We start from the raw sequence: 57,671 nt of genomic DNA, 5'->3' as shown, positions 1-57,671 counted from the left end.
TTGTAAATAAGTTTGTATAGTAAGAATTACTGACCCTACTTCTAATGAAGAATTAGCATTAATTTTTATAGGTTCAATGGCTTTAATTTCATTAATAATATTATTTTCACTATCTACCCATACTGTTTTATAATAAGCAGATATTTCTAAATTAGATAAATCACCTCTTACAATATCGGAAGAAGTTTGTATTCTCCAAATCCAATTATGTTTAGTAAATTCAATTATATTAGTATCCATTTTTTTACCTTTAAGATTACCAAGTTGTTAAAGCTGAACGTTTCCAAGTATTTGTGGCAGTACACACATACATATAATTAGCATCATATCTAATTTCCCCTAAAGTGCCTGTAGCAGTGGCACTAGCTGGTGCAGTATTGAGAGCAGATAGTCTGAATTGAGTGGTTGTCAGAGCACCACCAAAGAATCCTGCACCAGCTACACCTATTCCACCATCTAGGGTTAAAGCACCTGTGCTAATAGAATTAGAGGCAGTTGTATTTGTAATATCAACAGGTCTAGTAATACTAACTGACCCTCCAGCCGCTCTAGTTATAGTTAAAGGAGTGTCAATAGCGCTACCAGCATCATTAAAGGCTTGGATATAAAATTGACTACCAGCATTACTACCAGACTCAGCAACAGTACCTACCCCCATGTTCCATCTACTTATCCCAGCAGTTAAAAACCTTATATACCTTTGAGTTGCAGCAGCACCATTAATAAAGCAGGTAGGGTTTGATACACTATTACCGCCTATAGTTACATTTCCTCCAAAATAACCTGCCCCAGCTACACCTAATCCGCCGTCTATAGTCAAAGCTCCTGTGTCAATAGAAGTAGAAGCAGTAGTATTTGTAATACTAGTAGGTCTAGTTAGAGTCATTAACCCACCAGATTGCCTCAGGATTGTTACTGGGTTATCAATAGTAGAATTACCCGCGTCATTCCAAGCTTGTATAAAAAACTGGCTACCAGCATTACTACCAGACTCAGCAGTACTACCAGCCCCAAGTCTCCATCTATCAAGACCTGCTGTTTGAATCCTGAAAACTCTTGGCCCCCCAGCAGCTCCTGTATTAATGCAGTCGCCACCTACAACTATATTGCCACCAAAATAACCTGCCCCTGTTATACCTATTCCTCCATCAACAGTTAAAGCCCCTGTGTTAATAGAAGTAGAGGCAGTTGTATTTGTAATGTCAACAATACCAGAAGAACTTACAGTACCAGTAAAAGATGGTGAAGCTAGGTTTGCTTTTAAAGCTAAGTCAGAAGCTACAGTAGATGAATCTGCTTTACCTGCGATCGCAGTGTTAACAAAAGCAGTAGTTGCCACTTTAGTTGTGTTATCTCCAGCAGTAGGAGTAGGAGCAGATACAGTACCAGTAAAAGTTGGTGAAGCTAGGTTTGCTTTTAGATTTAAAAAAGAAGTAAAGGTATTTTGAGAAACAGCTCCTAAATTTGCTAAAGCGCCATTAATATCAGTAGCTCCTGTACCACCTTTAGCAATTGATAAAGTTCCACTTAAATCAGTTAACTGACTTGCTTCAGTAACAATTTTATTAGCGTCTATATTAATATCTGACCCATTTCTATTTAAAGTAGGTCCGCCTTTACCTATTTTAAATGAATCAATTGTTGTACCTTTTAAATCAAAATAAGAAGCCATATATTTTATTATCTTTATTTATAAAAAAGTCATTAGGATAACTTTTAATTACCCTAATGTTAATGTCATATAATAAGTTGATTATTAACCAGGATTACTATAATAAACTAGGACTCTTGCCGCTCCAGCAGTAGCCGTAGAAGCAGCATAAGTAATGATTAAAGACTCAGCAGAAGCATTAGCTATCTCACCAGGAGTAGATACATAAATGTCTTTTGCAGTTCCATATAAATCAATCAAATTACTACCTGCATATTTAGAAGTAGTACCTGAAACTCCTACTGTCATTGTAGCACTTCCAGTAGCCCAAGGAGTATCAATAATCACCTCAACTCTATGAACTACAGCATTAGCGGGTAAAGTGAACATTGATACAGAAGATGCACTATTAAAGGCTAGAGCAGTTGTATCTACTAGTTGACCATTAGTAGTACCACCACTAACAGTTGTCCAGCTTGTTACACCTGAACCATTAGTAGTAAGTACTTGAGAAGGAGAACCAGCACTGGTAGGTAGGGTTAATGTATAATCTGCAGTCTGCCCAGAAGTAGGTCTAGCTAATGTAATTTTCCAATCTGCACCTGTAGAAGCTGCATCTGAATTAATAACTAAACCTGTATCAGAAGTTGATTCATGAATAGATGCAGTTACTTTGGTAAAAGCAGAATCAGCAGAGTTTTTAACTTGTAAATCACCTGCATTATTCTTTAACCTAACCCCTGCTTTTTCAATTTGAATAGAGGGTAAAGAAGTTCCTTTTAAATCTAAAATTTGTGCCATATTATTTATTAATAATTATTTATTATTTACTTTCAATTATAATGTATCCACTACCTTGAGTTGCTCCAGCACCTGCATTTAAAAGTAAATTAATTGCAGTAGATGAAGTATACTTATAGGCAGGATTAATAGAATATTCACCTACTTGGTCAAGATAGATTTGTGTGTCATTACCTAACCTGTCTGTTTGTCCAGCATCACCAATGGAAATAGAAGCTCCTACTCCGTTAAAAGGAACTAATATTACTACAGTTACAGTTAATATAATTTCATTTACACTTGCAGTATATATCAAACGTGATGAAACATCTGTGTAAGCAAAGTTTATATCTTTTACAGGTGTACTAGATGAGCTAGCAGCCCCAATCTCCATAATAGTAAGATTAGATAGTAAAAAATCACTACCTCCTCCTGTTTGGAAAGTAACGTTAGTTCCTTGAATACTGGCAAATACAGTAAAGGTTTGTGCAGCAGTACTAGTGATAGGTACTCTAATATTAAAAGTTACAGGGTTAATCCATCTAACTTCAGCCGCTCTACCTAAAGCTTCTGTTAAAGAATAATTAGCTCCAGTAGTAACATTCTGAATACTTAATAAATTCACCCAGGTATTAGCAAAAGGTGTAGTACTTGATTTAATCATGTTTGCTACAGTACCTGTAATATATAGAAAATTAGAGGTACTAGTAGGTGTGATAGTAGCACTTAAACCAATAGAAGTAGTTGTACCAGAGCTTACAGTTACAGCAGTATTGGTAGTTCCATAAACAGCTTGAACTAATGTACCTCCACCACTAGAAGGATTAGAAGGTTGCCATCTTGCATTAGTAGTGTTGTAAGTTAATACTTGACCATTAGTAGGTGAAGCACTTGCTACATCAAAACTCTGCAATTTATTAGCATTCCACTGTGCAACTGTATTACCAACTTGGGCAGCAGTTGTATTGTGAGGGTTAGAAGTATTAGAAGTGTGAGAAGTTAATGCACTACTAGAGGCAGCTCCAAGGGCAGTGAGAGCATTAGAAGCTGAAGTAGACCCAGTTCCACCTTTAGTAATAGGAAGGGTTCCTCCTATGTTTCCTAGAGTTAGATTAGCTTCATTTATGTCTATATCTACTTCAGAGTTAGCAGCATCATCTGTAATAGAAACTTTAGCTGAACCAGCATTTAACTTTTTAAATTCAAAGTCAACTCCAGTTTTTTGTTTAAAGATTCCTACCCCAGCAATACCAACATTACTAGAAGTATTTACTTCACCTGAACCACCACCCCCTCCACTAACAGTTTCATTAACCCACTTACTTGTAGCAGTATCATATACAAGAGCTTGACCATCTAAAGGAGTGGTGATTACTACATCAGTTAGTTCAATTAAAGTATCTGGTCTAGCATTAACTAAAGTATCAACTTCAGTTTTATTATATAAATTTACTTGAGAAGGAGTTTGGTTAATCCAATTAGAAGTAGCTGTATCATAAGCTAATAAATTATTATCTAAAGGAGTTGTGATAGTGACATCATTTATATCATTTAAACTATCAATAGTGGTACCACCTCCACCCCCTGATTGAGCTAAGACATCCCAATCTAAAGCAGTTAAGCTTGGTATTTCACTTGTACTTTTATTAGCTCTATAACTAGAACCAGTGGGAGGATGGAATACTCCTTCATTTCTTCTATAAACTTTGCTTGAGTTCCAATTACCTAACCATATAACAGAGATACCATTAATTTGAGGTACTGCGTTAGAAGGAGTACTTGGGTTAATTTCAATAGCCATATTAATATCCTTTTAGTGTTCCTCTAACAAATACTTGCGTTCCATTTACAAGACCTGTTACTACTATTTTAATGATATTAGTATTGACTAGTGAGTAACTTTTAACAATAGTATTATCAGTAGTTACTGTACCAACATCTTCCCAATCAATTCCTATTAATTCTTGTAATATAAAACTAACATTATTTGTAGCAACAAGTTCAATATCTAATCTCTTATACTTCTTAACATCAACAAATCCTCCAGTGTAAGTTCCTATATTTATTAGAGTAGGAATACCAAAAGAATCATTCTCTAAATCATATTCAAATAGTGGAACAGTATCTTCTAATTCTCCTTGATAATCAACTAAGTAACTTACAGTAAATTGACCTCCTGAAGTCCATGCACCATTGGTAGCAGTCTTTTCAATAAGTGCAGCTCTATCTTCTAACTCATAAGTTCTATTAAGTTGTCTAAGTTCAATAGCAGATATTCTTTTCTGATCACCAAGTACTAAAGCTTTCTCTTCCTCTCTAGCAATTTGAGCTAACTTATTAATGTTTTCTTGGATCAGTAAAGCTATTTTATCTTCTAAACTATCCTTACAACAAGTAGTGCCACTGCTATCATTAATGACATCTAGTACATCTGATTGAGTCCAGAATTGAGAAGCACTTAAAGTTTCTAATTTATGAATAACTATATAAGCTCTTAAGTGTAGAAAATAATCTGACTGAGCTTTTTGAATTAACTTTTCATTTCTAGTAATAGAACTACCAGCAGCAGAATCATACTTTGTTACTGGGTCATTTACATAATAGTATCTAATACCTAATGAGATAAGATTCCAAGCATCAACAAAGTCAGCATCTACAGAAGTAATAGCTCCAGAACTAATGGTAGAAACTATATCAATTAACCCTTTAGCTTGTAAATCTGATACTATATACTGGGCTAAAAGGTTAGCTCTATTACCATCTACAATAGCAGAAGTAGTATCATTTAAAGCGGGTCTAACATAATTATTAAATAAATCTGTCCATGTAATAGTAAGTGCCATATTTTAAACTAACCTTGCAGGAAATCTTTTAACGTAATTAATAACAGTATTTTTAGTTAAACCTTGAACACCACTAATAGGAGAAGCAGTATAAGGTTCATAAGTCATATTAGCTAAACTAGATTGTACATTAACATTTAAAAGAGGAGTAGTAGCCTTATATTTTTGTACTAAATTAATAATAAATGTTTCTGATTCAGTATAAGAAAAGTAATCTGCAGTAGTTGTGTAAATTTTAGCACTACCTAAATGAAAACAATAACTTAATTGAAAAGGTGCTTGTCTAGCTCTAAACCAAGCAGAAGTAGGATAAGTGTTAGGGTACCAGTACTTAGGGTCTAATTGAGTTACTAATGATTCTAAATCAAAATAAGTAATATCATTTACAAGAATATTTCCATTTAAATTAGAAGTGCTGGTTAAATAACCTGGGATAAAATAACAGTTATAAACAGTACTAGGAAAAGCATTTAAAATGCATGTAGCATTATCTATATTTACTGTTACTCCTAATGAATCCCTTATTGCGTTACTATTAGCTACTACACCATCTCTTAAATCAGGAACGTAAATTAAACCAGAAAACTGACTTACTAATTCTCTTATTTGTAAATCTCTATCTAATGCTTTATATCTTTCAAAGTCAGCATACATAATTATATTAGAGGGAATTGCACCCTCTATTTTTTATTTAATTACTATACAGTAGGAGCTGTGTAGGAAGTAGCATTTAATTGAAGTACAGCAGCAGCACCGCGATGATTTGCTGCATAGCCCCAGCCCTCGCTCATGATTGTATTTTCCAAAGCAAAGGTAGACTTAACATCAGTTTGAAGTCCAGCCAAGGAAGCTACTTGAGGTTGACGGCTCAACAAAGGTGTGCGGTTAGGACCACCATCTGCACCAATTGCAACTGCATACCCAACAGGAGCAACAGGAGTTTTGATAATAGGTGTATTTGAAATGTATCCAACTAAACCTTCAAAAGGAGATAGTTGACGTTGGCGCTCACCATTAGCACTACCACTTTGAATTTCAAGGTTGCGACCAATTTGATTTTCAGCAGGTACAAATCCAGCTAGATTTTCAAAGCTATAGTCATAGTCACTTACCCAGATTTCTATTTGACGGAAACCATGATGCCTAACTTTATCAATTAGCTTGGTGCGGATTTCAGCAAGGGTAGGGCTACCAGCAGAAGCTACAGCATTGTAATGTTGTAAATCACCAGCTACAAAGTTGTAACCATTAACAGGAGGAGCAGCAACACTTACATCACTGTTATAGAAAGGAAGTGAAGTTGTTTGATATTTGTTAATAGAGTCAATAACAACACGGTTAGTATTGCTAAACAGAGCTTGACGCAAAGAAGAAAACCTAGACTTTTGGAAGCTGGTCAGTTTAGATTGAACATAAGCTGCAACTTCTTCTGAAGTCATTAATTGAACAGCTCTCTTGGTTAAGGTCAAAGCTGTGAAGAATTCAGAATAAGGAATTTCTTGTACGTAATCCCAAACTGTTGAGCTAGAAGTAGGACGTGCTGCTTCTGTAAATGATTCTAGGCCTTCTCCATCATAAAATTTAACTACTTTTTGAGGAGTAGAAACATTTTCTACCAATGAACCAAAGAAACGTGTGTTCATATCTGTGTAGAACAGCATGTCTTGGTCTAGTTCACGCAGAATACTAACAACTGAAACATTATCAACTGTTACTAGTTCAGCATCATTACTGTTTAATTCACCAAAAAAGGTCGTGGTATAAGTCATATACTTTTAAATAATTTAAATAATTTAATTAATAATATTAAAGTGAAATTTTAACTTTGTTAGCAGTAAGAGCAACACCAACTTTATTGGTTCCTGTACCAGCTACAATACCTGCTGCACCAGCAAATACGTTAGTGCCAGGTGTAAGAGCCAAGGAGGTACCTTTATTTTCAATAATGCAATTACCTTCAACTGCAACAGTTGTACCAGCTTTACGGGAATGTCTAGCTACTCCAACAGGGATAGTAGAGGCAGTGGCAAGAATAGCTAAACCACTTGAGTTAATAGAAACTACTGCACCTTCAGGAATATCTACTGCTGCAACTAAGTTAACAATAGAACCATCTAAGTTAGCAGAAGAAATGAAACGATATAGGATTGTATTGTAAGCTACATTTAACATAATTTTCTTTATAAATAATTAAGGGATTAATAACCTTTCCAGGCTTTAAGTTTACGTTCTATCTTGTCAGATTGAGAATTAACTGCAACACCAGGCTTAGGGGAAATATTACTATTAGATTTACCTGATGTCTTAGAAGTTATTCCTTGTAAAGCTGCTTGAATCTTAGGAACCAATGTGGTTTTTAAATCTGTTTCATAAGCAGTTTGTTTAGCAAGGATGTCTGACTCTATTTCTTCTTGAGTACTACCAGTAGGCTGGATTCCTAGAAGCTTTACCATTCTCTGAAAGTCAGGTTTAGTTTTAGCTATGGCTGCTTCATAATCAATAGAGGGGGCAACTACTTCTATACCTAAGTCTAATTCAGAGGAAATATTTTCTTGTGTAGTATCTTGAACTGAGTCCATACTTTAATTTAATTAATACTTAAAGTCTATTACTTGGTAACTTTAATATTTTTAAGGGAGAGAATAACTTTTAGTTGACAATCTAATTATCCTATATCAGTAATAGCTGCAATATCTGGGTTAACTTTATTTACTGAATCTACTGTATCTATCATACTAGATTTTGAGTCAGTAGTGTTAAATATTTTATTAGTAAATAAATCTCCATTATCAATATTAGGAGTGTCTAATGAATCAGATAAAGCAGCAGAGTATTGCACATTTAGAGCTTTTTCACTATCTAATTGTTCAAGTTCTTTAATAGCTTCTATTTCAGTTAAACCCTCTACTTCAATTAAGTAACGCTTCCTAGATATAAGTTTATTCTTTACCGCTTCAATTTGTAATTTTTTATCTTCTAAATTGCGTGGCAACATATCAGGTAACTCTACTCTGTAAAGAATATTTAGACCCAATTGTTCAAAGATAGAAGCAATAGCAGTAATCAAATAGTTAGCTCGACTCAATGTAGCTCTCATTAATGGTTCATAAAGAACACTGAGAGAACTTGAACTACTGGCTGACCGAGCATTTTGTAACTCAAGTACCATTACTCCTGTCAAAGAATAAATGTCTTGAAGGATAATCAACCTTTGACGTTCAAGATAAGGTGAATCAACTGGTTGCAAATAACCAATCTTAGGAGCAATACCTGACTCAGCCGCCGCATTGTTGATTGGTAAATGTAAAATACTAGCAGCATCATCTGTAAAGGCTGTCTGGAACTCAGCACTTCCAGTTGCAGTATCTATAGCTTCAGGTCTACTTGAATTGGTGCGTCCAATAATAGCAGGGGCAGAAGTACCAACTGTAAAAATTTGAGGCTTATGATGCCGACCATTTGTATTAATCCTTGCCCTCACAGCATTATATTCAAGCTGAAGGTGAACAATCTTATCAATAACTGATATAGACTCTTTACCATTTAAACCATTAACTACCCTAACTATTGGAAGTCTATCACCCATCTCAACAGGTTCACTATTTCCTACTTTCAAAAAGTATTTATACTCAGGCAAATTAAGTAAGTCTAAATCACTTTCATTTTGTGCAGGATTATTAAGTGCTAAGTAATGTTCAACCTGAACGTTCTTGTAATTATTTTGAGAGGCAATATAAAATTCCCTGTTCTCTTTCAGATAAACTACTTTCAGAGGGTCGGCTGGGTCTACTTTTACTTGAGTAATGTTTAATGAAGGTATATGCCTTAACTCTCCATTACTAATGTCAACGTAAGCTTCACCATAAAGCGGCACATCAATATAAATATCATTAAGTAAACTATAGAGTTTTAATTCACTTAACTTAGCATCTAACTGAGATTGTTGATTAGAATCAACTGCTAAAAATTTAATCTTCTTTTGAAACCCATCACCTAATAAAAATGTCCTAATCTGTTCAACTATTAACTCAACTAATTTAATAGGTAACTCTTTAGTACTAGTAGGGTTAACACCTTTAAAGGCATCTGATAATTCTTGTTTTGTTGCCATAATATAATTTTTATATATAAATCTATTGTACTATTCTAACCACTATTAAAAGTGCGCTAGGTTAAATAAATAGTAAGTAAAATTAAAAGATAGAAAGTTGAAAATGTATATCTGTATGGTTGAATTATATGGTTATCTCTACAGTGGGTAGGGACAGGTTATATATGGCGGGAGGTGTATATAAATATTTTCTATACCTGTACAGTGGAGGCATCAAGTCCTCCCCTTTTTAATGACGGTGAATCGCCTAACAGCTATCATTGCTACATTGAGTGTGTGTCGATACTTATTCTGCCCCTTGTTGGGATGTGTGCGGTATCTAGTCTACTCAATGAACTGTACTAGTATGGCCTCTTCTTAGGAAGAGTTGAACATTAAAGTATAGTTAAGCCTAAGCAGTAACTCTTATTCCTGAGGGAATGATTGTAGTTTAACTTAGCCTAACCAAGCAATGATGGAGCCTCTTAAGTAATTGAGAGGGGTGACAAGCGAAAGGTTTAGTGTGTGTAGTTATGAACGGACTGAAGTGATTCAGTTACTACTAATAACTACAAACCATATCTGTTAATCTACTAAGTGAAAGGCTCTCAGGAGTACAACTAGCTTAGTAGACTAATAGAGGTTAGTTAACTTAAACGAAAGGCTCTTATGAGTACAATTAGTTTAAGTTAGCTCATATGCACTAAACACCATTAGCTTGTAATGGCGGTACTCCCTAAGTTTACCCAGAAGAAAACGTCTCTCTAATTAATCTAAATGTCTCTCCTAAGCCTCTCACTAAAGGAGAATGTATCCAGTATCTATCTCATCTCTCAATGCTTCAGTGATGAGCTTCAGTGTCTTCTTAAGGTCACTCACTAATAGGTGAGATATCCTCTAACCCCACACCAGTAGATAGCTATCTATAGGTTTAATCAACCTGTGGTAACTCACTATAGACAGCATAAATTTCAATAGACAGCTTATAAACTGTAGACAGCAACTTTACTTAAACGCTTCAGTAGTAAGGTTAGACAGCAATTTAAATACCTTTTAAATAGAGTTGACAGCTTCCTTTATAGGTAAGCGATCGCTTCATTTAATTAACTTTATTTTAAGGTAGACAGCATCACTTCATCTCAATTAATTTAAACAATAAACTAAACAATGAACATTTACTTTCAAGAAACTTTAACAGAACTCAAATCAGAAGAATTCATTAGTGAACTTAAGGCAACAGGTAGCTTAGTGCTGAGGTTGCTTAGGCTTATCTTTCTATTACTTGGTAGCCTTGCAATCTTTATAAGGGATGTATATATCTACTTAACAAAAGCTATAGAAGAACAGCAGTTAGATAACTTATCTATAGAACAGATAGCTACAGATAACTTAAACAGTGAACTATTTATTAACTTGACATTAGATAATGAACAGGAGTTTACTTTACTTGAGCTTACTACTATTAAGGAACCTTTAATGATTACTGCACCTAAGGAGGCTACAGCACCCACAACAGATAGTGAATTAGTAGAGGCAGTTAATGTCCCTACAACAATTAAACAGAGCAGGAAAGCTCAACTAAGATTACTTAAAGCAGGTGACTTAAAACAGTTAACTAATTCTTACCTTCTCAATTATCAAAACAAATCACAGGCTATTCAAGATATCTTAAATTATGAAGCAACCTTAGAGGGCATCTAAACCTATAGGTAACTTAAATATATAGCAACCTTTAACCTATACGCACCATAGCTGTAGTTTACTATACGAAGGTTGCTACAACTTTTCTTTACTAAATGGAACTTAAATAGATTACTACTAAATTATTCTTAAACAGTTTTCTACAGTAAAAGTAAACTTAACTCAAATAATCTTGATTATTGGGCATCCTGGCTCAAAGTAGAATTTAAACTACAGGTTCCTATTAAAGGAACTTGTCCAAGTAACTATATATAAAACTTAGGGCAGGGAACTTTGGTATGGATAACTTCCTACAGTTATTAGACAATTACACTTTCTAAAGGTTATCTATTCTCTCTATTACTCTCCTCTTATGTTTCCTTATGGTTTTGGAAGGGGTGTATATATTATTAGTATTAATTGAGGCGGCTCATTTTTAGACTGCTTAATTAATAAACTTAGTAATGCCTAAATAATGCTGTTAAACAGTGGCCATTAGATAATTAATAGACTATAATAGATATATAAAGAAACAGAGTTACTATTAAATATTATGAAACTAGACAAACTTACTTCAATCAGATTATTCCAGGGTCACAATGAGAAGCTTGAGATTGTAGCTAACCATCAGGGATTAGATAAGGCTGATATTATTAGAAAGGCTGTTAATGATTACTTAGCTATCTACTATAATAATCATTCCTTTCTTCCTACTACATTAACAGAGGCGGCAGAAAATGAGGCTATCTTAGTTAACTAAGCTTCTCTATTAAACAGAAAAACCACTCTTATTAAAAGGGTGGTCTAAATTAAAACTTATATAAAATAACTATTCTTTAATTATATGTCAGATTTAAATTTAAGTGTACGTTCTCAGATTAAGAATGCAGTTGAATCAGAAGTAGAATTCTCAGTTAACTTTGATGATGCTTGGCAGTGGTTAGAATATTCTACTAAGGGTAATGCTAAGCGTGTATTAACTGATAACTTTGAAAAGACTATAGATTATTTAGTTGTTATCAATAGTGATAAAAACCTTTCAGGTGGTAGACCAACTGAAGAAATGCATTTAACAGCAGATTGCTTTAAGCAGTTAGCTATGTTAAGTGGAACTCCTAAAGGTAAAGAGGTAAGACTTTACTTTATTGCTTGTGAGAGGGAGCTGAAGGAACTCAAGTCTTTGCCTGCTAAACCTGCTGATATTGTATTCATGCTAGAAGAAGCGGCTGCGGCTATTAAAAAGGAAAGGGCACTAACTGCTGCTGCTGAAAGTAAGATAGTTGAAATGAAACCTAAAGTAGAAATGTACAATATTTTGCTAGAAGCAAATAAGGCTATTAAAATTGGTGAGTTTGCTGACCTTATTAATGTTAAGAAGCTTGGTCAAAATAATCTATTTAAGTTCTTAAGGACAGCAGGTATACTTGACCAACAAAACAAACCTTACCAAAAGTATATGCATCACTTTAATGTAGTACAAAAAGTAAATAAACATACAGGTGATGTATATTCAGTAGTATTAGTAACTCCAGGTGGTCAACAGTTCTTAGTTAAGAAGATACTTGAAGCTGGTCATACTATTAAGAGTAGTGTTGTTAATGAAATTATAGAAGCTGCGGCTGCTGATAAGGCTGCTTAGATAACAAGGAGAGGGATTACTATTTCTCTCTCCTCTAAATTTTATTTTTAAAATTAAATATTAATATGAGAAAAACAGTATCCCTAGAATTTAGAAATCTTATTAAAGATACTTTCCCAGGATTAGGTAAGAATGAATCTTATTGGAGGTTTATGAGGTATATCTTATTTGGTAGGAGGGATAAGGTTACAGGTGAGCCTGTAATTGGTCAACGAGCAGTAGCTAAAGCTGAAGGTAAACTAAATATTCTAGAAAACTCAAATGCTTATTGTGCCGCAAAGTTTTTAGAGAAGTTTCAGAATGATGTAATGTCAAAAGATACTTTCTCGTGGTCTGATTGGAGTTTAAAAGATAATGAAGCAAGAGTAGCTTCAGTAAAGTTTCCACAAAAAGTAATAGATGCTATTGAGTCAGAGAGTTATAAACTTATGCTAGAAGACAGAGTATATTTTGAGACAGGTCGTAAGTTCAGTAAGGAGCTTCAGAAAGTTGATAGGGAGCTAATTAAACAAGAAGCTTATACTTACTTTGATTTTTGTGCTCCTGAAGCTGAAGATTTATTTGAATATATGAATAACTTACCAGTTCATAACTTTTCTAAAGTAATTAATAATAACTTTGACGCTGCTTTGCTTGCTGCTTATAGGATTAAAGAACCTGAGAAAAGACGGGTTCAAGCAGAAGTACTAAACACAATTAGAGATGTGTTGCAACCTTTCTACATCCCTTCTGAAAGAGGAAATACTGTGCGTATCTTCCCCATTAATTACAGTATCGCAATGCTTCAGAAGAATTTAAGGAAGATTATTACTAAGGGGTGGTATGAATTTGATCTAGCCTCAGCCCAGCTATCTATTGCTGGTAAAACTTGGGAGATTGATGAAGTTCAAGACTTTTTAAGAAGTGGTAGAAAAATTTGGGTAGAACTTATCAATCACTATGGTATTGATGCATTAAACCTAAAAGAAAATAATGAAGAGGAGTATGATGCTATTAAAAAAGTATTGAAGGATTCTCTTTATTCATTAATGTATGGGATGACTAAAGGTAATCTTATAACTTTTCTAAATAAAGGTTTAATTAGATTTGGTATTAAAGATGGGGGTAAAAAGTTTCTTAAATATCCATTAATGGCTATTTTATTTGATGCTAGAGAAAGGAGAATGGCTGAGTTAAGTGATTGTGATTCAGTTGAGACAATCTTTAGTAAAAGATTAAATATTAAAGGTACTGGTGCTGCTAGAGAGAAATGTATAAGAGGCGTCATGGCACAGCAGGCTCAAGCAGTGGAACTTTACTTACTGTTGCCTGTGCTTGACCTTGCTAAGACAACTAAGGACTTTGTAATTACCTTATGGCAACATGATGGCTTCAGCGTCAACTTTACTGATTCATCTAAATCAGCTAGGTGGGTCAATAAAATCAATCAAGTGGTTGCTGATAGAGCTAATCAGCTAGGTATTATAACCAAGCTTGAGGGTGGGTTGCTTTAAAGCTGAAGTTTGCTTGACAGTCCCTGCGGGACATTTGAGAGGGAAGGATAACTTAATCTGACCCTCTTTTTTAATGGGCGGCATTTAGGGAAATTAAATGAATTAAATTGCTTAAGTAATCTTCAGTATAAATTTGCTTAAGTAATCTATAAATTAAGTAAACTAAAATAGTTTTATTTACATTAGGTTGGGCGTTTCCCTTCTTTCTTTTCCTCTTTTCCTCTTTTCCTTTTCTCTTTCTCTTTCTCTAGCTCAGCCTTCTTAGATACCTATATATATTACTATAGTCAACCCCTAAAACTATTATCTAGTAAAGGTTACAGCCATTTTGCTATCTAAATAGAAATTTGAAAAAACCCCCAGATTTTAGTAAAATGAGCTGAGGCTTTTGTCTCAGGCTCCTACATTAAGCGATCGCACCCAAGGAAAATTAATTAATATCTAAAGCTAGGGGTTGGGCACTCAGAATAGCCGCAAGGTCCTACTCTACTAGGTGACTCATATTGATAAGTCCTATTAGGTTGATAATTACCTCTAATACAGGATTTAACCCCCATCATTATTAATAATGTAAGAATACCCCCAGCTATTTGACTACCTGAATTATTATTACTACTCATATAGCCTACTTGAAAATATTTCAGAACTTCTATCTCAAGATACTATATATAATAGCTACCTCATCAGAGAAGAAACACTGAATTTATATTACAAGTATTTATGCTCACTGAATTTTAAGATACCAAGTGAGTTGTGATTTAAATCACACCATGAAAGGAAATAGCTCCTACTATGTGCTTGTACTTTCATAACTGACATGTCATATCCTTTTCAATCATCAACTGATAATTCGTATCTCTTCGACTCACAAGGTAACTTAGATTGGAGTAAAGTTAACAAGTATATAGGCAACCTTTAATTTGTTGAAAGTAGTCCCCTAAACTTCCTCTTCACCTTCTATAGTCTCTTTATTAATTTCATCTTTCTCAGTAATAAAATGGATGCTTTCCCAAATTATGTTATCCATTCTTCGTAGAATCTTCCCATCAGCAAAACGAACTTCACATCCATCCCACATTCCACTTAGTAGCTCCAAGTAGTGTTTAAGCATATCAAGGTCTCTCATCGCAACTCCTTGTTTGATTTATATTTAAAAGATTTCTGGTACTTCAAGCTGTTTGATTATCCCTGAATAATGTTTGTATATTACTTCAGGAGAATTACCCACCCATGCTGCTATTTGTTTAACACTAATACCTGCCTCCAGAGATAGGGTAATAAAAGTATGGCGGCAGTTATATTGAGGCAGGTAATACCTGATTAGAGCATCATTCACTAATTTAGTTAATATAGGTTTCCACACTCTATTTAGAAAATTATGAGTATTTAGCTCTCTACCATTGCGGTTACAAAATAGTAATTTATCAGCTTCCCCATACCCAATATTATTCAAAAGCTCTCTCAATTGATTATTGATAGGGAATAATCTAATTTGATGAGTTTTTGTATCTTTCCTAATTCTGACATCAGAAGGTACCGCTTCTGCAAAAGTAATGTGTGTAGGAGCAATATGTTTCCACTTCAATGCCACAGCTTCTTCAGGTCTACAGCCTGAAAGAAATAATAGGCGAACATAATTGGCATAGTAGGAATGAGGCAGTGGTGAATATTTCGGACAATACTTGTTACTATCAAAAGCGTCAACAATAATACTTATTTCCTCTCTAGTAAAAGTAAGTATAGTGTTATCTTTTCTTTTGGTCTTAATACCTTTAGCTAAATCATGAAAAGAATTAACTTCTATTAACTTAGATAGAACAGCCCAATTACAGCAAGCATTCATTTGTTTAAGAGTGCGCTTGGCTGTTTCAGCAGAATAAGTACTCAGTAAATGATTCCTTACCATCACTGCTTGATTAGCATCATTAGTAGGTAATGCTCTGATGCGCTTCTCTATTAATGAGTAGTCACGGACAAGAGTTGATTCCTGTACTTGACCACTTTTAAACTGAGTATACTTTTCCCATAACTCAAGTAGGCTGTATACCTTTTGTTTCTTAGGGGTAGCGGTGTGGTCAGCTTTGTATTTGGCAAGGGTAGGGTCAAAATAACCAGCTAGGATATCTAACTCTATCTGCCTTACTTTTATCTCAGCAGCCACTCTGTTCTCTGGAGTGTCAACCAAATTCAGAGATAAGTATTTCTGATTGCCATTAAATAAAGCTCTAGGAAATCTTAATCTGATATAACCTTTAGATACTTCAATACCAACTTTCATGGTAATCCTTTGACTATTTTGGATAGTCATTGGATAGTCAAAAGGGAGTTAAAACAAAGATTCAGCTTCCATGACTACCAATGTGTAGAAGCTGAAACCCTTATGTAGTCTTAATTTTAAAATGGCTCAGGTTGGAATTGAACCAACGACCTCAGGCTTATGAGTCCCGCGCTCTAACCAACTGAGCTACTGAGCCATATATATTCAAATCATAAACTAGTATAGCATACAAATTTGCTCAAGACTAGCCTTTTTGCAAATTTCTTACAGCTTTCATCTCTGTTGAGGCAATAGAAAGCAAAAGAGGGAGGTAAACTCCCTCAACTAACAAGGCAATGATTTCGTTACAGATAGCCTGTTTTACACGCGTTGCGGTAGGAAGGCTATTGGATTAACAGCACCTTTACCTCCTGGATGGATTTCAAAGTGGGTGTGTGGCCCAGTACTGTGACCAGTGCTACCCATTAAAGCAATTGTTTCTCCTTGATTCACCTGCTGACCAGGTTGTACCAGAATTTTGCTGTTATGAGCATAACGAGTCGTGCTGCCATCAGGATGGCGGATTTGAACCAGGTTGCCGTAGCCACCGTTGTTCCAGCCAGCTTTTTCTATCGTCCCCTCAGCTGAAGCAACAATTGGTGTGCCAGTGGAGTTAGCAATATCAATTCCCTTGTGCGGTCTTCCCCAACGCATACCAAAGCCAGAGGTGAGAGTGCCCTTTGCTGGCCAGGTGTAAGCTAAGGTTGAACTAGATGGAGGAGGCGTTAGTTCGTCAATGGGTCTGGGCAGATATTGATCGACTGCTGCCAAAGGTGGCATCACCTGTGGAGTAACTGTCCTTCCTCGCATCATTCCTAATGAGTCAGAAGCATTTACTCTTCCAGAAGGTGTTGCAACCTTTACGGCTGCTGGAGTGCCAGAGGGAGTCCACTTACTAGGAGAACCTAGATTAGGCAAGAACTCTGGGTTTACTGCCTCGCTAGGGCGTACAGAAGTACGGAATTGGGGCTTAATTGGCTGAACGCTATAGTTACTCCGAATTGGTGTAGGAACTGGAATTTGGATTGCTACACTATTGGGTTGAGCCGCATTGGGTACAGTGAAATTATTGGGGGTAGAAACAGGAGTGATCATCGCAGCATTATTAGTTTCGGAAGCTGCTGCTGACACAACTGAGTTCCCAGACTGTTGAGTGCGATATTTCTGCTGTAACCTCTGAATTTCCGCTTGTAAGCTCCGCAAACGGTCATTATTGTTATTGTTTACCCTTGCTACCCTATTTGTTGGTGGTTTAAACTTTTGTATTTCGGCAAAAGTTTGTGGCACTTGATTTTCACCACCGACGCCATAAGAAGTAGCAGGAGTGGGGGCTGTTTCTAAGTCGGTTGCACTATTTGCCTGAATCTGAACAGTTACCGGTGTAGGGACGGTAATGTTACTGTTGTCGGCAATAGTTGGTGATTGTGAACTAGGTAGATATGAGTTGGCGCTACCAATGTTTATAGGGGAGTTGGCAACATGAGGAGTTTTGCTGGACTCTACAAAAGTAGTACTCGCTACAGTGGGGTTATTTGCTACAGTGGGGTTACTTGCTACAGTTGCCTCAATATGAACAGCAGGAATAATTAGTTGTTGACTAATTTTCAGTTCATTTGGATTATTGAGGTTATTTGCCTTGACTAGTTCTGATACGGAAGTGTTATATCTGCTGGCGATCGCTGCTAGTGTATCTCCAGGCTTAACTTCGTAGGCTGTTCGAGTCGAGGAGGCAATAACTGTTGGTTTCGCTGGTGTCTGTGCAGTTGTCTGTGTCTTCTGTTTTAACTTCGATATCAACTTCGCTTTGCTTGCATCGTCAGAAGTGTCCGACTGGGCTAATACAGTTTTCTCAACTACAGTCGTTGGCTGTGCCAACCCCATATCAGCTTGTGATAATTTTTAGTCTCCCCAGACTGCAACTGTGCCAGACTATTTCTTAAACGGTTCGATTTTTCTTGTAAGCGATTCAGTGCGAACTCTTGTTGCGCCTTAAGTTGTGCATTTATTTCGCTGTTAGCTGCGGTTGAGGTTGCCACTGTTTGTGGCTGGGCAGTTAGTGATGCATTTCCAATACCAACACTATCAGCACTAGACTCAGACAGATTATTGACTGTTGGGAAACTAGTTTCAGCTAAGGTATTGTTTAATCCCTGTGCCACTTGGGGCTTCAGGTAGGTAGAATTTTTATAAAATGCTGTTCCTGGGGAAAACCTTTCTGATGGAGGAACTTGCAAAGACATTCCATTTGCCGCGACTTGCCATTTAGCTTCAAGCCCGGGCACTTGTGAGACTGCCGTTGGTTCCACAATAACAGGATTTTCCGGCACGCTCGCTGATGAGACTGCTTGGGACTCCAGCTTTGTGGAGGCAAATTTCACCTCAGTGTCAGGAACAGCAGGAATCGTTGAAGTTGCCTTTTGGCTACCTACAGGCACTGCTGCTTGGGCTTGATCGCTTTGTCGAGTCACCAAAAGGCTGGTTGCTCCCATAGAGATTGCCAAGCCAATCATGGCGGCTTTTGTCCGCACCCGGCGGTTAACTTTTGGATTTGTCACATTAGCAGTTCTACCGGGGCTTCATCGCTGCTGGGGTTATTGTTCAACACAGCTTTTACTCTCTTTTTCAATGCTCGTTTCAAAGACGACCTCCTATGATCACTAGCGCTTAACTGACCTCGATTTTTCAGTTGGATACTAGTCAATGATTTAGATCACAACGAATGATAGATCGAGATCACATTCACCAGAGATGCTTACGCAAGATTAACCTGCTTCTCTGATTTAAACAAGTTCACACGTATTAGCAAAATTTAAGTTTTGCTGTGTTTACTTGTCCGAACCACTCCTTACACCACTTAGGACGTTTTACTTTTTACCATTGTCCGCGCTTGTCTTGCGTCAATCGCGGGGACTGGACAAACTATTTGCCAAGTCCATAGTCGCTGCCGAGAATTTAATTGCTGCGACTTCTGGAAAAGTGATGCCCCCCACTGTAGATATCTTCAAGATATTTCTACCCAATCAGTCTTCTCAACACGAGACTTTACGTTGATTATTCCCTAAAAAACAACCGTATGATCTATCGGCTACTTTGGGGCTACTTTCTAGCGTTGCTCGAACTAAAACGGCTTAAATGCCCAATTTGACTGGGTTTTAGCCCTTTTATTCCCAATTTAGGATCTTTCAGATTCATCAAAATCTATCATTCAAATTTGGCAATATCCCAAGTTTTATATACAAATTTCTTATAATAACCTTCGTATCCTTGTAAGTATCTTCCACTACAATTTCGGAAAAAAACCATTTTAGGTATCTTGTTTTACATATTATTGCAGTAATCAAGAAAATCTTTGCTGCCACAAATCGTTTGTATAATAGATATTTAGGAATTTTATAAGTATATTTACTTATGGCTATGAAGGTAAACAACTATTCTAAATAGCCTAACTGACGACGGGTTTCAAATAAGCTAATTGCCACACTCACTGAAAGATTCAAGCTGCGAACCCCCGGTTGGCTCATGGGAATATACAGAGTAGCATCGCAATCTGACAAAATTGCCGGTGGTAAGCCCGTAGTTTCACTACCAAACAGCAGCCAATCATCAGGTTGAAACTGAAAGCTGACGTAATTACTATTTCCACCGACAGTAAACCTAACCATCTGCCTCCACGCTGCTGATGTACGGTTTTAAAGGCTTCTAGCGATTCGTGATAGTGCAGCTTGACGTAAGGCCAGTAATCCAAGCCTGCTCTTTTGAGGTAGCGATCGCTAATTTCAAATCCCAAAGGCCCCACCAAATGCAACTCTGTACCCGTAGCGGCACAAGTACGGGCAATATTGCCTGTATTAGGAGGGATTTGGGGGTAAACTAAAACTACCTGAGGCATTATCCGTATAATCTACGTATTGTATAAAACAATTTCTTGTCCATGTTAAATCTACCAAAGGGTAGAGGCTATTCATAGGTTTTGTTAATAATAATCAAGTATCCTCCATCGATTAGATTTTTAAAACGAAGCATAAACCCTCCCAGAGCAATGCCTGAGAGGATATTTAGCTATAATCGATAAATATTAAGTTTTATTTACAAAAACTAAGTGTTTGTGTCTTTTAAGGCTGGTGTCTCCCAGAAAATCTATCATTTATGTGAAGACGGGAATGGGGAGTGGGGAGTGGGGGCAATACGGTTCAGATAAGGTTTTTTAATGACACGCCGCTAATGGCAAAGCAAAGACGCGATAAATCGCCGTCTCTACAAAGGACTGATTATTGTAGAGACGGCGATTCATCGCGTCTCTTGCCTTAACCAAACCCTATTGGGAGTGAGGGGACAAGGGGATAAACAAAGTGTTTTCCCAGTGCCCCCCCAATGCCCAATGCCCAATGCCCAATGCCCAATGCCCAATGCCCATGCCCAATGCGTCTTGAGTTAAGCCAGCAGGGATGAACACAATTTGTCTTCGAGTTCGATTTCGCGTTCTTGGGTGGCGACAATAGCTTGGGTGATGACGCGCTGGCTGTCAAAGCCGACTGCATGTAATTGCAACCACTGTTGAGCTTCATTGCCTTCGCGGAGGATTTTGTGCAAAGGGGAAAGGAAACAACTAAAGCCTTGTTGTTTAGCGATCGCCCAAACATCCTGGTACATTTCAGAAATCCAATCTCTGGCTAGGATACTTCTACCATCTTGCCAATGCCTCAAATTAGCATCAAGACTACCAGTAGCAGCAGCAGCTTCGTTCTCAGCAGTCAGGGTGACGAGTTCTTCGCCAGAGAAGGTACTTTGAGTTAACGGATCGATGCTGGGATTTTCGATTATTTGCAACAAACGCGCTTCTAATAAGGCAGTAATGGCTAGCAAGGCAATGGGATCTGTAACTAAATCGCAAATTCGCAATTCTAGGCGATTTAGATCGTAAGGGCGGCGATCGCCATTTGGTCGCACTGATGCCCACAAATGCCGCACGTTTTGCATGGTTCCGGCAACGAGTTGGTCTTCCACCCACTGAATATGATCGGCGTGGCTAGCAAATAAAGGCACATGGCTAGGCGTTTGCGGAAATACGCCCCAACGGGTGGAGTGATAGCCAGTAGTTTTGCCATCCAGGAAGGGAGATGAGGCGCTGAGGGCGAGAAATAGAGGTGCTTCCATACGGATCACCCGACAAGCCCGCATTAATACTTCTGGATCGCTGATGCCTATATTTATGGACGCTGGCGGTAACTACTTTTGTGCCGTAGGTGTTTTCAATGTAGTCATGATAGGGTTTGCTGGATCGGAACGGAGAAAGCGATCGCTCCCACTTAAAGATAAAGTACTCCCCGGTATCAGGGTATAATCGCCCAAACGATTGAGGTAGTTTCGCAACACCCGCCTCGGACGCAGCAAGGCACACAATAAATTTTCGTAATTTTGGGATGGTTCGGTTATGTATTCCACGTTGCGGCTATCTGGCTCCCGCATAAATCCATCCAAATCCGCAACAATTTTGTCGGAGAGACCGACGATTTCACCTTGAGGCGTGCCAGTATACATCTCAATCTCAAAGCCTTTTAATAAAACCACCTTGTTCTCCTCGGCTCTCTCTACCTATAAATTGTATCGAATAAGACGAATCTCTGGATCTATCTTTAAGTCAATCAAAGGTTAAGAATCATTTTGTTGATAATTCATACCAAGGATTTATTGGCTGTCTTTCGGATAATTATTACTACTGAAGTATGATAAATATACTAGTTGAATTTACGCACTGTATAGTTCGGCATCATCTATGTTAACAGTTATCAGTTACCAGTTTTAGTATATTGAGAAATAAAATTATCAGGTGAATCACTATTTTGGGCAATACTGAGGCGTAGAAATTGCGCCCAGACTTCATCACTAAGTAAGTTTAAAGCAGTTTTGGGATTGTTAATTGCGATCGCGCCGATAACTTTACGCCATCCCTGTTGCAATTGTTCAATAAAACTCTCTTCAATAGAAACTTGATTCAGTAGCGAAAGTGCAGTTTTAAAACTTGCTGAATCACCTGAGATTTTTTTCGATTTTAATCCCTGTAGTGCTACATTCAACCATACAGGAAGAAGTTCCAACCAATTATTTTTCTGTATCTCTTTGAGTGCAATATCTTCCATACCTAGCGCACCCCACACACATAAAGACTCTACAGCCAGTTGAAAATCACGGTTTTCTAAAGCATTTCCCCATAATTTTTGAGCGTGATTTTGGAAGCGATTAGCAAGAAATTCATAAGCTTCCTGAACTTGATGTGGAATTGTAACTTTATAGACTGACTCACCTCGTGGTAGGTAATCGCCGCGATAGGATAACCAGTTATGAGATCCGCAAAGATGGATTTGTTTATCAACTATTACTTCTTTAACATGGGAATCTCCCAACCAAAAAACCTGTACAGATGGTAAACCATCAGGTGTTTTGATAGCTCGAAGTTTTTTCTCTACTTCTGGTGGAATTGGTTTATCTTCATCTTCTTGTCGCCGTGCAATTCCATGTCCAATTAAAATCCGAACTCCGCGATTAGCTAATTTCTGTAATAAAGTTATAAATTTTTCATTGACAACTGCCTGATTCACCCAAGGAGAATAAATTAGAATCTGACTTTTAGCCGAATTTAAAACTTCTGAAAAAGCTAGGCTAATTTGTCCATCGCGTAACTGTACAGCTTCACCTAATGCTTTATAGTTATCTCCCTCACCAGTGGCTTCTGTAGCAGCTTCTAGCGCCTTTTGGCGAATCTTTTCAAGTCTAGCTTCTATTTCAGTATTTTTCTGCTTGAGAATGGCTTCACGTTGAAAATTGATGGTTTCGGTTGACAATTTGTATAATGCTTGCAAGGATATTTTACCTTCAGTATGTAGCAGTTCTAACCAATTTGATGCTGACTCTAAAATTCGCTTTCCATTTCTTATTTGAATAGTCAATTTATCTTCAAGAGCATCGAAGATAATGAAAAGTGATATCTTTCTCCAAAATTTTTGAGTCGAAGCTAGTACCCTACAAGAAGTGACAATTTTTCCCTCTTCTGGTACATGAAGTGCTAAACCTGAAGCTTGAATACTTTTTTGGATTTCCTCAAGTGGTAAAGAAGCAATATCGGCAATTGTATGATCAAGAGTGATAAAGTCTGTCAAATCAGGTAATTTATCGTTGTTTCATTTAAAGATTCAGATTGAAAGGTTATCTTGTCGCTTAAAGGATCTGTAATAGCATAAATTTGTATAGGATATGGCGGCTGTGGTACAGACCCTTTTTCATAAAATAAGCGACCTTCAGGAGTAACTGTTAGTGGCGATGTTGGTGATAGAGTTTGTAAGGAACGAAGAGTTGTAGTAGTAGTTTTAATAAATACAGAATCAAGCCCAAGTACAGATGCTAATTCATCCTCTGTTGGGGGAGGTTGAAATTCAATAGCGGCGCGGATGATAAATTCTTCGAGTACGTTAAACTGGCGAGGTTCCTTAATATTTACTTCTACAGGAGTTTGCCGCAAACTATAACGGAATTCACGCGCGGCTAAAACTGATAAACTAGGACTTTGTGCTTCTATTTCGTCTACCAGTTTTTTAAGATTTTCATCAATCGGTTTAGCAGAAGAGGCGAGAAACATCAACGAAACCTCCATGTAGACGCACGATATTTGAAACTTCGGAGTACATACTCCCGATTTGTCCACGCTGCTGAGTGAATAGCGAATGACAACCCACAATTACTAGTAGTTCTTGAGCGCGGGAAAATGCAACGTTAACTCGTTCTGGTTTTTTGGCAAATCCCACATCTCCTTTACTATTATTGCGAACCATACTCACAATTACAACAGGTCGTTCCATACCTTGAAATCGGTCTACTGTACCAGTGGTGATTTGCAATGATGGGAAATTTTTAGATTGCAGGCGTTCATCAATTTTTCTGAGTTGAGCAACATAAAAAGTAATCACGGCGATTTCTTTTTTTGGTTGACCATTAGCAACTCTAGAAGCCCAAGTAGTCTCAAATTGCTTACATAGACATTCAATTGCATTAATTTCTGGAATATTAAAAAATGAAGTTCCTGTCGTTTCTTCTTGAAAAGGAACAACATCTTCAACTTTTGTCGCCTTGCTTATTTTGGGTAGTATTGCCCACCAACAAAAAAATTACCGACTTATTAGAGAAGTCGGTAATCTAAGCTTTTGAATTTTTATAAATCAAATACAATTGCTATCTAGTCTGTATTGTCAATACTGCACAGTCACTCAAAATCGAAATTTACGACTAAAAATGTCAGCTTTAGTGATGGCTAATTTGTCCAGTATATTGGCTCAATTTTATATAGCAAATTCTTGATATCAATTCTGTATTAGGATGGGCCAAACCCTTTTAACTTCTTTGTTTCTTTCTTTGTTTCTTTCTTTGTTCTTTGTTTCTTTCTTTCTTTGTTTCTTTCTTCTTTGTTTCTTTCTTTCTTTGTTTCTTTCTTTCTTTGTTTCTTTCTTTCTTTCTTTCTTTCTTTGTTTCTTTCTTTCTTTGTTTCTTTCTTTCTTTGTTTCTTCTTTCTTTCTTTCTTTGTTTCTTTCTTTGTGTCCTTTGCGTTCTTTGCGGTTCGTTTTTCTTTCTTCTTTCTTATACTTAAATATTTTTTAGCGCATCTTCATACCGAATTGGTATAAGATTATCATCAATAGGTTTAGCAGAAATCGCCAGCTATTTTTGAAGCGCCTGCTGAAAAGTCTTGATAGCATCAACATGATTCACCATATTAATGCAGCGCAACAATAAATCCAGATCGATACCTTTAACCTCCTCACTACTGGAAACCCTTTCATAGTGAAGTGCGTTGCTTTCTTTTTGCAAGTGATAAACTTCTAACACTCCATCTTCCCAGAACCACACTTCTGGAATCAACAGCCGCTTGTATGCCTCCAGTTTGTTGATACCGCCACTGCTAAACACCACTTCGATCGCTAAATCGGGACGCACTCGACCAGGAGCAAGTTTATAAGATTCATCCGCCTCTCGCTTTACAGCACCCGATTCACTTTCTAAGGTCATTGACCCAGTTGGAGTAAAGTCAAACCCTGCCATGGCAGGTAAAGTTCTAACAATGCGCCGAGTCTTTCCTTAACGGTTTCGTGTGGTTCTCCAGGCATTCTTCGGATCTCCAAAATACCATCCAGGAAAGACAAACGATATCCTGGACGGTCTAATAACTGCTCAATTGCTTTGAATTCTCTCCAAGTCAGTCCTTCAAACAAAAGGGGTGATTCTTTTGTGGGTGTAGCGATCGCTGCTGGGGTCATAAAAGTCTCCAGTCTGTTTCTAAATGAGAAGTAATCAGTTTTGGAGGGCAGTTTGTTAATTGTAACTTCTTTCTAGGAGCTTAAAAATTACTTTTTCTTAGCCTTCATCAATAATAACGACATCAAAGGATTTGAATTATTCCGAAAAACCTCTATTTGCAGCTTGAAAATAGGTGATACCGATGACGTTGGCATTATCTAAATATATGCGCCTTAAATCGTCGCGTAGGCGTAGCCCGCACTTCGGCCGCGCTCAGTGACCACCGCAGGCATCGCTCACCTTCAGTTGGCTTTCTTAATTGTCCTATCCAATCTTTAACAAAATACTGATAAAGTCAAAATAACTTTTCAGAACGTAATAATGGATGTAACTCAATTAGTCAAAGTTTCAATTATTCTCTTGGTGCTTGCTACAGGTGTAGCTCTGCTGTCACGGAGATTAGGAATCCCTTATGTTACGGGTTTAGTATTAGCAGGTTTGCCCATCACTGAGCTATTGTCTCGTCCAATTGGTTTAAATCCAACCCTTGTTTTGAATCTTTTTTTGCCAATTCTGATCTTTGAAGCTGGTATTAATACAGATGTCAGCCGCCTACGCAGCACCTTTAAACCAATTGCCCTATTAGCTGGGCCAGGGGCTGTACTTTCCAGTGGTATTATTGCCGTTCTGTTGAAATTTGGGCTGGGATTAAGTTGGATACCTGCCTTATTTGTCGGAGTAATTCTGGCAAACACTGATACTGTTTCCATGATTGCCGTCTTTAAGGATATACCGGTACCATCCCGGCTTTCTACCATCGTTGAAGGAGAAACTCTATTCAACGATGCGGCTGCCCTAGTTTCCTTCAACCTAATTTTGCAAGTATATTCAACAGGCTCAATCACATTTATAGAGGGAATCCAACAACTGCTATTTATCTCTCTAGGGGGTTGCCTGGTGGGGTTAGTCTTGGGCTACTTGAGTATACCTATATTCGCCCGTTTAGATGATGCTCTTAGTAGTCTTTTATTGACAGTCGCAGTTGCATTAGGAACTTTTCAGGTTGGGCAATTTCTCGGTGTATCAGGTGCGGTGGCTGTAGTTGTCGCGGGATTAATTTTCGGGAATTTAGGGCTTTCTCGCAATACTTCTGCTTCTAGTCGCATCACCTTGTTAAGTTTTTGGGAATATGCCAGTTTTACCGTCAACACCTTTATTTTTCTATTGATTGGTGTAGAAATAAACTTGGTAACGCTATGGAAAACTTTACCTGCAATTCTACTTGCAGTTTTGGCTTATCAAGTCGGACGAGTTCTTACAGTTTATCCTCTACTAGCAGGCGTTCGCTGGATTGACCGTCCAATTCCTTTGCGCTGGCAACATTTACTGTTTTTAGGCAATATCAAAGGTTCCCTCTCAATGGCTCTGGCGTTGAGCTTACCTACCACATTGCCAGGGCGAGAAGTTCTGATAGCTATAGTCTTTGGCTGTGTGCTGGTATCGTTAGTGGGACAGGGTTTAAGTTTGCCTTGGGTGGTAAAACGCTTAAAATTATCTAAATTTTCAGAAGCTCAACAACAGGTTGAAGAATTGCAAGCCCAGTTGATGACGGGTAAGGCAGCACAAGATGAATTAGATAGTCTGTTGAAATCAGGGGTGTTACCAAAAGCCGTTTATGAAGAGATGCGTTCAGCTTATCAGGTGCGAATTGCTGGTGCAGAAAAGACACTGCGGGAACTTTATAATCGTCGTCCTGATGAGGTGGAAGGTGGAAGTGGCAACAGCAGTAAGCTTGAAGCCATTCGCCGACGTTTACTTTTGGCAGAAAAGGGAGCGCTCAATGAGGCAATGCGGAAGCGAATTCTCTCGGAAGAAATTGTGCGTGGGCGGATACAAAATCTTGATGAGCAATTGTTGAAGCTTGAAGATGATTAGGGATTGGGCCTTGGGCATATTCTGAGCTTTGTGAGTGAACCTCTGAGCTTCGTGAGTGATTAGAATCTGCTGCCTCTAGTTAGATATTGAGTCAGAGACTCAATAAATGCATTCCCATGCGGAGCATGGGAACGAGGAAAGTTAATGATTGCATTCCTATGCGGAGCATGGGAACAAGGAAACGAGGAAAAACTGAATTACGAATTACGAACTTGTACTGAGCGTCTTGCCCTGAGCGAAGCCGAAGGGAGCCGAAGTATTACGAACTTGTACTGAGCGTCTTGCCCTGAGCGAAGCCGAAGGGAGCCGAAGTATTACGAATTATTTTACAGGCGATCGCTTATCGTTATTTTGACTTTTAATTACTCTACCAGGACTGATAAAAGAAATTCCTTGTTGAAAGTCAGTGCCAATCATGACTGCTTCCACTATCGGTTCGGATATTTCTGTTTGGGCTACCCACTCGACAACAAAGTTTGCGCCTAAACCTCCACTGGTATCATTTCTATTGATAAAAAAATCTGTAGAAGCTAGGGCATCAAGTTGAATAGGTAGCTCTAAATACTGTTTAACTAGTTTCCCTTCTGAGTTATAGTAGCGCACAGAAGTAATAACGATCGCATTGGTCAAATCTGTATTCCGAATACTTAGCGTAACTGCTAACTCGAAAATCTCCTGGCGATTGTGATGATAGATATGAGAATAGACAGGAACATAAACAGTTTGACTGCTTGCTATCTTAAAATTCTTATCCAGTGTCACGATTTTTTGCAATGGGGTTGCTGGAATGGCATCGGGTTGTGACTTTGGTGGAATTTCGGGTGATTGACAAGATACAAGAAGAATAACAGCGATCGCTAAATAAATATATCGATACAGCTTCATCAAAACTATTTACACCATTTTTTTATATGTGTAGCTAAACCCACTTAATAAAGAGTTTAGCTAGAAACTATGCTCAACATTTTTGTTCAATAAAATCAATGACTTGATGTAAAGATCCTGGTTTAGTCACAATCAGCACAGTTGAATGAGGTTCCAGTATTGTACTACCGTTAGGAATCATCAAATCTTCGTGGGGATGGGGTTGATAGCCAATAATTAGCGAACCACTAGGAAATTGGGAATCCTGAGCAATTTCGGCAACGCTACGACCAGCAACATAGCAATTGTTGGGGATGGAAAGTTTCAGAACCTCAATCTGTCCCTGCTCAAAATGCATCATTGATTCCACTTGCGGATATTCAATGGCATTCACCATTGTTGAAACTGATAGTTCAACAGTACTGATAATATGGTTAGCTCCAGCGATACGCAACGGTTCGGCAAAATCGGGGTGGCGCATCCGACTTAAAATATGGGTGACACCGTAGTGTTTTGCAAGAGTTACCATTGCCAAGTTTAAGGCATCACTTCTCAGAACAGCTGCCAAGGAACCGGCTTTGCGAATCCCTGCTTCTAACAATACTTCTGTACTCACTGCACTACCTTCAAAAGCCATTGCACCCACTTGTTCACGGGCATAGCGGCAAGCGATAGGGTCAATGTCAATTACGGCAACAGTATGTCCTAGTTCTACGAGTTTTTGCGCCAAACTTAAGCCCACTAAGCCTGCACCACCAATTAGTACGTACATGTATATTCTTGATGCTCTCTTCGACTTCCTATTCCACTTTACAACTTAGCAAAGGAATGAAAGTGTAGCTTGTATGGGGATACTTTCAACCACTGGACAACCAGACTTGGCAATCAGGCAAACTACTTTTATGCTTTCAACAAGCTTTGGCGACGACTAGACCACCAAGCAAATCCAGCGCCGGTTACAAACATTAGCAGACCATAAATTGCCCCAGGAATGGCCATTGTAGGACTATTTAGCAGCGTAGGGGTAGAAGCGATCGCGATCGCCAGAGTCCCATTTTGAATTCCTACTTCTATGGTAATTGCCGTAACGCGTTTTTCTTCTAATCTGGTTAAGGTTGCGATCGCAAAACCTAAAGCCATTGCAACCACATTCAAAACCAGAGTTGCCCAGCCCACATCTATTACATAAGAAACAAAATTATTCCGTTCTCGCAGCAGCACTCCAGTAATTACCACCGCCAGGAAAAATAAAGACAGCCACTTCACAGGTTTATCTGCCTTGTCTGCCAAGCCGGGTGCATACCGCTTGGCTATCATCCCAATTGCTACAGGTAAAAGTGTAATCACCGCAATTTGCAAAACAGTACTTAAGAAAGGTAACTGTAGCGTTGTTCCTTCCCCCAAAAATCTCTGCATTGACAAATTTACTACCACAGGAATCGTAAAAACCGTAATGAAACTACTAATAGCTGTTAGTGTCACAGAAAGAGCAACATCACCCCCAGCCAAAAACGTAATCATATTAGAAGTAGCGCCACCGGGACAGGCTGCTAAAATCATTACGCCTACCGCTAATTGTGGTTCAAGGGGAAACACCGACGCAATGCCAAAGCCCACAATCGGTAACATAATCAACTGCGCCACCAAGCCAATCACCACTGCTTTGGGATAGATTACAACTCGCTTAAAGTCTTCTAGGGTCAAGGTTAACCCCATGCCTAACATGATAATAAATAGAGCTAGGGGCAGAAAAACAGCCGTCAGAAAATTTGCTTCCATCCTTAATTTGCGTTGGTAACAATAAAAGTGCCTCTGGATTGTACCGTGTTTCCGTTAAAATTCTAATTGAAGAACTGTAAGGGAACTCCAAAAAATAAATTATTCCACATTAAAGTCGTTGACTGTTGACTGTTGACTGTTGACTGAAAACTCGTGAACCGTCAACGGTCAACAGTGAACAATAGCAATGGAATATTTTTTTACTTGGAAGTCCCTAATAGGTTTATAGAAATCGTCTTTATATTTGCTGTTTCTCACCTAAGCTTTTAATTCACAACAAAATAACTTTTCAAATGATTCGAGAAACATTGCAGGAACTTTGATGAGTTGTCAGCCTGGTAATACGGTTAGGCAATTGCTGGAAGCTACAGAATGTCAAAGTTTTGATTTAAGCTCAGGTTGCCAACACGCTAAGGGGCACAATATATTGTGCCCCTAAAATTATGTGTATTCCATGCTTGTGAAAATTGCTGCAATTTGCATGAGTATCAAAGACTCGTTAACGGAGATAAAAGACTCATTCACGAGTATCAAAGACTCGTTAACGGAGATAAAAGGCTCATTCACGAGTATCAAAGACTCGTCAGCGAGTATTAAAGACTCATTCACGAGTATCAAAGACTCGTTAACGGAGATAAAAGACTCATTCACGAGTATCAAAGACTCGTTAACGGAGATAAAAGGCTCATTCACGAGTATCAAAGACTCGTTAACGGAGATAAAAGGCTCATTCACGAGTATCAAAGACTCGTTAACGGAGATAAAAGGCTCATTCACGAGTATCAAAGACTCATTCACGGAGTTCAAAGGCTCATTCACGAGTATCAAAGACTCATTCACGGTAACGCAGTATCACTAATTGTCTACTTACCTGCTGTAGTAAACTACATCTAAGCCAGAAGCCTGCATTCAATAGTTGATAGCGCTGTGAAAAAAATCCTGATTGTGTCAGCTAACCCCACGACGACAGATAAACTTCGCTTGGACGAGGAAGTAAGGAAAATTCAGGAAGGGTTGCAACGCTCTCGCAGCCGAGATAAGTTTGAACTTATTACTAAATGGGCGGTGCGTCCTGACGATTTGCGGCGTGCGCTTTTAGATCATAATCCTCATATCATCCATTTTTCTGGACATGGTGGAGGAAATCAAGGTTTAGCCTTGGAAAATAATATAGGGGAAATGCAGCTGGTGAGTACAGAGTCACTGGCAAGGCTATTTAAATTATTTAAAGACAAAATTGAGTGTGTATTATTAAATGCCTGTTATAGCGAGGTGCAAGCTGAGTCTATTTATCAACACATTAACTGCGTGGTTGGGATGAATCGGGCAATTGGAGACAGAGCCGCAATTAAATTCGCGGTAGGCTTTTATGATGCACTGGGTGCTGATAGGTCTTATGAGGATGCTTATGAGTTTGGCTGTAGCGCTATTGATTTAGAAAGTATTCCAGAGTCTTCGACACCAGTGCTGAAAAGTCGGAACAATCCCCAAGGTGCTATCTCTGCTAAAGAAACGATTCCAGATAGCGAGATAAAACTAGCAGTCTCCTTAGAAAATCCAGAAGGGCAGGTAGCTCTAAACTCTGCTTTTTATGTCGAGCGATCGCCTATTGAGGTAGACTGTTATGAGGCGATTCTTCAACCAGGGGCCTTAATTCGCATCAAAGCTCCCCGGCAGATGGGCAAAACTTCGCTCATGTCGCGGGTTCTCCATCATGCTAGTCAACATGGCTATCAGACAGCACCCGTAAATTTCCAGTCAGCCGATGCAGAATTTCTCGCTAATTTAGATCAGTTTTTGCAGTGGTTCTCTGCCAGCATTACCTACGAATTGAATCTACCCGATAAATTAGACGAGTATTGGAAAGGTGTTTTAGGTAGCAAGAATAAATGTACAAATTACTTTCAACGGTATTTATTACCCGCCATTAATAGCCCCATCGCTTTAGGTTTGGATGAAGTCGATGAAGTCTTCAAGCATCCTATAATTGCTGCTGATTTCTTTGGATTATTACGAGCTTGGCATGAGCGGTCAAAGAATGAGACAGTTTGGAAAAATCTCCGGTTGGTGATTGTGCATTCTAAGGAAGTTTATATTCCACTCAATATTAATCAGTCGCCTTTTAATGTGGGCTTACCCATTGAGTTGCCATACTTAAATCAAATACAAATACAAGACTTGGTACAGCGTCACAGACTCAATTGGTCTGAATCACAAATTAAAGAATTAATGACACTCGTGGGTGGTCATCCTTATTTAGTGCGGGTAGCGCTTTATGAAATTGCCCGTGGTAGGATGACGCTGGAAAATCTGCAAAAAATCGCGGCAACCGAGGAAGGGCCTTACAGTGACCATCTGCGCCGCCATTGGCTGAACTTGCAAGAAGATGCAGAATTGCTAGCTGCCGTCAAACAAGCGATGATGGCAAATCACGCCGTGGATGTAGGCACAACTGAAGCGTTTAAACTCCGCAGTATGGGGTTAGTTAAGTTTAAAGGCAATCAAGTAGTGCCACTGTGTGAATTGTACCGTCAATATTTTTGCGATCGCTTGGGAATTAAAAATTAAAAAAGTACATTAGGAGTGCAATATGATTTTCATCTCTAATTAGCATTTAATACCAATTTGAAAAAAGAATGCGACACATAGACAAATCCCTCCGCTTATCCAGATATCACCCCCCTTAATCCCCCCTTGTTAAGGGGGGAAACCTGAAAATCTAGTTCCCTCCCCTTTATAAGGGGAGGGTTAGGGTGGGGTAATCTATCGCAAACATTTTTTGAATCGCCATAACAAAAAGGATCAACAATGGTTCAAGTTATTCAAGGAAAAGATATCACCCTAGCCCAACTCATCGATGAATTTGGTCTACACCTTGCAGAGGACGAACTTTTTTTTTCAGAGTGGCAACAAGATTTACCTGAGTTGAGTGATTTAGAAAAGCAATCTCTCAACGAAGTCAAGGCAGAATATTTGCATCTATCAAAATATTCTATTTTGGAACCTGTAGTCAAAATGGTGGTGCTATCTCCACTATTGCGTCTAGCAGGTTTTTATCAACCGCCTTTTTACATCGCCTCAGAACAAGAGGTCAGAATTTCTTCTGAAGACGAAGGCACGATTATCAGAGGACGTATTGACATCTTGGTGTTCCATCCACCATTCTGGGTGCTTGTGATTGAGGCAAAACGAGCAGATTACTCTCTAGTAGTTGCAATTCCACAAGCATTGGCTTATATGTTGGCAGATGCAACTTCGGCAAAACCTGTTTTTGGGTTTGTCACCAATGGTAGTGAATTTCAATTTATTAAGTTGACGAAACAGGTTACACCGAGATATGCCTTATCTTACACACTGTCGCTTAATCGTAGGGATGACTTATATACTGTCGTAAAAGTGTTAAAACATCTAGCTGGTTTAATTCGTAATTCGTAATTTGTAATTATGACCTCTCCCTGGTTTTACTACGTAAAACCGTCCCTCTCCGAATCGGAGAGGGAAAGACTTTAACTAAAGTTCAAGGCAGGGGAGGGAGAGGTTTGTTGAACTCACGTTGTATTTCATAATTTTGAATTTTCAATTGTTTATGACCCAGTATCAATATCAAGTCGGTGGTAGTCTGCCTCAAAATGCCCTAACTTATGTTAGACGGCAAGCTGACCATGACCTCTATGAAGGCTTGAAGGCTGGGGATTTTTGTTATGTACTCAATTCCCGGCAGATGGGGAAATCTAGCTTGCGGGTACAGGTAATGCAGCAGTTGCAAACTGAGGGATTTGCTTGTGCTGTTGTTGATTTTACAGCTATTGGGACGGCAGATATTACGCCAGAACAGTGGTATGCCGGGGTGATTGATACTCTGGTGGGAAGTTTTAATATTTATACAACTTTTGATTTAGATACTTGGTGGGCTGATAACGGGTTGCTTTCACCAGTGCAGCACTTGAGCAAGTTTATTGAAACAATTTTACTTAAAACTATTACTGAAAACATTGTTATTTTTATTGATGAAATTGACAGCGTTCTGAGTCTTTCATTCAACTTAGATGACTTTTTTGCAGTTATCCGCGATTGCTACAACCGACGGGCAGACAATCCTGAATATAATCGCATCACCTTTGCTTTGATTGGCGTATCTACGCCTTCAGATTTGATTCAAGACAAACGCCGGACACCTTTTAATATTGGACAGGCAATTGATTTAACCGGCTTTCAACTCCCAGAGGCGCAACCCTTGGCACAGGGTTTGGCGGTAACGGGAAATCCTCAAGAGGCAATGGCAGCAGTGCTGGCTTGGACGGGGGGACAGCCATTTTTGACACAAAAAGTTTGTAAATTGTTAATTGAGGAATGCCTTGTAGAGACGCGATTTATCGCGTCTTCTTCTAGAGACGAGGATAAATCCCAAATTGAGGCGTTAGTGGCAGGGGTGGTAAGAAAGCGGATTATTGAAAATTGGGAGACGCAAGATGAGCCGGAGCATTTGAAGACGATTCGAGACAGAATCATGCAAAGTGGGGAGCAGCGCACTGGGCGGCTTTTGGGATTGTGTCAGCAAATTGTGCAGCAGAGTGAGATTGTCGCTGATGATAGTGATGACCAAATGGCGCTGCGGTTGACTGGGTTGGTGGTAAAGCGGGATGGAAAGTTGCGAATTTATAACCGCATCTATGCAGAGGTGTTTAAGTGGGAATGGTCTGAAAATATTTTAGCTAGGTTGCGTCCATATTCTGATGCTTTTAATGCTTGGGTCGCTGCTGATTTTCAAGATGAATCGCGGTTGTTGCGGGGAAAAGCGTTACAAGAGGCTTTGGTTTGGCGAATTGGTAAAAGTTTGACTGATGTCGATGACCGATTTTTGGATGCTAGCCAAGAGTTAGAAAGATTAGAGGTTGAGAGAAATTTAGAGTTAGCCAAGAAAGAACAAGAAATTTTAACCGCAGCTAATCAAAAAGCCAGACAGACAGTTTTAATTGCTTGGGTTTTGTTGTTTATTTCTGCGGTAGCTGCGATTGGGTTAGGAGTATTAGCAAGCAAGAGTAATCAACAACTGGCTTCGGCAGAAAATCAACTGAAGAGATTTGATAGTGAGAAAGGACAGAGAGAGCAAGAACTAATAACGGCACAGCAGCGAATTGCCAATGCTAATAAAAAGCTGACTAATGCACAAAAAAAGCTAGTGGATGCTGAGGCTAATTTAAAAAAGCAACAGCAAACTGCCAAGGAACAACTAGCTGCAACAAACCAAAAACTAGCACAAGCCAAAGACAAGGAAAATCAGGCGCGAGAACAAGTAGGAAAGGCACAAAATGAGGTGCAACAAGCAAAAAAACAACAGCGAAAGGCTTTAGCGGGGTTAAAAACTGCCGAAACAAAACAACAGCAGGCGCAGGAACGGGTAAAACAGGCTCAAGCTGACCTGCGAAAGACGGAAACAGCCCAAAAAGTTGCAGTAGCAGCTACGCGGCTGGAACGGTCAGGAGTAGCGAATATCAACCGCTTTCAGTTTAATCAGCTGGGGGCTTTGCTGGCGGCGATGGGGGATGGCAGAGAGTTAAAAAGTTTAATAGACAAGCAGGGAATTAAACAACTCCAGGACTACCCAGCTGCTAGCCCTGTGTTGGCTTTACAGACGATTTTGGATAAAGTGCAGGGATTTACAGTCATGGCCGGGCATGAGAGTTATGTCAGAAGTGCCAGTTTTAGCCCGGACGGGCAGCGCATCCTCACCGCCTCTGATGACAAGACAGCGCGGCTGTGGGACTTACAGGGCAAGGAAATTGCCAAGTTTCAGGGGCATGAGGATTGGGTCACAAGTGCCAGTTTTAGCCCGGACGGGCAGCGCATCCTCACCGCCTCTGATGACAAGACAGCGCGGCTGTGGGACTTACAGGGCAAGGAAATTGCCAAGTTTCAGGGGCATGAGGATTGGGTCACAAGTGCCAGTTTTAGCCCGGACGGGCAGCGCATCCTCACCGCCTCTGATGACAAGACAGCGCGGCTGTGGGACTTACAGGGCAAGGAAATTGCCAAGTTTCAGGGGCATGAGGATTGGGTCAGAAGTGCCAGTTTTAGCCCGGACGGGCAGCGCATCCTCACCGCCTCTGATGACAAGACAGCGCGGCTGTGGGACTTACAGGGCAAGGAAATTGCCAAGTTTCAGGGGCATGAGGATTGGGTCACAAGTGCCAGTTTTAGCCCGGACGGGCAGCGCATCCTCACCGCCTCTGATGACAAGACAGCGCGGCTGTGGGACTTACAGGGCAAGGAAATTGCCAAGTTTCAGGGGCATGAGGATTGGGTCACAAGTGCCAGTTTTAGCCCGGACGGGCAGCGCATCCTCACCGCCTCCTCGGACAAGACAGCGCGGCTGTGGGACTTACAGGGCAAGGAAATTGCCAAGTTTCAGGGGCATGAGAGTTATGTCAGAAGTGCCAGTTTTAGCCCGGACGGGCAGCGCATCCTCACCGCCTCCTCGGACAAGACAGCGCGGCTGTGGGACTTACAGGGCAAGGAAATTGCCAAGTTTCAGGGGCATGAGAGTTATGTCACAAGTGCCAGTTTTAGCCCGGACGGGCAGCGCATCCTCACCGCCTCTGATGACAAGACAGCGCGGCTGTGGGACTTACAGGGCAAGGAAATTGCCAAGTTTCAGGGGCATGAGAGTGATGTCACAAGTGCCAGTTTTAGCCCGGACGGGCAGCGCATCCTCACCGCCTCTGATGACAAGACAGCGCGGCTGTGGGACTTACAGGGCAAGGAAATTGCCAAGTTTCAGGGGCATGAGAGTTATGTCAGAAGTGCCAGTTTTAGCCCGGACGGGCAGCGCATCCTCACCGCCTCTTTGGACAAGACAGCGCGGCTGTGGGACTTACAGGGCAAGGAAATTGCCAAGTTTCAGGGGCATGAGAGTGATGTCACAAGTGCCAGTTTTAGCCCGGACGGGCAGCGCATCCTCACCGCCTCATATGAGAAGACAGCGCGGCTGTGGGACTTACAGGGCAAGGAAATTGCCAAGTTTCAGGGGCATGAGGATTGGGTCACAAGTGCCAGTTTTAGCCCGGACGGGCAGCGCATCCTCACCGCCTCCTCGGACAAGACAGCGCGGCTGTGGGACTTACAGGGCAAGGAAATTGCCAAGTTTCAGGGGCATGAGAGTTATGTCACAAGTGCCAGTTTTAGCCCGGACGGGCAGCGCATCCTCACCGCCTCATATGACAATACAGCGCGGCTGTGGGACTTACAGGGCAAGGAAATTGCCAAGTTTCAGGGGCATGAGAGTTATGTCACAAGTGCCAGTTTTAGCCCGGACGGGCAGCGCATCCTCACCGCCTCATATGACAATACAGCGCGGCTGTGGGACTTACAGGGCAAGGAAATTGCCAAGTTTCAGGGGCATGAAAATTCTGTCATAAGTGCCAGTTTTAGCCCGGACGGACAGCGTATCCTCATCGCCTCCGTTGACAAAACAGGGCTGGTTGTCTCTATTTATGCGTGGAATGTGGAAAGCTTGGAGCAATTACTAGCACGGGGTTGTCGGTGGTTGCATAACTATTTAATTTATGCGCCTAATTTGAGTGATAGTGATAAGCAGCTTTGCAAAAAGAAGTGATAAGCAAGCGAGGCTGCTGTAATGCTAAGTTTAACTGTAGAGCCAAAGGCGTAGGCGTAGCCCGTCGTAGGCATCGCAGTTATAAACTCGGTGTTTCGAGTTCCGAACACCAATGACCGAGCAAAAAGGTCAAAGTTCCGAGTTCCGAACACCAATGTCCGAGCAAAAAGGTCAAAGTTCCGAGTTCCGAACACCAATGTCCGAGCAAAAAGGTCGAAGTTCCGAGTTCCGAACACGAATCGCCGAGCAAAAAGGCTGAAGTTCCGAGTTCCGAACACGAATCGCCGAGCAAAAAGGCTGAAGTTCCGAGTTCCGAACACGAATCGCCGAGCAAAAAGGTCGAAGTTGGGAGTTAAACCTCAGGTTCCACTCCCAGCGCTTTTAACTGAGCAGCTAATCTCTCTGCACGCTGGCGTTCTTTTGCTGCTAACTCCAAACCCCACAGTAATAATTCGCCGTTATCATCCCACCAACGTAACCAATAACCTGTGCGGTTTTCTCGGCTTCCTTGCCATACGCTTAAAAACAAATTCATTTCGGCAATCCAGTGACGATTATTTGCATCTGGTGTTTGCAGTTGATAATATCCTAAATCATCTCGCCGATAAACTTCTAACACTCCGCTATCTGGTTCAAAAATGGCATAGTTTGGCACTTGTAAAATCTGCTCATAATAAAACCATTTACCTGGGGGATAGGTCGGTTTACTCGAATACTCTCCACCTTCGGTATCTGAGAGAAATTCCATCACAATTACGGGAATATCACCTTGAAGTCGTGGCGTATAACTGCGCTTCACTTCTTCTCGTGAGACTCGAATTGATGGTACATAACCCCAATCTGGTGCTTTGACTACAAATCGATTATTCAAGGTGGCGCAGATACCGTAATTAGTGATGGTTAAAGCATCGGCGGGTAGTCTGCTGGCAAGTTCCAAGCTTTCTGTTAAAGCAGCAGCCAAGAGTGGCTGATTAATGTTATCCACTGGCTCGTTGTCTAAAACAAAATCATCAGGTAACTTTTCCCAGGTGACATTATGGGTGGCTGCATTGGCTAGCATAATCAGAATATCTCAAGTACAAATTCAATTTCTAATAACCCGATTAAAAAATTGCACACGGCGTTACTCCTGAGCAAGGGTTCGCACTTCTTCCACTGACAATGCTAAAGCTTGGGCAATCTGTTCGATGCTCAAATTCATTTGCAATAATCGGGGTATGGCATCTCTTCTGGCAAGTTCAGCCCGTTCCGCCCGTTGTCGTTCTTGTTCAGCCCGTTGCCTTTCTTGTTCGGCGTTGCGAGAAATTTCTGTATAAGTTAAAAACCGTTCTCCATCAGGGCGATAAAGCTGTAAACCCTCTGATGATGGAACAAACCGAATTTTTAAACGAGGACTCACCCAATCTTCCATTTGGGGGATGACATCTAAACCGTCTTCACTACGCAACCATCCACACAAATTATTTTTCTCAGGATCGTAAATGTAATACTCTTCCACGCCATAGCGGTCATAGAAAAGTAATTTCTTGTCCATTTCAGTTTGGGTGTTGCTGGGAGAAAGAATTTCAAACACCACTTGCGGTGCAATTCCCTCCTCTTTCCATTGTTGGTAGCAAAGGCGATCGCCTTTTGGTCTACCTAATACCACCAGCACATCTGGGGCATTAACAATTTTGTTGCGTCCCTCTACCGGATACCAAAACAAATCTCCGGCGACAAATACATTTGGATCGTCGGCAAATAGCCAATCTAGATTCTGCTTAATTTCTACAATCCAGCCAAACTGTATGGTACTGTTAGCAATTGGTTGTCCGTCATTATCTGGGTAGATGACCTCTGGCTGGGTCGGCGGTTGGATTTGCGATACCATAGCTTCGCCCTCAGAAGGATATTTAATCGGGATGCTTCCAAATTAGCAGACTCTTAAGTATGTCTGCGGCATGAATCTGGAATGATAACTCTCTAAAACAGTACTATTGTTCTACAATAAACCGATTAAAGATAGTATTATTAAGGACTGTTTCATAAGAAACTCCTTCTTCGCCGCCCAATATGTCAGACCAACAGCTAGCAGCATCCTTGAATGGCCATCTTCCCAACCCCAGCCACAACAGCCAGAATACCATTCGGATTCGGGGTGCTAGGCAGCATAATCTGAAAAATATTGACTTAGAATTGCCACGCGATCGCCTAATCGTATTCACTGGCGTTTCTGGCTCTGGTAAGTCTTCCCTAGCCTTTGATACCATTTTCGCTGAAGGGCAACGTCGCTATGTGGAATCCCTCAGCGCCTACGCCCGACAATTTTTAGGACAACTGGATAAGCCGGATGTAGAAGCCATTGAAGGCTTAAGCCCAGCAATTTCTATTGACCAAAAATCAACCTCTCATAACCCCCGTTCCACTGTGGGTACGGTGACAGAGATTTACGACTATTTGCGGCTGTTATTTGGTCGGGCTGGCGAACCCCATTGTCCGATATGCGATCGCTGTATTGCCCCCCAGACAATCGATGAGATGTGCGATCGCATCATGGAATTACCAGATCGCACCCGCTTCCAAATTCTTGCACCTGTTGTCAGGGGTAAAAAAGGCACACATCGTAAGCTTTTGTCAAGTCTTGCTTCTCAAGGTTTTGTCCGCGTGCGGATCAATGGCGAGATCCGTGAACTGTCAGATTCAATTGAATTGGATAAAAATTTTACTCACACCATCGAAGTGGTAATTGACCGCTTGGTGAAAAAAGCTGATATTCAAGAGCGTTTGGTTGATTCCCTGTCTACGTGTCTTAAGCAATCGGGTGGTATTGCAGCCATCCTGGTGAGTGTGCTTGGTGACGACGGACAAGAAAAAGAAGAAGAATTAGTATTTTCGGAAAACTTTGCCTGTCCAGAACATGGCGCGGTAATGGAAGAATTATCACCGCGATTGTTTTCGTTTAACTCACCTTATGGTGCTTGTCCGCACTGTCATGGCATCGGGACTTTAAGAAGATTTTCGCCAGACTTGATCGTACCCGACTGGGAAGCGCCAGTTTATGCTGCGATCGCGCCTTGGTCAGAAAAAGATAATTCTTATTATCTGGAATTACTCTATAGCGTCGGACAGATTTATGGGTTTGAGTTACAGACAAATTGGAGCAAGCTAACAGAAGAACAGCAGCAAATTATTTTGTTTGGTGAGAAAGATGAACGAGCCGCAGAAGCACAAAGAAAGCAGAGTTTTAAAGGTGCTATTCCAATTTTGCAACGGCAATATGAGGGTGGATCTGAATTAGTTAAGCAAAAATTAGAACAGTATTTAATCGATCAACCGTGTGAGGTTTGTCAGGGAAAACGGTTAAAACCGGAAGCCTTGGCGGTGAAGTTGGGACAATATGGAATTTTAGAATTGACTACCGTATCAATTCGGGATTGTCGGGAGAGAATTGAGCAATTTAAGTTGAGCGATCGCCAGTTACAAATTGCTGATTTAGTTCTGAGAGAAATCAAAGCTAGATTGCAATTCTTGTTAGATGTAGGTTTAGATTATCTCACCCTTGACCGTCCCGCTATGACCCTTTCTGGTGGCGAAGCCCAACGAATTCGTCTAGCAACGCAAATTGGTTCTGGATTAACAGGAGTTCTCTACGTTTTAGATGAACCGAGTATTGGTTTGCATCAACGAGATAATGGCAGGTTGCTTAAAACTTTAACGAAATTGCGCGATTTGGGTAATACGTTGATTGTCGTTGAACACGATGAAGAAACAATTCGCGCAGCTAACCATATAGTTGATATTGGCCCTGGTGCAGGAATCCACGGCGGAAATATTATCGCCCAAGGTGATTTTCAGACATTATTAGCAGCAGAAGATTCCTTGACAGGTGCGTATTTATCGGGAAGACGAGTAATTACCACACCAGCAGAACGCCGAGAAGGAAATGGGCGTAGTTTGGGAATTAAAAATGCCCATCGCAACAATTTACAAAATATCGATGTAGACATTCCATTAGGTAAACTCGTCTCCATCACAGGTGTGTCTGGTTCTGGCAAATCTACGCTGATTAACGAGTTACTGTACCCATCTCTGCAACACCATTTAACTAAGAAAGTTCCCTTACCGAGACATTTGGATAAAATTCAGGGATTGAATGCGATTGATAAAGCGATCGTTATCGATCAATCCCCCATTGGACGCACACCACGTTCTAACCCTGCAACTTACACAGGAATTTTCGATGCCATTCGGGATGTATTTTCCCAAACAGTAGAAGCCAAAGCTAGGGGTTACAAACCTGGACAATTTTCCTTCAACGTTAAAGGTGGACGTTGCGAAGCTTGTAGCGGACAGGGTGTAAATGTTATTGAAATGAACTTTCTTCCAGATGTTTACGTGCAATGCGAAATTTGTAAAGGTGCAAGATACAACCGCGAGACTTTACAAGTGAAGTATAAAGATAAGTCAATTTCTGATGTCTTGAGAATGACAGTTGAGGAAAGTTTAGACTTTTTCCAGAATATACCCAAAGCGATCGCGCGTTTGCAAACTTTATTTGATGTCGGGTTGGGTTATGTCCAATTAGGACAACCTGCGACTACCTTATCTGGTGGTGAAGCGCAACGGGTGAAATTGGCAACAGAACTATCTCGACGCGCTACCGGGAAGACACTTTATTTAATCGATGAACCGACAACAGGGTTATCTTTTTACGATGTCCACAAATTATTAGATGTGTTGCAAAGATTGGTAGATAAAGGCAATTCAATATTAGTAATTGAACACAACTTAGATGTAATTCGTTGTTCTGACTGGGTAATAGATTTGGGGCCAGAAGGTGGCGACAAAGGCGGAGAATTGATTGCTGTGGGTACACCGGAGGAAGTTGCAAAAAATCCCAGGTCTTATACTGGGCAATATTTAAAGCAGGTTTTGAAACAGTATCCGGCAAATACAACTATTATGAAAAGTAGATAGAGGCGAATAGGTATTTCCAAGGAGAACTGAATGAATGACCAGGAGTTGGAAGTTCTCCTGAACGACCTAGAATCAGACCGGGTTGAACGGAAAGCTTCGATTTCTGATAAAGGTAAGCTTTGCGAGGCTATTTGTGCATTTGCCAATGACTTACCGAATCACCAAAAACCAGGAGTCTTGTTTATTGGGGTTCAGGATAATGGTATTTGTGCAAACCTTTTTATAGACGATAGGCTTTTACTTACACTCTCAGCTATGCGGTCTGATGGGAACATTTTGCCTTTTCCTACAATGATTGTCCAAAAACGGACTATTGGCAGATGTGAACTAGCAGTTTTAATTGTAGAACCATCAGATGCTCCACCTGTACGCTTTAATGGACGTGTTTGGATCAGAGTTGGCCCCCGTCGAGCTACTGCTACAGCAGAAGAGGAACGTCGTTTAGCTGAAAAAAGACGCTCAAAAGACTTGCCTTTCGATTTACGATCCTTATCATCAGCTAGTTTAGATGACCTCGATTTAGAAATTTTTCGTCGAGTTTATTTGCCTTCTGCGTTGGCAAACGATATTCTTCAAGAAAATCAACGCACTGTTGAACAACAACTTCAATCAATGCGTTTTGCGACAGTTGATCTGTTGCCTAAACCAACTATCTTGGGCGTGCTAGTTGTGGGTAACGATCCTAGACAATTCGTTCCCAGTGCCTATATTCAATTTCTTCGCATTGATGGCATTGAGTTAACAGACCCGATTAAAGATCAAAAAGAAATTGGCGGGCCGCTTCCAGACTTGTTGCGGATGCTGGACGAAACTTTTCAAGTTCATATTTCAGTGGCAACAGACATCACTGCTCAACCTATAGAGTTGCGACAGCCTGACTATCCAATAGTTGCCTTGCAACAATTAGGAAGAAATGCCGTTATGCATCGCACTTATGAAGGAACAAATGCGCCAGTAAGAATTACATGGTTTAGCGATCGCATCGAAATTCAAAATCCTGGCGGCCCTTTTGGTCAAGTAAATCGGCAAAACTTTGGACAACCAGGCATAACAGACTATCGAAATCCTCACCTTGCCGAAGCGATGAAAAATCTTGGCTATGTTCAGAAATTTGGGGTAGGAATTCAATATGCTCGGCAGGAGCTTCAAAAAAATGGTAATCCACCTCTGGAATTCACTGTGGAAGATACTCATTTGTTGGTCATTCTTAGGAAAAAACTATGAGTGCAAAGATTATTGCTTTCTTTAATACTAAGGGAGGTGTTGGTAAAACTACTCTAGTTTATCATCTAGCATGGATGTATCAAGATTTAGGGCTACGGGTAGTTGTGGCTGATCTAGACCCACAAGCTAACCTCACTATTACTTTCTTAGATGAGGAACGCTTAGAATTATTTTCCTTAAACGAAAATAAAATAGATACTATTTTTGATTGTGTGAAACCCCTGTTAACGGGTATTGGTGATATTGATAATCCACATTTAGAATATATCCAAGAAAATCAGTTCTCAGAAGATATAGCCTCATTATCTTTGTCTACAGAAGTAGGAAGATTAGCTCTTTTACCTGGAGACCTAATGCTTTCTAGTTTTGAAGATGAGCTTTCAGCGCAATGGAATAATTGTCTTGATAAAGGTGGTCAAGAAAGAGCTTTGCAGGTAACTTCTGCTTTTTGGAGAATTCTCCAAAAAGCAGCCGTTAATCATAAAGCAAATGTAATATTGATGGATTTAAGTCCAAGTTTAGGAGCAATCAATCGTGCAGCATTAATTGCAGCAGATTATTTGGTGATACCACTTACATTAGATTACTTTTCCTTGATAGGTTTACGCAGCCTTGGTGATATCTTGCAATCTTGGAAAAATGATTGGAAGTATATATTAAGTAAAAATAATACTACAAGTTTGTCTTTACCAAATGGTGATATACAGCCTATTGGTTACGTTGTTTGGCAGATGCCAATGCGATTAGACCGTCCAGCAAAAGTATATAATAGAGCAATATTTGAAATTCCAAATACTTATCAAGAAATAATTTCAAATCAGCCTACTCAAAATAAAATTTCTATTGAAAATGATCCAAACTGTTTAGGATTAATTAAAAGCTACCACAGCTTGATGACAATGGCTCAAGAAGCTCATAAACCTATGTTCCACTTGAAACCAGCTGATGGTGCTATTGGCGCTCATACTAAAGCAGTGAAAAACGTTTATGAGGATTTTAAGAAATTAGCTCATAAGATAGCAGAACAAACGCAACTTAAAATTTAATAATTACGATAAGGCAATTCTTCAACAGTTTCTAAAAACTTCTCGTTCTCCTCTTCTGTTTTGATAATCCGAGGTTGATGTTAAGACAGCAATTTTTTGTAAATATCTGAGTTAAAAGTAAGGGTCAAAACAATTCAAAATTCAAAATTATCAATTTCATTATTAATACCCCACGCATAAATGCGGGGGCTTGAATATTGATACTACGTGTTTTATTTTTTTTCATAATTTAAATTAGGGGCTTGTATCCCTTTAGGTATCAATTCAAAATTTATAACAATTTATTTTGAATTTTGAATACTTCGGCTACGCTCAGTACAAGTTTTGAATTTTGAATTCAAAAAGTGGCCATTTTTCCAATAGCTAATTAGCTCTCTCTCCCCTTTGCCAAAACTGCCGTAAAATCTCCCCTGGCTTTCTATCCCAAGTGTCGATATGCTCGTATATCAAATTATCTTGATTGAGTTTATACGTTGAATAGCCATTAAAAAGCAAACCAGCTTTCCAGGGAACTCGTAACACTCCTCGCACTGTCCACTTTGCTAAAATCGTATCTTCGGCTGACTGAGATACTTCATGTACATCAAAGTAAATTTGGGTAAAAAATAGCCGAGCGTGAAATCGCAATGTCCAAAATATAATGCGATAGTTAAACTTGTATTTGAATGTATTTACCGGATCTTTAAAATAGATATCATCTGTATAAATGTGGTATGAAATATCTTTTTGAAAAAGTGTTGGCAAATCTTCTTTTAAAGTTTTAATTACCTGTTCCACCGATAATTGAGATTCCACGCGCATTTTTCCTTAAAAAATCTTTTTTAACAACCGTTGCCAAATAGAAGATGTCCTCTTGCTACTCACAGCACCCGCACTCAAATCTGACAGAGTGGGAAATGATGCAGACTTAGCATAAGGCCCATTTCGCAAAACTTTAGCTAGGTTATTGTTATTTTCGCGCAAACCTTCGTAAAAAAAGAATACTTCTCCTTGAATGTCAAGTTGACGGTTGTATTCAATTGCCTGCACCAAATATTCTGGACTAATACAATAACTGCCAAGTTTCATCAGTATTCCCGGTGCTAACTTCGGCAACGTTGCATCTGTGAACCGCTGGTTTACTAGTTTATCAGCGATCGCACAATAACTCCCAAAGTCACGGCGGTAAATCTGCGGCTGAATCATATCAACTATTCCCCGCTTCAGCCATGTGGGCGAGTCTTGCAGATATTCCTGGAATGCCCAATCATGAATGTTAGGTGCGATCGCTACTAATAAATTAGGATTCACCGCTTTTACTTCCTGGTAGAGATTCGCCAAAAATCCAGTGAGAATATCTGCACGCCACTGTAACCATTGTCTATCCTTGGGGTTCTGTGGCGGATTGCGATCGAATTGTTGATGATAAAGTCCTACAGTTCCCTCATCATAGCCACCTTCAGAGGGGAATGCAGGGAAGCGATCGTCTCCTTGAACACCATCCACATCATAAGTCTTTACAACTTCCAGCACCAAGTTCAAAAAGAATTCTTGCACCTGTGAATCCAGTGCATTTAACCATTCAAAGCCGTTTTTCTTCAGTAAATTGCCGTTGCGATCGCGCGCAGTCCATTCCGGTTTTTTCTGTAAAAGTACACCACCATTCAAATTGTAAGAACTGGCAAAACCGTATTCAAACCAAGGAATAACTTTTAATCCAACTCGCCGCGCCTCAACCACCACTTCTTCTAAAGGGTCACGGCCTAGAGACATAGGGTCAATTTCGACTCCAAATGTCTGCTGCATTGTTTGACTAGGATATAAAGTTACTGCCTTATTCCAAACAACGGGAAACACCACATTAAAACCCGTCTCGGCAAGCAAATCCATCGCCTCAGCAATGCGTTGCTTTGACCTGAGAACCTTACTATCAGTAGTAGTCAGCCAAATACCACGGGTTTCTATCGTGCCCATTTGTGTATCAAATAATTATGTTATCCACTTGATATAGCAGTCCTAAATCATACCTGAAAGCTTCTCTTTCTTTTCTTCACGTCTCTAGGTGTATTCGATTATAGGGTTTGCCGGCAAGCGTGACGTACACTCGTAGGGGCACGGCACTGCCGTGCCCCTACACCTTGCGATATAATTTTGTACCTTAGGGAACTCCAAAAAATAAATTATTCCACATTCAAGTCGTTGACTGTTGACTGTTGACTGTTGACTGAAAACTCGTGAACCGTCAACGGTCAACAGTGAACAATAGCAATGGAATATTTTTTTACTTGGAAGCCCCTTATTTGAATGGGAACCGCTATAGAGCGCAATCTGCTGTATCTCCCAGCAGATGTTTTGATTAAAAATATTACACATAATGAATACCACCAACAAAAAATACAACAGATGACTGTAACAGAACTGACTTGGAAACACGAATATATAACTACCAATGGGGTAAAACTACACTACGTTACCCAAGGTGAAGGCCCGTTAATGTTGATGTTGCATGGGTTTCCTGAGTTTTGGTACTCTTGGCGGCATCAAATACCAGAATTTGCCCAAGATTTTAAAGTCGTCGCCCTTGATTTGCGTGGCTACAACGATAGTGATAAACCAAATGAGCAATCAGCTTATGTAATGCATGAGTTTATCAAAGATGTTGAGGGAGTAATTAAAGGATTAGGATACCAAAAATGTGTATTAGTTGGACATGATTGGGGAGGTGCGATCGCTTGGAATTTTGCATATACTCACCCCGAAATGTTAGAACAATTAACTATTCTTAACCTGCCTCATCCTGCCAAATTTGCTCAAGGTTTACGCACTCCCCAACAGTTGCTACGTAGCAACTATATATTCCTCTTTCAACTCCCGTGGATACCAGAATTACTTTTACAATCTTCCGACTACCAAGCAATTGAAACAGCTTTTACAGGTACAGCAGTTAATAAGAATGCTTTCACCCAAGCGGATATAGACGCTTATAAAAATGCTGCTGCAAAACGCGGTGCCCTCACAGCAATGTTGAACTACTACCGCAATATTTTTCAACAGAGAATGCTAAATCCAAGTTGGGGCGTTCTGGAAGTGCGAACACTGATGATTTGGGGAGAAAATGACACTGCACTCGGCAAGGAACTAACCTACGATACCGCAGCCTATGTGAGAGACTTTCAAATCAAGTACATACCCAATTGCGGCCATTGGGTGCAACAAGAACAACCTGAATTGGTTAATCAGTATATGCGAGAATTTCTGAGGACTAAAACTAACAGTATTTACTAAAAAGTATAAATACTTATCAAAGTAGCCAAATTATGGCGAGTAGTGCAAGCTTTTAAAAAGATTTAACAGTGATTTAACATTGGCAGTTTTTTAGGGATTGTCAAGTAAAAATCGCCAAAAATCAGAATTAACGGCATTTTTAGATTACCGTTATTCCTTTCTCATATCACAACTAAGTTGTCAAGAGATAGATTGACCTCAGGAAGTTTAATGAGATAATAGAATTGTGAGGGATAGAACGGACGCAACTTGATTATTTAAGGGGGAAAATTATGAAACTCCAGCTATTAGCGGCCATGGCCTTAGCAACTCCCCTATTTTTCATTAGCTTGGTTAGAGCCGAGAATCCGCAGGACTTACAAAAGCTGCTTTCAACTGGGGAATGTATCAACTGTAATCTATCAGGAGCTAACCTCAGTGGCGCTCATTTAATTGGTGCTGACTTAAGAGGCTCGAAGCTCCAAGGAGCCAACCTTGTAGGGGCTAACCTCGAAGGTGCTGACTTAACTGGTGCAAACTTGGCAGGTGCTAACCTAACATCAGCTTATGTAACCAATGTGAATTTGAAGCAAACCAATCTCAACGGTGTCAATTTTACTCGCGCTACGATTCACGATTCTAATGTGTATAAAGCATCAATGAATGATCTCAATCTCACTGATGCCGAAATCTTTAACACTGGAATCGGGGTTGGTGGAGAAGATGCCCAGATTCCCGATTGGGACTAGTACCGCAGGAAGTCAAAAGTCAAAAAGCTTATAGGGTAGACTTTTTGGCCATTTTTAATGGGTGTGTTATTTACGCTGTACTTTACTAGGCTCAACTGAGTAGGCAGGTTAGAATAAACACAACATCAGAGAAACTGGTTTTTGCCAGCATTATCTTTAAAATCTGCCCATACACTATACAAAAATAAAAAATGAAACCCCTCTGCGTTGTAATGACTTTACTACGACGAAAGCAGAGGGGGTTTCTTATTGGGGCTGAATCGAATATCTGTGTAAGAAAGGGCAATTTAGGCTGAAAAGTTTTGCTATGTCTAGTGGTCTGTCTCATTAATTTTGCGGGGTTGTAGAGACGCGAAATTTCGCGTCTCTACAGGGTTTTGGTAACAAACTAATCAATCAGAATTAATGAGACAGAGCACTAGTGGTCTGTCTCATTAGTTACTAGGGCTGAAAAGTTCGTAATCAGGACTTTAGTCCTAGATTTTTAAGCACTGAAGTGCTTACTACAAACTCATCAAAATTAATGGAACGGACTACTAGTGGTCTGTCCCATTAGTTATGAAGGGTTTGTAGTGAGCGATTTATCGCTCAAATCAAGGACTAAAGTCCTTACTACGAACTTTTATAACCCTTCAAAATTTTTGGGACAGACCACTAGTTTTCAGGCTTTTGCTTAATTTTCATGAAATTTTCAATAAGTTGTACTGATCTCTACACACAAATCGAGGATGTTTCGTTAAGCTGTTAGCGCTATGATTGAGCTTTAGTGAACGTCTTATGCATTGGTTGTTATCTGGGCCGTTGAGTATAGAGAAATTGACGGTTAACATTACAGGCTTGCCTGCATCGTTACAAGGTCAGAAGCTGGTGCAGTTGTCAGATTTTCACTATGATGGTTTGCGGCTATCGGAAGATATGTTAGAAAAAGCGATCGCAGTTACTAACGAAGCTAAACCAGATTTAATTTTGTTAACAGGTGACTACGTAACTGACGATCCCGCGCCGATTCACCAACTGATACTTCGACTCAAACATCTGCAAAGTCGCAGTGGTATCTATGCTATTCTTGGCAATCACGATATACATTACAAAAACGCAAAAGCAGAAGTTACCGATGCCCTTACTAGCATTGGAATTCATGTACTTTGGAACGAAATTGCCTATCCACTAGGAAAAGAATTACCATTGGTAGGACTAGCTGATTATTGGTCACAGGAATTTAATCCTGTACCAGTTATGAATCAACTAAACCCCGACACACCCCGCATCGTTTTATCCCACAACCCAGATACTGCGGAGATACTGCAAGCATGGCGAGTTGACTTACAATTATCTGGTCATACTCACGGTGGTCAAATCGTGATTCCTGGAATTGGCCCTGCGATGCTTATTTATGAAAAGCTTACAGAAAAACTACCCAAAAAAGTGCAGCATCGATTTCCATTTTTGTCAGAAAATGTTTCTGTAGTCAGCCATTGGGAATGGGCACAGGGTTTTCATCATCTCGGAAAAAATCAGCTATATGTCAATCGTGGTTTGGGAACTTACCTCCCAGGACGCTTATTTTGCCGCCCAGAAGTTACTATGATCACCCTACAGGGCGAGTAAGTAATCCAAATTCTAAAATTGCAGAACTGAATCATAGCAGGTATTCTGGCTAATGAGTACCTGCTTTGATTCAAGCAAGTGCTGCTTAGTTTAGTCTCAGGATTTAAATCAATTAGTTAATTTGATCTGGAGTATGTGACATAAATTGTTGCAGTTTCTCAAGTTACATTTTGATTTTTGGTAAGCTGTAAACGCTGGTATGAGGAGTATCGGTTGCCTTATGCATTGGTTGTTTACGGGACATTTAAGAGTAGATAAAATCACGGTTAAGATTGCGGAACTTCCAGCATCTTTACAAGGTACAACGCTAGTGCAGTTGTCAGATTTTCACTACGATGGTTTGCGGTTGTCGGAAGATATGTTAGAAAAAGCGATCGCACTTACTAACGAAGCTGAACCAGATTTAATTTTATTAACTGGTGACTACGTAACTGACGATCCGACGCCGATTCACCAATTGGTGCATCGACTCAAACATCTGCAAAGTCGGTGTGGTATCTACGCCGTACTTGGTAATCACGATATCTATTACAGTCACTCAAAAGCAGAAGTTACACAGGCGTTAACTAGCATTGGGGTGCATGTGCTTTGGAATGAAATCGCCTATCCACTAGGAAAAGAATTACCATTGGTAGGACTCGCTGATTATTGGTCACGGGAATTCTACCCTGCACCAGTCATGAATCAATTAGACTCGGTTACACCCCGCATCGTTTTATCCCATAACCCAGATACAGCTAAGATATTGCAACAATGGCGGGTAGATTTGCAACTATCTGGTCATACCCACGGTGGTCACATCGTAATTCCAGGCATTGGCCCTGTAGTATTTTATTATAAAAAACTACTCAAAACAATTCCCAAAAAATTACGGCGTTGGGTAACATTTTTCTTGGGAGACTGTTCTAAAGTCGTGCGATATTGGGAGTGGGCGCAAGGGTTTCACAAGGTCGAAGAAAATCAACTATATGTCAATCGAGGCTTAGGAACTTATAAACCAGGACGTTTATTTTGTCCGCCAGAAGTGACTGTAATTACCTTAGTTGGTCATTAGTCATTGGTCATTGGTCATTGGTCTAAATAACAAAGGACAAATGACAAAAATGCCTAACACTCAAAGCAGAAACCGCCTGAAGCTACGGTGGATAAATATCAGCAGCTTGGGGCGGTTTCTTGAAGATTGGAGAATTCAGAAGTAACTAACTCAAACTAAGGTGGACAACATTCGCGATCGCTCTACTCAGAATTGCACATCCTTACATTCCAATTAGGCAGGCATTTTCTGGCAGTGCGTTTTAAAACCTCCAAAACAACTCATTGAACTTAAGGCGAAAACACATTCAATGGATGCCACAACTTAAAGAGCGATCGCAAGAACATTAGAGCAGGAGGTACAGGCTCTAACTGGAAAGTTTTTGTTTAACTCTTAACCTGTTTGTACCTTGCTCTTAATCTAACATCATGTTTCTTTAGCTACAAGACACCTTTACTAAACTTGAGTACCATTAACTTTTCGCAACAATTCAGAAATCTTTCTTAAGAATATTCCCACTTGTTAGATGTTGGCGTTAATGCCAGCATTATCAAGTGGGCTGATTCAGAAGCCGTTATTGAGCAGAACCGCCTGTAGTAGTATCATCTGCGGTAGAAGAACCGCTATTAGATGTACTGTTTGACTGGTCTACTCCTTGAGGTGGAGTAGTTTTAGAGGTATCACTTTTGATACCTGGCGCAACTGTATTAGTAGTTGGACTTTGTGTAGCTTTAGGGGTTGGCTGGATTACAGAAGGCGCTTTTTCTGCCGCAGGCTGCTGGGGTGGAATAGTAATGTTAATATCCGGTTGGCGAGGTGCAGATGGAGGTGTAACCTGCTGTTGTGGAACAGGAACAGGAACAGCAACAGGAACAGGTACTTCCCTAGTTCTTTCGATTATCGTTGTTTTTGTTTGAGGAGCAGCACTAGGAGTTGGACTACTACTTGGTACAGGAACCACGACCGGCACAGTATTGTCAACGGCTGCGTTATTCTGCTGGTTGAAGTACCAAACCCCACCTATAATCAAACCAAGTACGGAAGTAACGATAATACCCAACAGCAAACCACGACTAGCATTGTTATTGTCACGCTCGGCTAAATCAGCTTGCTGGTAGTTACGTTCGGTATTTCGACCTTGTACATAACCGTTAGTGTAAGAGTTAGGATTGGCTGTGCTGTTCTTGACTGTTTCAGTAGTTCGGGTTAAGTCAGTGTGAATATTACCATTAATATCAGTGTAAGATTCTTGCTTAACTTCACTGTTTTTGATTTCGCGTTCATTGGGAATAGACATAGCTGTTGATTTCACTCCTCGATATGATTTTGACAAACTAAAGTTTTGTAAGAACAAGAGGTTTTAATGAGCTTAAAAATTTATGTTGCTGATAAATATTGAGTTTTATTTGCTACTCAACTGTTGGTAATTATCAGAATAACCTCTGAGATTAGACAAGTGGCTCTATCTCCAGGGAGTTAATACTTAATCGAAAGAAAGATTATCCCAAAGATAGATGTTATTAAACTGTTAGGTGATGGATTAATAAAAAATCTAGTAATTTTCTTAAGTTATCTAAATTTTTAATAAACTTGAATAGATTTATTTTTATAGGCCATTTAGAAAAGAATGGCAGCCTTGCTAACGGGGAATAAGGTAATAGTTTTATCCCCACTGCCACTAGCCAGCGTCTTACCATCTGGGCTAAAGGCAACGGAATAAACCGCATCTTCAGATCCTGAAAAAGTACAGAGTTCATTGCCTGTATCTAGCTGCCATAACTTGATCGTTTTGTCTTTACTACCGCTAGCTATAATTTTGCCATTGGGGCTAAAAGCGACAGAACAAACATGATCAGAATGCCCAGTTAGGGTACGGAGTTCTTGACCGCTTTCTACGTGCCATAATTTAATTGTCTTGTCCCAACTACCACTTGCTAACATCTTGCCATTTGGGTTGAAAGCAACCGAATTTATCCCTCCAAACCAATCGGAATGTCCCGTGAGAGTTAGGACTTTGTGTTTATCTAAATGCCAAATCTTGATGGTTTTGTCATTACCAGCACCAGCACTGGCTAAAGTTTTTCCATCTGGGCTGAAAGCAATGGATAAAACGTCATCTGAATGCCCTTTGAGTGTGTTTACTTTCTTTCCTGTCTCTATTGACCAAAGTTGGATCGTCTTGTCTTTACTGCCACTGGCTAAAGTTTTTCCATCCGCGCTAAAGGCAACAGAGTAAACCTTTTCTTCATGTCCTGTGAAGGTACAGATTTCATTCCCTGTTAGAACTTCCCACAATTTAATAGTTTTGTCATCACTAGCACTGGCTAGAATCTTACCATTAGGGCTGAAAGCAACAGAATTTACCCCTCCAGACCAAGAAGATTCTCCATGTCCATTCAGGGTGCGTGGTTCCTGGTTAGTTAAATGCCAAATTTTTATGGTTTTGTCATCACTACCACTTGCGAAAGTCTGCCCATCAGGACTGAAGACGACAGACATTACCTTATTTGAATGACCTTTGAGAGTGCGTACAGATATTAGGCGTTGCATATTTAAGAATACTAAATAAATCAGCAGTAAATCTAACTTTATTTAGTATTCCCAAGTACAAGATTCTTTAACTCTAGGTATGTGTTGCCGTCTAAAGCGTCTTTCGGTTTGCGGTTAGATATCACATCGCCAAAGCTTGATTTTCATGTCTCGGCTACCACTAACCAAAGTTTTGCCATCGGGACTGAAAGCGACGGAGTTAACCCAATCCGAATGGTTGCCCAGCGTGTAAAGTTCTTGTTCAGTGCCAATGTGCCATAACTTTATAGTATAGTCTGCGCTACCACTAACAAGATGCTGACCATCGGGGCTAAAAGCAACAGACCAAACATAGCTGTGATGTCCAGCAAGTGTGTTAATTAGCTTACCTGTATTGATATTCCATAACTTGATAGTCTGGTCATAACTGCTACTAGCTAAAATTTGTCCATCAGGGCTAATGGCGACACAAGTCACCCAGCCTGAATGCCCGTTGAGAGTTTGCAGCAGTTTCCTACTTTTTAAATTCCACAGCTTAATGGTATTATCCGCACCGCCACTGATAAAAATCTGTTGCTTTGGGCAAATAGCAAGGGAGTAAACCAAGGCAGAATGACCTTTGAGGACTTGCAGTAATTGTCCCATCTCTATATGAGAAACCTTGATAGTAGTATCTGTACCGCCACTCAGGATAGTTTGACCATCTGGACTAATGATTACAGAAAAAACTGGAGTCGAATGTACTTTGAGCGTCTTGAGTAATTTACCTGTAGACACTTGCCAAATTATTATGCTGCTATCATCACTGCCGCTAATCAGAGTTTGGTTATCTGGGCTAAAGGCTAGGCATCTTACCCATTTTGTATGTCCAGTGAGAGTATGTAGTAATTTCCCTGTGTCGAGATGCCAAATCTTGATAGTATTATCACTACTTCCACTAGCCAAAGTTTGCCCATCTGGACTGATTGCAGTTGTAAAAACCCAGTTCAGATGAGTCAGAGTGTGTACACATTTCCAGGGTGAAGGTTGAGACTCTGATTTAGGTGGTGGCGGCGTTGCTGGCTTTGGCGGTGGTGATGTAGGTTTGGGTGGTGGTGGCGGCGTTGCTGGCTTTGGCGGTGGTGATGTAGGTTTGGGTGCTGCTTTTTTCTGTTTCAGTTCCAGTCGTATAGAATTTCTAAAATCTGACTCGGCTCTATTTTCATATCCTAGTTTCGAGCAAGCAAGCCCTCGGTATTTATATGCTTCAAAGTAGTTAGGGTTAAGACGAATCGCTTGGGTAAAGTCTTCAATTGCTTCACTATATTTTCCTCTTTGAGCTTTCTCCATGCCTAGTTTGTAGAAACTTTCAGCATTAGATGGAGTGAAATCAATTTTGGTAGAAGTGGAAGCAGATTTATTTGTCTCATCTGGCTGATAAGACTTTAATCTTGCATAAGCTTGATTGATTTCTTTGATTTTTTCTTCCGCTTCTTGCTTTTGCTGCGGTTCGAGAAAACAATCTGGATGCCAAGTCTTAGCCATCTGGCGATAAGCTTGCTTGACTTCATCAACAGATGCATCTGGTTTTAACCCCAGAATATTGTAAACATGATTTATATCGACGCGATCGCTCATACTAGGAATACTAAAAAATCAGCAGCAAATATTACTACACTTAGTATTCCCCAATATAAGTATTCTTGAACTCTAGGTATGTGTGGTCGTCTAAAGCAACACGCAGTAGGGGCACAGCATTGCTCATACGTGTCAACTTAAGCTAAAAGTAGCTTAACTGTTAGCTTCCTTACCCGCCTAGAACTAAAGTTCTTTGGCTTTTAGCTAAAGTCTACTCAAGTAGACTAAAGATTTTTGACTATATTTTTAGTCATCTTTAGATGACTTGAGCTATTAGCAAGGAACTTCAGTTCCTTGCGGGACATGGCTTTTACGTTAAGTTGATGAGCAATGCTTGTCCGATATGTATTCTACGCAACTTCTCATCTCCAACGCCGATTTAGCCGCAATATCTTTTTAATCCCCTGACAAAATCTTTCTAATAGAGGTCTAGGTTTGGATACATATCTAGGCGATTCGCACTCTCCTTGTAGCACCCGGATTTCTTAATTCTTCTATTTGTGCAGCTTTATTTAAATCGGAAGCGGCTCTATATTCGTATCCCAGTTGAGAGCAAACTAGCCCACGATATTTATACGCCTCAACATAGTGAGGATTGAGACGAATTGCATGGGTAAAATCTGCGATCGCATCCTCATATCTTCCTTGTGTAGCATTCTCTACTCCTAAAGTATAGAAAGTTTCAGCATCCCAACGATTGACAGATATTTTTGGGGGATTTGTAGGCGAAGATGAAGGTGGATTTTCAGAAGTGGGAGGCTCAGATGGACTTTCAGATTTGAGCTTGTTGTAAGCTGAGTTGATTGATTTGATTTTTTCCTCAGCTTCCTGTTTTTGCTTTTGCTCAAGAAAGCGATCGGGATGCCAAATTTTCACCAGTTGACGGTAAGCTCGCTTTACTTGTGCTTGTGATGCACCCGGTTCCAACCCAAGAATTTCATAAGCATGATTGAGATCGAGGTCATCGCGCATACTGAAAAAATCGGCAACTATATAGATATATGTTAACTATTCCCCTAAATCTCCTCCAATCAACTCAAACGCCCCATTCTGGTTATCACTGGGATGGTAGTAGTCGCCGCTTTTTTGAAGGCTGGTATTACCGCATCACTTTACCGGAAATTGGGCAAACATTCGCCTTTATGTACTCAATAGAAGATCCCATTGGCGGTAAACCCCACAGTGGCGGTGCAGCCCAAATTCTCGGCCCCGATGATGAGTATTTATGTCGTACTTTTCCTGATGTGAATAAATTTTGGGGTAGTCGAGATGTCTTGGGTTTAGGTCATTGGGGTAAAACAGATTTGCAAATTTCTCCTCTATACTTGCTTCCAGCAGAGTTTGAGCATCATGTTCAAGAGGGTTATCAAGCTACAGCCAGCTTGAATCAAGGAGTGATTTGCGATCGCGCCAGCAATAATTATTGCCGTTGGCAGTATGAAATTCAACCTGTATACGGTTGGGGTAATAAAAATAGCATTCAGCAATCAACCGCAGGCTGGGTATCATTCTTGCAGATTTTTGAACCTGGGTGGCAAATTTTGATGGCTCACGGTTTAGCCAGTGGAAAAATTGACTGGAATGGTAAGATTTACGAATTCACCAACGCCCCAGCCTACGGCGAGAAAAATTGGGGTGGTGCTTTTCCTCAGAAATGGTTTTGGATAAATTGTAATTGCTTTGAAGGCGAACCCGATTTAGCAT

Annotated in this window: 47 protein-coding genes, 1 tRNA gene and 3 pseudogenes (2 of these 51 only partly in view); 16 read left to right on the top strand and 35 right to left on the bottom strand. The window is 40.0% G+C overall.

Annotated elements, in window-relative coordinates:
* From D1367_RS14330 to D1367_RS14285, 10 genes are all read right to left on the bottom strand, one after another.
* Nucleotides 1-240, bottom strand: partial view of a hypothetical protein gene (locus D1367_RS14330; protein WP_118167041.1) — the 5' portion only. 33 nt of this gene lie to the left of the window's left edge; the window shows 240 of its 273 coding nt (coding positions 1-240); the start codon lies at nucleotides 238-240; the stop codon falls past the left edge of the window.
* Nucleotides 241-256: 16 nt separating this feature from the next.
* Entirely contained in the window at nucleotides 257-1,672 is a 1,416-nt protein-coding gene (locus D1367_RS14325; protein WP_118167040.1) for an AsmA family protein, read from the bottom strand.
* Nucleotides 1,673-1,756: 84 nt separating this feature from the next.
* Nucleotides 1,757-2,452, bottom strand: coding sequence for a hypothetical protein (locus D1367_RS14320; protein WP_118167039.1), 696 nt, complete (start codon nucleotides 2,450-2,452; stop codon nucleotides 1,757-1,759).
* 22 nt (nucleotides 2,453-2,474) lie between these two features.
* Complete coding sequence (locus tag D1367_RS14315; RefSeq protein WP_118167038.1) at nucleotides 2,475-4,232, bottom strand: autotransporter outer membrane beta-barrel domain-containing protein; 1,758 nt, start codon at nucleotides 4,230-4,232, stop codon at nucleotides 2,475-2,477.
* Between the two features lies 1 nt (nucleotide 4,233).
* The gene (locus D1367_RS14310; protein WP_118167037.1) at nucleotides 4,234-5,274 is read right to left on the bottom strand and encodes a hypothetical protein; all 1,041 of its coding nucleotides are present in this window, start codon (nucleotides 5,272-5,274) and stop codon (nucleotides 4,234-4,236) included.
* A gap of 3 nt (nucleotides 5,275-5,277) precedes the next feature.
* Nucleotides 5,278-5,928, bottom strand: a complete 651-nt coding sequence (locus D1367_RS14305) for a hypothetical protein (protein WP_118167036.1) — start codon at nucleotides 5,926-5,928, stop codon at nucleotides 5,278-5,280.
* A 44-nt stretch (nucleotides 5,929-5,972) separates the two neighbouring features.
* Nucleotides 5,973-7,043 (bottom strand): hypothetical protein, encoded by a 1,071-nt coding sequence (locus tag D1367_RS14300; RefSeq protein ID WP_118167035.1) that lies wholly within the window; start codon nucleotides 7,041-7,043, stop codon nucleotides 5,973-5,975.
* A 37-nt stretch (nucleotides 7,044-7,080) separates the two neighbouring features.
* Nucleotides 7,081-7,446: a hypothetical protein gene (locus D1367_RS14295; protein WP_118167034.1), complete on the bottom strand. Its 366-nt coding sequence runs from the start codon at nucleotides 7,444-7,446 to the stop codon at nucleotides 7,081-7,083.
* Between the two features lie 26 nt (nucleotides 7,447-7,472).
* Nucleotides 7,473-7,853 carry a hypothetical protein gene (locus tag D1367_RS14290; protein ID WP_118167033.1) on the bottom strand — a complete coding sequence of 127 codons (381 nt, stop codon included), beginning with the start codon at nucleotides 7,851-7,853 and terminating at the stop codon, nucleotides 7,473-7,475.
* 86 nt (nucleotides 7,854-7,939) lie between these two features.
* Nucleotides 7,940-9,385, bottom strand: a complete 1,446-nt coding sequence (locus D1367_RS14285; protein WP_118167032.1) for a hypothetical protein — start codon at nucleotides 9,383-9,385, stop codon at nucleotides 7,940-7,942.
* 1,146 nt (nucleotides 9,386-10,531) lie between these two features.
* Between D1367_RS14285 and D1367_RS14280 the strand changes: the two genes are divergently transcribed.
* The 4 genes from D1367_RS14280 (at nucleotide 10,532) to D1367_RS14265 (ending at nucleotide 14,176) form a co-directional block, all read left to right on the top strand.
* On the top strand, nucleotides 10,532-11,065 hold the full coding sequence (locus D1367_RS14280) for a hypothetical protein (protein WP_118167031.1): 534 nt from the start codon (nucleotides 10,532-10,534) through the stop codon (nucleotides 11,063-11,065).
* A 532-nt stretch (nucleotides 11,066-11,597) separates the two neighbouring features.
* Nucleotides 11,598-11,804 carry a hypothetical protein gene (locus D1367_RS14275; RefSeq protein WP_118167030.1) on the top strand — a complete coding sequence of 69 codons (207 nt, stop codon included), beginning with the start codon at nucleotides 11,598-11,600 and terminating at the stop codon, nucleotides 11,802-11,804.
* 84 nt (nucleotides 11,805-11,888) lie between these two features.
* A complete protein-coding gene (locus tag D1367_RS14270; RefSeq protein WP_118167029.1) occupies nucleotides 11,889-12,683 on the top strand; it encodes a phage antirepressor KilAC domain-containing protein in 795 nt (264 codons plus the stop codon).
* Between the two features lie 65 nt (nucleotides 12,684-12,748).
* Nucleotides 12,749-14,176: a hypothetical protein gene (locus D1367_RS14265; RefSeq protein ID WP_118167028.1), complete on the top strand. Its 1,428-nt coding sequence runs from the start codon at nucleotides 12,749-12,751 to the stop codon at nucleotides 14,174-14,176.
* 937 nt (nucleotides 14,177-15,113) lie between these two features.
* On the opposite strand, the gene D1367_RS14260 is transcribed toward D1367_RS14265, so the two are convergent.
* The 12 genes and pseudogenes from D1367_RS14260 to D1367_RS32210 all read right to left on the bottom strand — a co-directional run bounded on the left by D1367_RS14260 (nucleotide 15,114) and on the right by D1367_RS32210 (nucleotide 25,792).
* Entirely contained in the window at nucleotides 15,114-15,302 is a 189-nt protein-coding gene (locus D1367_RS14260) for a hypothetical protein (protein ID WP_118167027.1), read from the bottom strand.
* Nucleotides 15,303-15,326: 24 nt separating this feature from the next.
* Nucleotides 15,327-16,484, bottom strand: coding sequence for a tyrosine-type recombinase/integrase (locus D1367_RS14255; protein ID WP_118167026.1), 1,158 nt, complete (start codon nucleotides 16,482-16,484; stop codon nucleotides 15,327-15,329).
* Between the two features lie 92 nt (nucleotides 16,485-16,576).
* A tRNA-Met gene (locus D1367_RS14250) sits at nucleotides 16,577-16,650 on the bottom strand.
* 164 nt (nucleotides 16,651-16,814) lie between these two features.
* The gene (locus D1367_RS14245; RefSeq protein WP_338042146.1) at nucleotides 16,815-18,374 is read right to left on the bottom strand and encodes a peptidoglycan DD-metalloendopeptidase family protein; all 1,560 of its coding nucleotides are present in this window, start codon (nucleotides 18,372-18,374) and stop codon (nucleotides 16,815-16,817) included.
* Nucleotides 18,347-19,048 carry a hypothetical protein gene (locus D1367_RS33090; protein ID WP_338042145.1) on the bottom strand — a complete coding sequence of 234 codons (702 nt, stop codon included), beginning with the start codon at nucleotides 19,046-19,048 and terminating at the stop codon, nucleotides 18,347-18,349. The genes D1367_RS14245 and D1367_RS33090 overlap by 28 nt, the downstream gene beginning before the upstream one ends.
* An 873-nt stretch (nucleotides 19,049-19,921) precedes the next feature.
* A pseudogene (locus D1367_RS14235) lies at nucleotides 19,922-20,382 on the bottom strand (tRNA (cytidine(34)-2'-O)-methyltransferase).
* Nucleotides 20,383-20,924: 542 nt separating this feature from the next.
* Nucleotides 20,925-22,031 (bottom strand): annotated as a pseudogene (gene gshA, locus D1367_RS14225) (glutamate--cysteine ligase).
* A gap of 248 nt (nucleotides 22,032-22,279) precedes the next feature.
* Nucleotides 22,280-23,647: a phospholipase D-like domain-containing protein gene (locus D1367_RS14220; protein ID WP_244945011.1), complete on the bottom strand. Its 1,368-nt coding sequence runs from the start codon at nucleotides 23,645-23,647 to the stop codon at nucleotides 22,280-22,282.
* Nucleotides 23,644-24,123: a hypothetical protein gene (locus D1367_RS32220; protein WP_244945010.1), complete on the bottom strand. Its 480-nt coding sequence runs from the start codon at nucleotides 24,121-24,123 to the stop codon at nucleotides 23,644-23,646. The genes D1367_RS14220 and D1367_RS32220 overlap by 4 nt, the downstream gene beginning before the upstream one ends.
* A pseudogene (locus D1367_RS14215) lies at nucleotides 24,101-24,583 on the bottom strand (AAA domain-containing protein); the annotation flags it as partial. The gene D1367_RS32220 and the pseudogene D1367_RS14215, both read right to left, overlap by 23 nt.
* Nucleotides 24,584-25,196: 613 nt before the next feature.
* Nucleotides 25,197-25,544 carry a Uma2 family endonuclease gene (locus tag D1367_RS32215; protein WP_244945009.1) on the bottom strand — a complete coding sequence of 116 codons (348 nt, stop codon included), beginning with the start codon at nucleotides 25,542-25,544 and terminating at the stop codon, nucleotides 25,197-25,199.
* A complete protein-coding gene (locus D1367_RS32210) occupies nucleotides 25,541-25,792 on the bottom strand; it encodes a Uma2 family endonuclease (RefSeq protein ID WP_244945008.1) in 252 nt (83 codons plus the stop codon). The genes D1367_RS32215 and D1367_RS32210 overlap by 4 nt, the downstream gene beginning before the upstream one ends.
* Before the next feature lie 361 nt (nucleotides 25,793-26,153).
* On the opposite strand from D1367_RS32210, the gene D1367_RS14200 reads away from it, so the two are divergent.
* Complete coding sequence (locus D1367_RS14200) at nucleotides 26,154-27,707, top strand: cation:proton antiporter (protein ID WP_118167023.1); 1,554 nt, start codon at nucleotides 26,154-26,156, stop codon at nucleotides 27,705-27,707.
* Nucleotides 27,708-28,028: 321 nt separating this feature from the next.
* On the opposite strand, the gene D1367_RS14195 is transcribed toward D1367_RS14200, so the two are convergent.
* The 4 genes from D1367_RS14195 to D1367_RS14180 all read right to left on the bottom strand — a co-directional run bounded on the left by D1367_RS14195 (nucleotide 28,029) and on the right by D1367_RS14180 (nucleotide 31,190).
* Entirely contained in the window at nucleotides 28,029-28,592 is a 564-nt protein-coding gene (locus D1367_RS14195; protein ID WP_118167022.1) for a DUF3124 domain-containing protein, read from the bottom strand.
* Nucleotides 28,593-28,665: 73 nt separating this feature from the next.
* Entirely contained in the window at nucleotides 28,666-29,343 is a 678-nt protein-coding gene (locus D1367_RS14190; RefSeq protein ID WP_118167021.1) for a potassium channel family protein, read from the bottom strand.
* A gap of 128 nt (nucleotides 29,344-29,471) precedes the next feature.
* On the bottom strand, nucleotides 29,472-30,350 hold the full coding sequence (locus tag D1367_RS14185; RefSeq protein WP_118167020.1) for a bile acid:sodium symporter family protein: 879 nt from the start codon (nucleotides 30,348-30,350) through the stop codon (nucleotides 29,472-29,474).
* A 441-nt stretch (nucleotides 30,351-30,791) separates the two neighbouring features.
* The gene (locus tag D1367_RS14180) at nucleotides 30,792-31,190 is read right to left on the bottom strand and encodes a hypothetical protein (protein ID WP_228674879.1); all 399 of its coding nucleotides are present in this window, start codon (nucleotides 31,188-31,190) and stop codon (nucleotides 30,792-30,794) included.
* A gap of 87 nt (nucleotides 31,191-31,277) precedes the next feature.
* Between D1367_RS14180 and D1367_RS14170 the strand changes: the two genes are divergently transcribed.
* The 3 genes from D1367_RS14170 (at nucleotide 31,278) to D1367_RS14160 (ending at nucleotide 37,962) form a co-directional block, all read left to right on the top strand.
* Nucleotides 31,278-32,918, top strand: a complete 1,641-nt coding sequence (locus tag D1367_RS14170; RefSeq protein ID WP_118167019.1) for an AAA-like domain-containing protein — start codon at nucleotides 31,278-31,280, stop codon at nucleotides 32,916-32,918.
* Between the two features lie 240 nt (nucleotides 32,919-33,158).
* A complete protein-coding gene (locus D1367_RS14165) occupies nucleotides 33,159-33,785 on the top strand; it encodes a type I restriction enzyme HsdR N-terminal domain-containing protein (protein ID WP_118167018.1) in 627 nt (208 codons plus the stop codon).
* Nucleotides 33,786-33,936: 151 nt separating this feature from the next.
* Complete coding sequence (locus D1367_RS14160) at nucleotides 33,937-37,962, top strand: eIF2A-related protein (RefSeq protein WP_118171431.1); 4,026 nt, start codon at nucleotides 33,937-33,939, stop codon at nucleotides 37,960-37,962.
* A gap of 352 nt (nucleotides 37,963-38,314) precedes the next feature.
* On the opposite strand, the gene D1367_RS14155 is transcribed toward D1367_RS14160, so the two are convergent.
* Nucleotides 38,315-39,022, bottom strand: a complete 708-nt coding sequence (locus D1367_RS14155; protein ID WP_118167017.1) for a Uma2 family endonuclease — start codon at nucleotides 39,020-39,022, stop codon at nucleotides 38,315-38,317.
* A gap of 63 nt (nucleotides 39,023-39,085) precedes the next feature.
* Nucleotides 39,086-39,832, bottom strand: coding sequence for a Uma2 family endonuclease (locus D1367_RS14150; RefSeq protein ID WP_118167016.1), 747 nt, complete (start codon nucleotides 39,830-39,832; stop codon nucleotides 39,086-39,088).
* A gap of 182 nt (nucleotides 39,833-40,014) precedes the next feature.
* On the opposite strand from D1367_RS14150, the gene uvrA reads away from it, so the two are divergent.
* Genes uvrA through D1367_RS14135 form a run of 3 tightly spaced genes read left to right on the top strand, consistent with a single transcriptional unit; the run spans nucleotide 40,015 to nucleotide 45,188 of the window.
* Nucleotides 40,015-42,918, top strand: coding sequence for an excinuclease ABC subunit UvrA (uvrA, locus tag D1367_RS14145; protein WP_118167015.1), 2,904 nt, complete (start codon nucleotides 40,015-40,017; stop codon nucleotides 42,916-42,918).
* 30 nt (nucleotides 42,919-42,948) lie between these two features.
* Nucleotides 42,949-44,142, top strand: a complete 1,194-nt coding sequence (locus D1367_RS14140; protein ID WP_118167014.1) for an ATP-binding protein — start codon at nucleotides 42,949-42,951, stop codon at nucleotides 44,140-44,142.
* Complete coding sequence (locus D1367_RS14135) at nucleotides 44,139-45,188, top strand: ParA family protein (RefSeq protein ID WP_118167013.1); 1,050 nt, start codon at nucleotides 44,139-44,141, stop codon at nucleotides 45,186-45,188. Before D1367_RS14140 ends, D1367_RS14135 begins: the two co-directional genes overlap by 4 nt.
* Nucleotides 45,189-45,551: 363 nt before the next feature.
* Here D1367_RS14135 and D1367_RS14125 read toward each other — a convergent pair whose 3' ends face one another.
* The 3 genes from D1367_RS14125 to D1367_RS31790 form a co-directional block, all read right to left on the bottom strand.
* The gene (locus D1367_RS14125) at nucleotides 45,552-45,983 is read right to left on the bottom strand and encodes a C6orf136 family protein (RefSeq protein ID WP_118171429.1); all 432 of its coding nucleotides are present in this window, start codon (nucleotides 45,981-45,983) and stop codon (nucleotides 45,552-45,554) included.
* A gap of 12 nt (nucleotides 45,984-45,995) precedes the next feature.
* Nucleotides 45,996-47,141 (bottom strand): glycoside hydrolase family 10-like protein, encoded by a 1,146-nt coding sequence (locus tag D1367_RS14120; RefSeq protein WP_118167012.1) that lies wholly within the window; start codon nucleotides 47,139-47,141, stop codon nucleotides 45,996-45,998.
* Nucleotides 47,142-47,225: 84 nt separating this feature from the next.
* The gene (locus D1367_RS31790; RefSeq protein ID WP_220451037.1) at nucleotides 47,226-47,420 is read right to left on the bottom strand and encodes a hypothetical protein; all 195 of its coding nucleotides are present in this window, start codon (nucleotides 47,418-47,420) and stop codon (nucleotides 47,226-47,228) included.
* Between the two features lie 150 nt (nucleotides 47,421-47,570).
* Here D1367_RS31790 and D1367_RS14115 point away from each other — a divergent pair, with 150 nt between their 5' ends.
* The 4 genes from D1367_RS14115 (at nucleotide 47,571) to D1367_RS14100 (ending at nucleotide 51,842) form a co-directional block, all read left to right on the top strand.
* Nucleotides 47,571-48,452: an alpha/beta fold hydrolase gene (locus D1367_RS14115; protein ID WP_118171427.1), complete on the top strand. Its 882-nt coding sequence runs from the start codon at nucleotides 47,571-47,573 to the stop codon at nucleotides 48,450-48,452.
* 272 nt (nucleotides 48,453-48,724) lie between these two features.
* Nucleotides 48,725-49,180 (top strand): pentapeptide repeat-containing protein, encoded by a 456-nt coding sequence (locus D1367_RS14110; protein WP_118167011.1) that lies wholly within the window; start codon nucleotides 48,725-48,727, stop codon nucleotides 49,178-49,180.
* A 777-nt stretch (nucleotides 49,181-49,957) separates the two neighbouring features.
* Nucleotides 49,958-50,788, top strand: a complete 831-nt coding sequence (locus D1367_RS14105; protein WP_118167010.1) for a metallophosphoesterase — start codon at nucleotides 49,958-49,960, stop codon at nucleotides 50,786-50,788.
* 220 nt (nucleotides 50,789-51,008) lie between these two features.
* Entirely contained in the window at nucleotides 51,009-51,842 is an 834-nt protein-coding gene (locus tag D1367_RS14100; RefSeq protein ID WP_118167009.1) for a metallophosphoesterase, read from the top strand.
* 553 nt (nucleotides 51,843-52,395) lie between these two features.
* Here the strand turns inward: D1367_RS14100 and D1367_RS14095 are convergent.
* From D1367_RS14095 to D1367_RS14080, 4 genes are all read right to left on the bottom strand, one after another.
* Complete coding sequence (locus tag D1367_RS14095; protein WP_118167008.1) at nucleotides 52,396-53,118, bottom strand: hypothetical protein; 723 nt, start codon at nucleotides 53,116-53,118, stop codon at nucleotides 52,396-52,398.
* A gap of 320 nt (nucleotides 53,119-53,438) precedes the next feature.
* Nucleotides 53,439-54,371 carry a WD40 repeat domain-containing protein gene (locus D1367_RS14090; protein ID WP_118167007.1) on the bottom strand — a complete coding sequence of 311 codons (933 nt, stop codon included), beginning with the start codon at nucleotides 54,369-54,371 and terminating at the stop codon, nucleotides 53,439-53,441.
* 114 nt (nucleotides 54,372-54,485) lie between these two features.
* A complete protein-coding gene (locus D1367_RS14085) occupies nucleotides 54,486-55,967 on the bottom strand; it encodes a WD40 domain-containing protein (RefSeq protein WP_118167006.1) in 1,482 nt (493 codons plus the stop codon).
* Nucleotides 55,968-56,414: 447 nt separating this feature from the next.
* On the bottom strand, nucleotides 56,415-56,939 hold the full coding sequence (locus tag D1367_RS14080) for a J domain-containing protein (RefSeq protein ID WP_244945007.1): 525 nt from the start codon (nucleotides 56,937-56,939) through the stop codon (nucleotides 56,415-56,417).
* Between the two features lie 29 nt (nucleotides 56,940-56,968).
* Here D1367_RS14080 and D1367_RS14075 point away from each other — a divergent pair, with 29 nt between their 5' ends.
* On the top strand, nucleotides 56,969-57,671 hold the 5' portion of the coding sequence (locus D1367_RS14075) for a tocopherol cyclase family protein (protein ID WP_118167005.1). The gene runs 395 nt beyond the window's last position; only the first 703 of its 1,098 coding nucleotides appear in the window; it begins with the start codon at nucleotides 56,969-56,971; the stop codon falls past the right edge of the window.

Source organism: Nostoc sphaeroides (assembly GCF_003443655.1).
In the GTDB taxonomy this organism is placed as follows: domain Bacteria; phylum Cyanobacteriota; class Cyanobacteriia; order Cyanobacteriales; family Nostocaceae; genus Nostoc; species Nostoc sphaeroides.
Note: the sequence above shows the minus strand (reverse complement) of the source record. Positions and strands in the feature narration are given on the sequence as shown.

What these genes read in the sequence shown, in the direction of transcription:
- D1367_RS14325 (WP_118167040.1), bottom strand. Translation starts at nt 1,672, where the DNA reads ATGGCTTCTTATTTTGATTTAAAAGGTACAACAATTGATTCATTTAAA.
- D1367_RS14320 (WP_118167039.1), bottom strand. Translation starts at nt 2,452, where the DNA reads ATGGCACAAATTTTAGATTTAAAAGGAACTTCTTTACCCTCTATTCAA.
- D1367_RS14315 (WP_118167038.1), bottom strand. Translation starts at nt 4,232, where the DNA reads ATGGCTATTGAAATTAACCCAAGTACTCCTTCTAACGCAGTACCTCAA.
- D1367_RS14310 (WP_118167037.1), bottom strand. Translation starts at nt 5,274, where the DNA reads ATGGCACTTACTATTACATGGACAGATTTATTTAATAATTATGTTAGA.
- D1367_RS14305 (WP_118167036.1), bottom strand. Translation starts at nt 5,928, where the DNA reads ATGTATGCTGACTTTGAAAGATATAAAGCATTAGATAGAGATTTACAA.
- D1367_RS14300 (WP_118167035.1), bottom strand. Translation starts at nt 7,043, where the DNA reads ATGACTTATACCACGACCTTTTTTGGTGAATTAAACAGTAATGATGCT.
- D1367_RS14295 (WP_118167034.1), bottom strand. Translation starts at nt 7,446, where the DNA reads ATGTTAAATGTAGCTTACAATACAATCCTATATCGTTTCATTTCTTCT.
- D1367_RS14290 (WP_118167033.1), bottom strand. Translation starts at nt 7,853, where the DNA reads ATGGACTCAGTTCAAGATACTACACAAGAAAATATTTCCTCTGAATTA.
- D1367_RS14285 (WP_118167032.1), bottom strand. Translation starts at nt 9,385, where the DNA reads ATGGCAACAAAACAAGAATTATCAGATGCCTTTAAAGGTGTTAACCCT.
- D1367_RS14280 (WP_118167031.1), top strand. Translation starts at nt 10,532, where the DNA reads ATGAACATTTACTTTCAAGAAACTTTAACAGAACTCAAATCAGAAGAA.
- D1367_RS14275 (WP_118167030.1), top strand. Translation starts at nt 11,598, where the DNA reads ATGAAACTAGACAAACTTACTTCAATCAGATTATTCCAGGGTCACAAT.
- D1367_RS14270 (WP_118167029.1), top strand. Translation starts at nt 11,889, where the DNA reads ATGTCAGATTTAAATTTAAGTGTACGTTCTCAGATTAAGAATGCAGTT.
- D1367_RS14265 (WP_118167028.1), top strand. Translation starts at nt 12,749, where the DNA reads ATGAGAAAAACAGTATCCCTAGAATTTAGAAATCTTATTAAAGATACT.
- D1367_RS14260 (WP_118167027.1), bottom strand. Translation starts at nt 15,302, where the DNA reads ATGAGAGACCTTGATATGCTTAAACACTACTTGGAGCTACTAAGTGGA.
- D1367_RS14255 (WP_118167026.1), bottom strand. Translation starts at nt 16,484, where the DNA reads ATGACTATCCAAAATAGTCAAAGGATTACCATGAAAGTTGGTATTGAA.
- D1367_RS14245 (WP_338042146.1), bottom strand. Translation starts at nt 18,374, where the DNA reads ATGGGGTTGGCACAGCCAACGACTGTAGTTGAGAAAACTGTATTAGCC.
- D1367_RS32220 (WP_244945010.1), bottom strand. Translation starts at nt 24,123, where the DNA reads ATGTTTCTCGCCTCTTCTGCTAAACCGATTGATGAAAATCTTAAAAAA.
- D1367_RS32215 (WP_244945009.1), bottom strand. Translation starts at nt 25,544, where the DNA reads ATGACCTTAGAAAGTGAATCGGGTGCTGTAAAGCGAGAGGCGGATGAA.
- D1367_RS32210 (WP_244945008.1), bottom strand. Translation starts at nt 25,792, where the DNA reads ATGACCCCAGCAGCGATCGCTACACCCACAAAAGAATCACCCCTTTTG.
- D1367_RS14200 (WP_118167023.1), top strand. Translation starts at nt 26,154, where the DNA reads ATGGATGTAACTCAATTAGTCAAAGTTTCAATTATTCTCTTGGTGCTT.
- D1367_RS14195 (WP_118167022.1), bottom strand. Translation starts at nt 28,592, where the DNA reads ATGAAGCTGTATCGATATATTTATTTAGCGATCGCTGTTATTCTTCTT.
- D1367_RS14190 (WP_118167021.1), bottom strand. Translation starts at nt 29,343, where the DNA reads ATGTACGTACTAATTGGTGGTGCAGGCTTAGTGGGCTTAAGTTTGGCG.
- D1367_RS14185 (WP_118167020.1), bottom strand. Translation starts at nt 30,350, where the DNA reads ATGGAAGCAAATTTTCTGACGGCTGTTTTTCTGCCCCTAGCTCTATTT.
- D1367_RS14165 (WP_118167018.1), top strand. Translation starts at nt 33,159, where the DNA reads ATGGTTCAAGTTATTCAAGGAAAAGATATCACCCTAGCCCAACTCATC.
- D1367_RS14160 (WP_118171431.1), top strand. Translation starts at nt 33,937, where the DNA reads ATGACCCAGTATCAATATCAAGTCGGTGGTAGTCTGCCTCAAAATGCC.
- D1367_RS14155 (WP_118167017.1), bottom strand. Translation starts at nt 39,022, where the DNA reads ATGCTAGCCAATGCAGCCACCCATAATGTCACCTGGGAAAAGTTACCT.
- D1367_RS14150 (WP_118167016.1), bottom strand. Translation starts at nt 39,832, where the DNA reads ATGGTATCGCAAATCCAACCGCCGACCCAGCCAGAGGTCATCTACCCA.
- uvrA (WP_118167015.1), top strand. Translation starts at nt 40,015, where the DNA reads ATGTCAGACCAACAGCTAGCAGCATCCTTGAATGGCCATCTTCCCAAC.
- D1367_RS14140 (WP_118167014.1), top strand. Translation starts at nt 42,949, where the DNA reads ATGAATGACCAGGAGTTGGAAGTTCTCCTGAACGACCTAGAATCAGAC.
- D1367_RS14135 (WP_118167013.1), top strand. Translation starts at nt 44,139, where the DNA reads ATGAGTGCAAAGATTATTGCTTTCTTTAATACTAAGGGAGGTGTTGGT.
- D1367_RS14120 (WP_118167012.1), bottom strand. Translation starts at nt 47,141, where the DNA reads ATGGGCACGATAGAAACCCGTGGTATTTGGCTGACTACTACTGATAGT.
- D1367_RS14115 (WP_118171427.1), top strand. Translation starts at nt 47,571, where the DNA reads ATGACTGTAACAGAACTGACTTGGAAACACGAATATATAACTACCAAT.
- D1367_RS14110 (WP_118167011.1), top strand. Translation starts at nt 48,725, where the DNA reads ATGAAACTCCAGCTATTAGCGGCCATGGCCTTAGCAACTCCCCTATTT.
- D1367_RS14105 (WP_118167010.1), top strand. Translation starts at nt 49,958, where the DNA reads ATGCATTGGTTGTTATCTGGGCCGTTGAGTATAGAGAAATTGACGGTT.
- D1367_RS14100 (WP_118167009.1), top strand. Translation starts at nt 51,009, where the DNA reads ATGCATTGGTTGTTTACGGGACATTTAAGAGTAGATAAAATCACGGTT.
- D1367_RS14095 (WP_118167008.1), bottom strand. Translation starts at nt 53,118, where the DNA reads ATGTCTATTCCCAATGAACGCGAAATCAAAAACAGTGAAGTTAAGCAA.
- D1367_RS14090 (WP_118167007.1), bottom strand. Translation starts at nt 54,371, where the DNA reads ATGCAACGCCTAATATCTGTACGCACTCTCAAAGGTCATTCAAATAAG.
- D1367_RS14085 (WP_118167006.1), bottom strand. Translation starts at nt 55,967, where the DNA reads ATGAGCGATCGCGTCGATATAAATCATGTTTACAATATTCTGGGGTTA.
- D1367_RS14080 (WP_244945007.1), bottom strand. Translation starts at nt 56,939, where the DNA reads ATGCGCGATGACCTCGATCTCAATCATGCTTATGAAATTCTTGGGTTG.